Source organism: Pyxidicoccus caerfyrddinensis (assembly GCF_010894405.1).
Taxonomy (GTDB): domain Bacteria; phylum Myxococcota; class Myxococcia; order Myxococcales; family Myxococcaceae; genus Myxococcus; species Myxococcus caerfyrddinensis.
Genome location: NZ_JAAIYA010000028.1, coordinates 114,205 through 171,875 on the forward strand (window position 1 = coordinate 114,205; position 57,671 = coordinate 171,875).

Genomic DNA, 57,671 nt, shown 5'->3' on the forward strand with positions numbered 1-57,671 from the left:
TCCCGCGTCCCTGAGCCCCCTCATCGCCTCGGCGGACCTGCTCTCCGTGCTGGAGCGCCTGCCGGATGGACTCCAGACGTCGCTGGGTGAAGGCGGCGCGCGGGTGTCCGGTGGCGAGGGCCAGCGCGTGCGCTTCGGCCGGGCCCTGCTGCGGCCCGATGTCCGCCTGGCCATCCTCGACGAGCCCTTCCGGGGGCTGGACCGGGAACGGCGCCACGAATTGCTGGAGCGGGCCCGCCGACAGTGGGCCCGCGCGACGATGCTGTGCATCACCCACGACGTCGCGGAGACACGCGGCTTCGACCAGGTGCTGGTGGTGGAAGGCGGACGCGTGGTGGAGCACGGCGAGCCGTCCGTGCTGGCCGCCATGCCGGGCTCGCGCTACCGCGCCCTGCTCGAAGCCGAGGCCCAGGCGAAGGCGGAGGTCTGGTCCAACGACGCGTGGACCCGCGCCCGGATGGAGGACGGCGTGCTGGTGATGACGCCGCGTGAGCGACTGGAATTGAAGACGTGGGCGGAGGAGGCCGTGGCATGACGCAATCACTCTCAGAGCTCTGCTGGCCCGTGGCCCGGCTGGGCGAGGCCCTCCAGCGGCTCGCGCGCCACAGCGGAATGCCGGGCCGCCCCACCACGCGGATGCCCGTCCCCGACGCGTCCCTCCAGCGCGGCGAACAGCCCCTCAGCCCCTGGATCGAGGCCGCCGCCGGCTTCCTCGGCTTCGAGGCGGAGGCCGTCGGAACGCGCTACGCGGAACTGCCAGCCCTGCTGCACCGCGCGGGGCCCGCGCTTGTCCAGCTCCCCGGAGACGCCGAGCCGCGCATCCTCGTCCTGCTGGGGGAGCGCCGAGGCCGGCTGCGTGTGCTGGGTCCGGACTCGAAGGTGGAGGTCATCGAATGGAGCGCGCTGCACGGCGCGCTCTGCGAGGACATCGAAGCGCCCGTGCGGCCCTCGGTGGAGGCGCTGCTCGAACAGGCGCAGGTTCCTTCCCGCCGCCGTGCCCAGGTCCGCACGCTCATCCTGGGCGAGCGGCTGGGCACGCTGTGGCTCGACGTGGGCTGGCTGCTGCGGCTTCCCCCGGGCCGGGCCTTCCGCACGCAGCTCCGGCAGGCGCGCATCCACCGCCAGCTCGGAGTGCTTCTCGCGGCGCATACCACGCAGTACGCGCTGGGCCTGTTGTCCTGGTGGCTCATCGGGAAGGGCCTGCTCCGGGGACAGGTGGACCGGGGGTGGATGCTCGCATGGGCGATGCTGCTGCTCACCCAGGTGCCGGTGCAGATGCTGGCCCACCAGGTGTCCGCGCGGCTGAGCGTGCGGGCCGGAGGACTGCTGAAGCAGCGGCTGCTCGCGGGCGCCCTGCGGATGGACGTGGAGCAGGTACGCAGCCAGGGCGCGGGCCAGCTCCTGGGGCGCGTGCTGGAGGCCGATGCCTTCGAGGCGATGGCCCTGAATGGCGGGCTCGCGGGGCTCCTCGCGCTGCTGGAGCTGCTCTTCGCGGTGGCGGTGCTGGCGGCCGGGGTGGGGCTGGTGCCCGCGCTGCTGCTCTTCGGCTGGACGGTGCTCACGCTGCTGGGCGGCTGGCGCTGCATCAAGGCCCGCCAGCGGTGGAACGACTCGCGCGTGGGGATGACCAATGACCTCATCGAGCGCATGGTCGGCCACCGGACGCGGCTGGCGCAGGAGTCGCGGGAGCGCTGGCATGACGGCGAGGACCAGGCGCTGGAACAGTACCAGCGCGTCTCGGAGCACCTGGACCGTCGCGAGGTGCTGCTCACCGGGCTGATGCCGCGCGGCTGGCTGCTGCTGGGAATGACGGGCCTCGCGCTCTCGCTTGCGCTGGGTGGCACGTCACCGGTGACGCTCGCCATCGGAGTGGGCGGCGTGTTGCTGGCCTGGCGCGCCTTCAACCGGTTGGTGATGGGCCTGTCCGCGCTCGCCGAGTCGGGCAGCGCCTGGAAGCAGATTGCCAGCCTCTTCCACGCCGCGAGCCGAACCGAGGACGCCGCCCTGCCGGTGCTTCCCACTGCCAGCGTGCCCGCCACGGGTCCCCGTCGGAACGACGTGCTGCTGGAAGCGCAGCACCTCGTCTTCCGGTATCCGGAGCGGGGCACTCCCGCGCTGGACGGCTGCGACGTGCGTGTGCACCGGGGCGAGCACCTCCTCATCGAGGGCCCCTCCGGCGGAGGCAAGTCCACCCTGGGCGCGCTGGTGGCCGGACTGCGCCAGCCCCAGTCGGGACTGCTGCTGCTGAACGGGTTGGACCGGCGCACGCTCGGCCCCGACCGCTGGAGGGACGGCGTCGTCGCCGCGCCGCAGTTCCATGAGAATCACGTGTTCTCCGGCACGCTCGCGTTCAACCTGCTGATGAGCCGTGCCTGGCCGCCGAAGCCGGAGGACCTGGAGCTGGCGACGGCCGTCTGCGAGGAGTTGGGGCTGGGAGAGCTGCTCGCGCGGATGCCCGCCGGCCTCATGCAGATTGTCGGAGAGACGGGCTGGCAGCTCTCTCACGGGGAGCGCAGCCGCCTCTTCATTGCCCGCGCGCTGATTCAGCAGGCGGACCTGCTCGTGCTGGACGAGAGCTTCGCCGCGCTGGACCCGGAGACGCTGCGCCGCTGCTACCAGTGCGTCGCGGCCCGCGTCCCCAGCCTGATGGTCATCGCCCATCCCTGAGGAGTCACATCATGTCCAACCTCGATTGTGCCATCGCCAAGCTGCTCGACCCGCTCTCCCTGCCGACGTTCCTGGAGGCGTACTGGGAGAAGGAGCCCCTCCATCTCCAACGCCACGCGCCCGACCACTACGCGGGTCTGTTCGGGCTCGACGAGGTGGAGCAGTACCTCTTCACCGTCAAGCCGCGCGGCAATGAGCTGCGATTGGTGGCCATGGGGAAGCCGGACATCGTCTTCCACGAGCAGGAGGAGGCCCCGCCGCGCGTGGTGTTCCAGGCCTTCCGCGAGGGCTACACCCTCAACCTCAACGGCGTGCACCGCCGCTGGCCCGCGGTGCATGCGCTCGTGGATGCCGTGCAGCGCCGGCTCCGGTGCTACGCCAACGGCAACGCGTACATCACCGGCCCGACGTCCCAGGGCTTCGGCACCCACCACGACGGCCACGACGTCTTCGTCCTCCAGACGTCCGGCCGGAAGCGCTGGCGTCTGTACGCGGCGCAGGAGGAATTCCCGCTCGAAGGCCGGAAGATGGGCACCGAGGACTGGGGCGCACCGGTTCGCGAAATCGAGCTGACGGCGGGGGATTTGCTCTACCTGCCGAGGGGCACCCCGCACTCGGCCGTCACCGACGACTGCTGCTCGGTGCACCTGTCGATTGGCGTCCGGCCGGTGCTCATGGACGCGGTGCTCGCGGAACTGGTCCGCGCCGTGGTCCGCAAGCATCCCCACTGGCGCCGCTCGGTCGCCCCCGTCGGGACCCGATGCATGCGACAGGTGCCCTGCATCCACGAGCTCGCGGACCAGCTGTCAGAGGATATCCGCGCGCTGGGCCCGCTGGACCCGCTGTTGGAGACGCTGGAGGCGCAGCTCGTGCAGCCGGATGAGGTGGTGGGCCCCGGGCCCGGTGGCTACCTGCGCTCGCTGGAAGGGCTCGGGGCGATCGGCTCGGACAGCGAGCTGGAGACCCGGCCGGGACACGCGAGCGTGCTGTCCCGCAACGGAGATGAAGTGAGCCTGGGCTTCAACGGAGGCGCGCTGGTGGCACCCGCGTTCTGCGAGCCCGCGCTCCGGTACGTCCTCGAGCAGTCCCGGTTCCGGATTCGGGACCTGCCGGACACGCTGACCGAGGACGCCCGGGTGATGCTGTGCCGGCGCCTCGTCCGCGAAGGGCTGCTGCGAGTCGCCGACGAGGCACCGGCAGAAGACCGGCGGCGACCCGCTAGTCCGCATCGGGCTCCGTCTTCCGCCGCTTGAACGGGTTCGGGGCATCCTCCTGCTGCGGGGGCTGCTCCAGCGGGAGCGGCTCCGGCGGGAGCGGCTCCGGCGGGGGCTGCTCCAGCGGGAGCGGATGCACGACGACGACCGCCTCCTCCTTCGCTTTGGGGAGCGTACTGGTGACGTCGTGCTCCTGCTGGTTCCGTTGCACCTTGGTCGCGCGCCCGTCTGAATCCTCGCGCCAGGAGTCGTCGGCGTCCTCGGCCTGACGGGCTGGGACTGTCGGGGGCTTCGCCACCGGCTGCGACACCGGCATGGGCGGCCCGCGGAGGGGCGACGGTGTCGCAGCGCACAGGTCGATGAGCTGCTTCAGCCGCTTCTGCACGTAGGCGTGGGTATCCGGAGCGGAGCTCTGGAGCTTCGCCGCCACCCCGAGCGCCCAGCCGTTCTCGGGGATGACGATGCGGCGGAACCGGCCCGACCTGACCGCGTTCTCCAGCGTGTCGAAGTCGAGCCCGAGCAACCGGGTGTTCTCCGCCAGCTTCGCGTCCTGGATGCGGAAGTAGTCGTGGTGCCCGGTGCGGACGCACACCACGTTCGGCTGCTGTGCCACGGTGTCGAACAGCGCCCACCACCTCAGCGCGGCCTCCGCCTCCAGGCCGCAGTTGGACTCATGGATGAACAGCGACTCCGGGTCGTCCTTGCAGATCTTGTCGGTGAGTCCCGTTTCCCGGGGGCAGACGACCACCGTCCCGAGGCTCCTCTCGGCCCACTCCATCAACTTCGCGGTGCCCTTGCACAGATGGGCATAGGTGTTCTTCGCCCGCTGCGGGAGCTTCGCGACGCCGATGCCGAGCGCGGGGAGGTCGCTCACGGTGTCCCAGGGGACGACGAGCGTCGTGTAGCGGCCGGTGTGCAGCCAGGCGAGGGCCTCCTCGAGGTCGTCGTCCAGCGCCTTCTGGTTCTTCGCCAGCTCGGTGTCGAGCATCGCACCCTGGTCGTTCTCGTCCGCGCCGGGCTTCCAGCAGGTGCGGATGCCGACGGCGTTGGGGGCGGGACGGATGCAGGCCTGGGTGGTGCTCTGCACCATCCGGCCCCCCTTGTTCACCCCATTCTCTCCGAAGAGGAAGAGACAGCCGGGGGCGCCCGTCGCGTCGGCGAGCGACCAGGGCGTCGTGGAGGGCCACTTGAAGACGCGGCCGGAGGGCTTCAGCCCGCTGCCCGAGGGGCCGCTGCTGGACGGCGGTGTCTTGGCCGGCTCCGGCTTGGGTTGCGGCGCGGGCTCCTGCGGAGCCACCGGGGGTGCCCGGTCCCGCCGCACGCGCAGCGCTTCCCAGCCCACGGGCGTGCCGACCGCGACATCGATGAGCGCCTCGCGCCCGGCCGGCGTCACCGCGACGAAGTGGTAGTTGCCGTAGTTGACGAGCACGAGCTCCGGGCGCGCCGGGAGCGCCCGGTTCACGAAGTCCACCTCGTCGCTGTAGTAGCCGCCCGCCACCTGCACGTAGACGCGGAAGCGGACGCCGAAGAGGTGTGACGCGGCGCACAGGATGAGCAGGTCACCCCACTCCCCGCCCCGGCTCATGCCCAGGCAGAACTGCCGCCAGCGGTCCACGCCGAGCACGCGCCGGTACGCCAGCACGTTGGGCCACTGCACCCGGTGCCAGTCATGGAGCAGGCCCAGGCGCGTGGCGAACTCCTCCCGCGAGACAGGTCCCACGCGGCCATCCGCGTCGAGGGACTGCCCCGCGAGCAGGTCCTCCAGGTGGTTCACGCTGGACTGGCGCACCTCGATGTGGCGGTTCTCGTCGCCGAAGACGAGCTGGGCGATGCTGCGGAAGAGACAGTCGCCGCCTCCCCCGTTCTCACGGGTCCGCAGATGGGACTCAGCGAAGTGGACGCCGAGCGTCTTCACCTCCTTCTTCCGCGCCGCCTCCGTCTTGGTGAGGGCCGGCCGCGACGCCTGGCGCTTGTCGTCGTCGTTCTGCGCCTTCCGGGCCTCGGCGGAGTCCCACTTCTGGAGGGCGCGCTGGAACCGCCGCTGCGCCGCTTCTGACGGGGCGGCCGTCTCGTAGGTCTTGTTCCACCAGCCCACCAGGTCCTCCAGCGCCTTCTCCCGCGCCAGGGGCACCTCCGCGTGCTCGTACGCAAAGGCCCACCCCTCCAGCTCGTCGAGCGCGGTGGGCTTCACGCTGAACAGCTCGATGGGCGCCTCGGCGACCGCCTCCTCCTCGGCGGCCTCCGTGTCGATGAGCCGCACCTCCGCCACGATGGGCAGGTGGTCGCTCAGCTCGCGCGCGAGCAGCATCAACTCCTCGAGCTTCTTCGCCTTCCCCGGCTGCTCGGCGTAGGCGCGCAGGTCCTTGAGCGTCTCCTTGGCATGCGTCGCCAGGAGGAACGCGAAGGGCTTCAGGGCCTCGGAGAGCTGCTCCCGGGCGCGGAAGAACTCGGCCTCCTCCTCGAGCGCCAGGGCGTGCGGGAAGGGAATTGCCCAGGTGGACTTGAAGCCGAGCTTCCACCGGTCCGCCCGGCCGCAGATGGGCAGGATCTTGTCGTACGCGCTCGCGCTCATCCGGTGCTGGGGCGTGAAGTCCTTGTTGAAGCCCTGGATGAAGTCGAGCAGGCCCTGCGACGTCTTGAAGTGGCCCTCGACGAAGTTCGACTGCAGCTTGTTGACGAGGTCCTTCGCCTTCTTCGCGGAGGGGTCCTCCTGCTCGAGCAGGTCGGGGATGAGCCAGGGCCGGAACTTCGAGACGGCCAGGGTGGACTGCGTCCCCACCTGGGCCGGGAACTGCCTGTAGGCATCCGCCTTGCCGCTGATGCCGCGGAACAGCGCGCCGACCTCCAGCGTGCCGTCACAGTGCTCGACGGACGTGCTACCCGACACGGTGTTGACGTTGAGGTCGGACAGGAGCATCCCCAGCCGCTTCGCCTTCCGCTCGGCCTCGCAGTAGCGGACGAAGGCAGGGAAGTCCTTGGACCGGGCAGTCGCGTTCGTCGCGCTCGGCGCGGGCGCGTGCCAGGGGACGAGGACGATGGCCGGACCTGATGCCGCCTTCTTGAGCTGGAAGGGGAAGCGCAGCGGCTGGCGCTTGGAGAACTCGAACTCGCTGGCGAAGGCGGAGATGAACCCGACGTTGTCGAGGTCCGGCGCCACCGTCGCCTTCTTCCACAGGAGGCCGTAGGTCTCTCGCTCCGTGTAGAGGCTCTTGTCCGTGTCTTCCGGGAGCTTCGCGGGCCAGGAGTCATACGCGTCCCCCGAGAGCGCGTTGAGCGCGTCGCGGATGCGCAGAAACTCCCGGATGCCGTCGTGCTTCGTCGCCTTGCCGTCCGCCGCTCCGTGGCGCTTCTTCCAGCGCGCGAGCCGCCGCTCGTAGTCGGCGGTCATCGCCTTCTCGTTGGCGTGCAGCAGCAGGCTCCAGCACCCCGGCCACAGCGTGTTCTCGTAGGAGGCCCGCGGCCCCTGGGCCTTGCCCCACGCTTCAATCATCTCCTCGGTGACTTCCGTGCCGACGAGGCCTCGCAGGAACTGGACATAGAGGCTCATGCCCCCCAGGGACAGCAACCCCAGGACCTTCTTGCAGGCATTGTCGCGGGCCTTGCCGTCCTCCACGGAGACGCCGTCCGCCCCATCGTTCTTCGCGTAGTTCGCCGTGAAGCGCTCCAGCCAGTGCGTGTAGCCCTCCACGGAGAGCAGCTGGATTCCGTCGCGGAGCATCGCCGCATGTTGGGCCAGCTTGAGATGCTCCCGCCTGCCGTCCGACCCGCCCTTTCGCTTGCGCTTCTTCGACTTCGAGCCCGAGTCGTCCTCGTCCTCATCCTCGACCCCGTTCTTCGGCGCCTGGATGACGGCCTCGGCGAGCGTGTCCGCGTCCGCGACGTCCCCTGCCTTGGGAGCGAGGGCGGCGAGGTGGGGCGCACAGACGTTGGTCCAGGCCTCATCCATCAGCGTGGCGAGCGTCTCTCCCGCTTCGACCTCCTTTATCGCCTTCGCCTCCTCGAGGAGCGCGGTGACGTCGGGGTCGGCTCCCGGCCAGATGGCGCCGTGCACCTTCTCCGAGAAGTACCGCCCGAGGAGCGTCTTCAGCTGCTCCACCTGCTCCGCCTGCTCCCCGCTGTCACCGAGCCCGAACGCCGCGAGCAGCTTGATGAGCAGCGCCCCTCGCGGTGCGCGCGCGTTCGGCTTCACCGGGGGCTTCGGCTCCTTCTCGCCGGAGCCGCTCCCGAGCAGCTCCAGGATGGAGACCACGTCCGCGTCCGCCTGGTGGATGATGCGCGCGGTCGCATCAATCACCGAGTCGTCGCGCACCTTCGGGTAGCCGAACTTGCCGCCGAGGTTGGCGACGTTCCACAGCAGGCACCGGAAGGGATACTCCCGGGGCGACGGCGCGAGCTTCGCCAGCGTCGTCACCGCATTCAAGGCCACCGTCTGGACGCCCCCGCCCTGCGCCAGGGGCAGCTCGACGACGGGGAGCGGCGGCGGCTCCACGGACTCCAGCTGCTGCAGGGACTGGAGGGTCACCTCGGCCATGAGCGCGTTGCTGACCGGGGCCTCTTCGCTCGCGGCGGCCTGCTGGAGCTCCAGGATGTACGCCTGGACCTCCGCGCGCTCCTCCTCCGTCATGACGTATTCGTCGTCACCTCGCTGGGCGGCGGTGAGCTCGTGGAAGGCGGTGACGGGAGCCTCTTCCTCCTCCTCGTCGTGAGAGTGGGAGGGGAAGCATTCGGCGCAGAACAGGTCCTCGCATACGACGCAGACCCGGGCGACGACGCCATCCTCGATGTGTGGGCAGCTCATGGCAGGTCCTCAGGAGCCGTGCAGCGCGCGCAGAGCGGTTCGGGTGGTGTCGTCGACCTCGCCCGTCGTCTCGAGCCCGAGCGCGTACTGGAACCAGCGCAGCGCGGCGCGGGTCTTCTCCCCCAACGCGCCGCTCTCGCTGCCGCAGCTGAAGCCGAGGTTGTCGAGCCGCTCCCGCAGGCCCTCCGTCTCGTCGACGGGCTCGGGCAGGCTCAGCTTCAGGCGCACCCGCTCAGCCTGACCGCCTCCTGCCAGGACGAGCTCGCCCTCGGCCGCCTCCGGTGGAATCAACTCCACCACCCGGCCCTCCTCGTCCGTGCGCCCCTCGCGGTGCGGCAATTCCTGCCCGTCGGAGAGCTTCAGCTTCAGCAGGTACGGCACGCGCATCCGCGGGCCGTGGTAACCGTCCCGCAGGCGCAGCACGAGTGAGAAGGGAACCCGGGCCCGGTGCACGATGTACCGCCGTCCGGTCTGCACCGCGGCCCGCTCCCGGCGAAGGGCCGGCACGCGCACCGTCTCGCCCTGGCGGAGCGGCCGCTCCAGGTCGAGCGGCCGGCCATCCGCCCCGCTCAGCGCGGTGGGCGCCACGCCGTAGCGGTGGGCCACGACGCTGGCGTTCTCACCTCCCTTCGCCGTGTACACCACCCCGTCGACATCCTTGTCCTCGGGTGGGGCGCCGAAAGGCGCTGGCGGCGCGTCCTCCTTCTTCTTTTCCAGCACCTGCTCGCCGACGACGCGCCAGAGGCCGCCGTCGACCTTCGGCAGCCGCAGGTCGAAGGGCTTCAGCAACAGCCCCTTGAAGACGCAATGTCCCTTCTCGTCCGTGCGCGAGCGCAGGACCCTCTTCCCGTCCTTCTCCGCCAGCTCGAGGCTCACCCCTTCGAGCGCCTTCCCGTCGTCGCCCACCACGAGCACTTCGAGCCCCCCGCGCTCCAGGGGGCATGGTGCCACCGCGCCGTCCGACGTATCCGCTGGCATCCCGTCACTCCGTCATTCCGTACCGCGCGAGAAACTCCGCTTCACGGCGCTGGTTCTCTCCAGCCAGCGCGCGCCGCCTGCCCCACTCCGCGTGGGCACGCCGCACCCGCTCGAGCGGGTCGAACACGTCTTCGTCTTCCAGCAACTGGCGCAGCCAGGCCGTGTCGGGCCGTGCCTCGAAGTCCCAGCCATGCGCGAGCGCGAGGGCCACATAGAGACGCGCGCCGGCCTCCATCGTGAGGCCATGGCGTGAGCCCGCTTCGATGCACCGGGCGAGGGTGTCCGGCCCCAGCGTCTGGGCCGTCCCGGGCGTCATCGGCCACTCGGCCGGCGCCGCGGGGATTTCCACCAGCAATTGAGGGACGAGCTGCTCGATGAGCGCCGCCACCCGCGCACGCGTCACGGCGTCAGCCAACGCGCGCATCTGCTCACGGCGCACCCGCATCATCGTCTGCGCTCCCCAATGCGAAAGGCTCCCGTCTGTGCCGCACGGTCCCCAAGCCCGCTGGCATCATCGCAGACTGGCGGGAATACACGAGGGGCACCCCCGGACGATCAGACCGGGAGCCCTTCTCCGTATGAGATTTCGTGCGCGGCCACCCGCCATTCCAGGGTGGCTCCGCGCGCATCCGCACATCCGGAGGAAGCTCGAGACGATGCAGGCCGACGGCTCCCGCGCGGAGGACATCTGGCAGCTCTTCGTCGACTCGGGTTACTTCAACCTGGCTGGTAGGTCGGCTGCCTGGTTCGAGGCCCGGCGTGCGAGCTCCGTAGAGCTGGGGCGGCGGCCTGAGCGCGGAGTGAATCGGTAGGCAACGCGACGAGGGCATCTGTTGCCCCCGCGTCCACACTTCGCCTCCGCCGGAGCCCTGACTCCGAGGGGTGGAGCCGATGGAACGGCGGTTGCTCCAGGGCCGCCGCCATGACCCGTCCCCAAGCCCCCCTGAAGACCGGATTCCCGCGAGCCCTCGCCATGTTGGCGGCGGCCCTCTTCGTGCTCGCACCCTGGCAGGCCGCGCACGCGCAGTTCTTCTTCGACAGCTTCGAGCTGGGCGGCACCACGCGGTTGAGGGACGCGGCGAGCGGGTGGACCGTCCAGAACATCGACGGCACGCCCGCCACCGAGGGCAACGCCTTCTGGAACCAGCCCACCTTCGGGGACAACGTGAAGGTGATGCGCATCCGCCCCGCGGGCTTCCAGTCCAGCATGACGAGCTACCCGAACTATGCGCTCGGCGGTGACTACCTGGACGCGCCCTATCCGGTGAGCCACGAGGGCGACTTCTGGATTGGCACCTACGAATCCCGGCCCAACGCCACCACCGCGTACAACACCGTGCAGGGCGACGGGCCCCAGGGCATCGCCCTGTCGCGCGAGTTCACCATCGGCGGGTGGAACCCGGCGGTGCGCTACATCAGCTTCCTCATCGGCGGCGGCTGTGACGGCACGAGGGAGAAGCTGGAGCTCATCACCCCACGCCCCGTCTACTGCCCGGTGGACTGCCGCGTGCGCAATGACGCCTGCTGCACCGCCCCCGCCATCTGGGACGTGGTCCGCATCTTCGACCCGGCCATGGGGAGCCTCCGGCCCGCCTCCGACACCGGCCAGTGCACCGAGCAGTTCCGCCAGGTGACGTGGGACATGTGGGGCAACCTCTCGCCCGGCAACCCGTACCCGGACGGCACGCGGGTGCGCTTCCGCATCACCGATTCCAGCTCCGCCGGCTGGGGCCACATCAACGTGGACCGCATCCAGACGGGCTCGGCGAACCCCGTCTACCCCTTCACGCAGAAGAACCCGCTGTGGGGCATCGCGGACCTGCACGGGCACTGGATGAGCCACATGGGCTTCAGCGCGGGCCCGGCCGCCATCGACTCGGTCGCCGTCAACTACCCGCTGGACACCTTCGGCAGCACGGGGCTCGTCCATGGCCTGCCGTACGTGGGCCAGGGCCTGACGCGGCCCACTACCGGCTGGACGGCCGCGCAGAAGTTCGCGTACGCGCTCCAGCGGTGCGACGGCCGCGAGCACAACCACTCGCGCGACAACTCGTCCTGGCAGCTCACCAACGACATCGCGGACCACGTCATCGCCGGAGTGGAGGGCTGGGAGGGTGCCAACGGCGACTTCCAGACGGGCGCCGCCGGCTGCCGCCTGTGGGGGCCCTGGGACTGCTGGCACGGCAACTGGGGTGTGAGCGGCACCAGCTTCCAGACCTACCCCAAGCCCTTCTTCGACCACGCCCACCAGCAGATGTACTGGGAATGGGTGCACCGGGCGTGGCAGGGCGGCCTGCGGCTGCTGGTGACGCACACCGTGTCCACGCGCGCGCTGGAGGCGGGGCTGGGACTGGTGAACCAGGACGCGAACGGCTTCCTCGGCGCGGACACCACGCAGGACTGGAAGTCCATCCGGCGGCAGGTGTGCGCGATGAAGAAGCTGGCCCAGGAGCCGGAGATTCGCTCCTGGCTGGAGATTGCATACACGCCCGCGGACGCGCGCCGCATCGTCGCCAACGGCAAGCTGGCCGTGGTGCTGGGCGTGGAGGCGGACCAGATTGGCAGCCTGGGCTTCAGCACCGCGCGCGAGGAAGTGGACGCGCTGGTGGGAGTAGGCCTGCGCCACATCTACCCCATCCACCTGGCGGACAACGCCAACGGCGGCATGGCCGTCTACAACGACACCTTCAACACCAACACGGACCTCCTCAACAGTGGCGGCTGCCCGCCGAACTCCCCCCGCTGCAACGGCGTCACGCAGGACGACCCGGACGTGGGCGGGGACGCGCCGGTGTGGCCCCTGGCCTTCAGCGCGGCGGAGCCCGGCTGCACCAGCGGAGTGCCCGGGGACGGCACCTGCTCCACCTTCAAGCTGGCGTTCGACCCGAGAGACCGCCTCTTCAAGGCGGACCACCTCGTGCGCTTCAGATTCGTGGCCGACATCGTGGGCAACCACCCGGACACGATGACCGTCATCCCGAGCTCCTTCCCCTTCGACTACACCCAGCCCGCGCTCGCCAATGGCATGCGCAACCGCCAGGGCCTGACGCCGTATGGCCGGACGTACCTCGACGAGCTGATGCGCCGGGGCGCCATCATCGACATCGACCACATGAGCGAGAAGGCGGCGCAGGAGTTCATCGGCCGGACGGGCACGGACCCCGGGCTCATCTTCCCCACCGGGTGCACGGACCACCGCAACCCCGCGTGCGCGTCGCAGGCCTACCCGGTGGTGTCGGGCCACAACGGCTTCCGGCAGCTCGCCATCCTGGAGTCGCACGCGGACCCGGCGCGCACCAGCATCGACAAGGGCAAGTGGGCCAACGAGGCCCTGCGCACGCCGGAGCAGATTGAACGCATCTACGCGGTGGGCGGCATCATCGGCATGGGGACGAGCTTCAACGACGTGCAGACAGACACCACGCCCGGCTGGGTGACGCCGCCGGTGGCGAACGACTGCGCGGGCTCGTCCAAGAGCTTCGCCACGGCGTACTACTACCTGCGCTCCAAGGTGGGGCGCGGGGCCATTGCCCTGGGCACGGACTTCAACGGGCTGGTGACGCAGTCGGGGCCGCGCTTCGGCGACAACGGCTGCTATGGGCGACAGGGCGACACGCCCCGCAACTCCCATGGCGAGCGCGACGCCGAGCGGGCGCGGCAGCGCGACTACTGGGGCGACGGCGTCTGGTACGAGGACAGCACGCCCACCGTGGTGGGCGAGTCCCCCTACTGGTACGTGGCGACGTACGGCTGGCAGCCCAAGCTCAAGCGCGAGGTGCTTCCCGGCATCACCGACTTCAAGCCCGACTTCAACCTGCACGGGTTGATGAACTACGGGCTGCTGCCGGACCTCCTCCAGGACGTGGTGAACTCGGGCGACCTCACCTGGAATGACCGGATGCGCACGCTGAGCGACATGGAGAACCTGCACCGGGGAGCGGAGGGCTACGTGCAGGCGTGGGAGAAGAGCATCCGCGTGTGCCAGCAGCGCTACTGCGGCGGCACGGCCTGCGCGTACTGCAACCCGGGCGCTCCGGCGGACGCGGCGGGGACGTGCGAGGTGTGGAACATCAGCCCGTAGCCGGGTGCCTCACGATGGCGCCGGGCGCACACCCGCGCACGGCGCCATGCGCACCACCCGACAGCCCGGCCCGCACGTCTGCCGCCCTGCGTCATGGGACTCTGGTAGGTTGGCCGCCAGAGGTTTTCCCCCCTGCTGACACGCTCCACGACACGCGCCTTCGGAGTGCCGGGCCTGGCCGCCCTGCTCTTCCTGCTGCCCTGGTTCATCTATGGGAGCGCCGTCTTCCAGCGCTACGGCCTGCGGGACGACTACGCCATCCTCCGCGAGGCGCGCGAGGAGCCGGGGAAGATTCTCCGCGTCTGCGCCGCCATGGGCCGCCCGCTCTATGGCTGGCTGCTGGAAGCGTCCGTGCGAGTGGCCGGCAACATCGACGGGCTCACCCTGCTGCGGGCGTTGTCCGTCACGGGCCTGGGCCTGCTGGGCGCGGCCCTCTTCCTGCTGCTGCGCAGGGAGGGCTGGAGCGCGGCCCCCTCGGCGCTGCTCGCCGCGTTCCTCACCCTGATGCCGTCCGCGCAGGTCATCGCGAGCTGGGGCATCTGCTGGCCCCAGGCCGTGGCGCTCCTGCTGACGGTGGGTGCCTTCACCCTCGCGCGGCGGGGCTTCGAAGCGCCCTCCGAGGCCGCATGGCGGCGGTGGGCATGGTGCCTGGGCGGCGTCGTGGCCATGGGCACCGCGACGCTCATCTATCAGGTGAGCGGCCTGTTCTACGCCGTGCTGCTCGCGGCGGCGCTGGTGCTGCGCCGGGACACGGACCTGCGTGCCCCCGCGCGATGGCTGGCGCGGCACCTCTGCGTCATGGGCTGCGGCCTGGGCGTCGCCTTCATCCTCACCAAGCTGTCCTTCACGCTGGGCCTCTTCGCGCCTTCACCGCGCATCGCCTTCGAGCAGCACTTCCTGGACAAGGCGGGCTGGTTCCTCACCCAGGTGCTCCCCAACGCGCTGGCCCTGAGCGCCCTCAACACGACGGGCTCCGCGCCGACGGCGGGCTACTGGCCCATGGTGGGCCTGACGCTCACCGTGCTGACGCTGGGCCTCTTCATCGAGGGCCGCCGCGCGGGCCGCGTCGGCGTGGGGACGTGGCTGGTGGGGCTGGTGGTGCTCTCCGCCGCCGCGTACTCCGTCAGCTTCCTCGCCAGCGAGCGCTGGCCCACGTACCGCACCCTCTACGCCCTCACCGGCGTGTGGAGCGTCTACTTCGTCGCGTCGCTCATGAACCTGGGGAGCCGCTGGCCCGTGCACGGCCCGCGCGTCGCGACGGCGCTGCTGGGCGTCTTCGTCGCGGTGAGCGCCCTGCTCGCCCACCTTCACTCGCTGGAGCTGTTCGCGCTTCCGCAGGGCCGTGAGCTGGCGCTGCTGGACGAGGGCGCGCGCCAGGTGGTGCCCGCCCGGCAGCCCCGTGTCTTCGTCCTCACCGCCCGGCAGAGCGACACGTCCGCGCCCCTGCGCTACCTGGACGAGTTCGGCTCCGTGTCGGTGGACACCGAGTGGGTGGCGAAGGAGATGTTCCGCGCGCTCGTGGAGGAGCGCTTCCCCGAGGAGCGCGACGTCAGCCACCTCTACCGCTTCGCCGCCGGCCCCGTCCTCCCCGAGCCGCACGCCTACGACATCCTCGTCGACATGCGCCTGCAGCCAAGGGAGCCGCCGCGTCCCATCCACCTCGCCCGCTAGCGGCACGGACCTCCTTCGCCATCCGCACTAAGCTGTCCCCCGCAGCCTCGAGTCCACAGCAGGGCCGCCTCCCGGCCCGAGGTGAAGCCACATGAGAAGCGTCCTCGCACCGGCCTGCATCGTGGCACTCCTGCTGCTGGGGTGTGACCCGGCCTCCTCGGCACCGAAGGGCGACGAGGACGCGGGGCCGTCCGATGCCGGCGTCTCCAGGGACGCGGGCACCGAGCCCACCGCCAAGAGCGCGAAGCGCGGGATTGCCTTCGACCTGGCGACGCCCGCGGACCTCGCCGCCGTCTCTCCGGGCGTGAGCTGGTGGTACAACTGGAGCCCCCGGCCCCACCGCGACGTGCCCACGGACTACCGCGCGCGTTACGGCATGGACTTCATCCCCATGCTTTGGAACGGGAACTTCGACGCCGCGGGCGTCGAGACCTGGCTCAAGGCCAATCCCCACGTCCACTACCTGCTGCTCCTCAACGAGCCCAACCTCGCGGACCAGGCCAACCTGTCACCGAAGGACGCGGCGGCGCTGTGGCCCCGCTACGAGAGCGTCGCCGCCAACACGGGCGTCAAGCTCGTGGGCCCGGCGATGAACTGGGGCACGGTGCAGGGGTACTCGGACCCGGTCGTCTGGCTCGACGCGTTCTACGCGGCCTACCGCGCGGCCAATGGCAATCGCGAGCCGCGCATCGATTACCTCGCGTTCCACTGGTACGACTACGGGCTCGCGGGCCAGCTGGACCGGCTCAAGAAGTACGGCAAGCCGTTCTGGGTCACCGAGTTCGCCAACTGCCACAGCCAGCGGGACGGCGCGCAGATTGACTCCCTCGCGAAGCAGAAGGCCCAGATGGCCGAGATGGTCTCCGTCTGCGAGAGCCGCGACGACGTGTTCCGCTATGCGTGGTTCACCGGCCGGTGGACGAACGACCCGTGCTTCGCGAGCCTGCTGGGCGCGCCCGGTGCCGTGACGGAGCTGGGCGCGCACTACCTCTCCCTGCCCTTCGAGTGAGCTTTCGCCGGGCGGCCCCGCAACCATTTCCCGTGAGGGGTGTTGGAGGACCCCGAGGAGAACGGGATGACGAACGTGGTGCGCGTGCTGGGGCTGTCCCTGGGTGTGGTGATGCTGTGGGCCTGCGGTGGTGGCTCGTCCGATTCGGACGCGGGGACGCCTCCCGACGCGGGAGTCTCGGACGCGGGCACGGATGGGGGCAGCACCGTCCCCGACGCGGGCACACAGTGGGATGCCGTGGGGGCACTCATGGAGGCACGGGTCGCCGATGCGGGCCTCTCCGTCCCGGGCCTGGGCCTGGCCGTGTACGACGCGCAGGACCGCAAGGTGTACGAGCACATGGTGGGCGACTTCGCGCCTGACCGGCGGGTGGCGGTGGCGTCCTCCTCGAAGATGGTGGCCGGCGCCGTCCTCTTCGAGGTCATCCGCCAGGGCCACCTCACGCTCGACTCCACCACGGGCGAGGTGCTCGGCTGGACGGGTGACAAGGCGAACATCACCCTGCGTCACCTGCTGTCCTTCACCTCCGGGATGCAGAACGAGCACCTCTGCACGCTGCGGGCCGACTACACCCTGGCGGACTGTGTCGCCATCATCGCCACCACCCCGCAGGTCGCCCCGCCCGGCACGCGCTTCGACTACGGCAGCACGCACCTGCAGGTGGCGGCGCGCATGGCCGAGGTGAAGACGGGCAAGCGCTGGAACGACCTCTTCCGGGAGACGCTGGCGGCGCCCCTCGGCCTGCCCCCGGAGGTGACGTACTTCACCGCCCCCCGGAAGGCGGAAGGCACCAGCAACCCGCTCATCGCCGGGGGGCTGCGCACGTCGATGAACGAGTACGCCCCGCTGCTCGCGCTCGTCTTCCACCGCGGCAGCTACGCCGGACTGGAGCGCGGCACGCCGGAGCTGTTCGACGCGCAGACGCGCGAGCCCTTCCCCGACGTGACGATTGGCAACTCACCCGTGAAGGACCTGGGGCGGGCCTACCGCTATGGCCTGACGGCCTGGCTGCACTGCGACACGCCCGCGGATGGCTGCGACATCATCAGCTCGCCGGGCGCGTTCGGCTGGACGCCCTGGATGGACCGGGAGGCGGGGTACTACGCCGTCCTCGGCATGCAACTGGACCGGAGCAACGAGGGCGTCGTCGGCTTCTCGGTGGACCTCTCCGTCGAGCTCCAGCCACTCATCCGCGCGGCGCTCGGGCACTGAAGCAGTACTTCCGCCGTGGCGCTCGCGGGGCCACGGCGGCCACTGTTTCAGGCGATGCTACTGACAGGTGTTCTCACACACACCGCGGATGCAGGTCCAGCACGTGCCGTAGCACGAGGGACTACAGGCCGCCAGGGACTGCTCGCTCCCGGCCTCGGTCATCTCCAGCGACTGGGACGCCACCGTCACGGAAGGGGCCGGGTCATCGCTCCCGGCGGGAGCGGCGGAGCAGCCACCCAGGGCCAGCGAGGCAGCGCCAACCAGAAGCAGCGTGGACAACTGACGCGTGAGCTTCGAGAACATCGGTATCTCCTTTGTCTGTGATTGGTGAAGCAGGCACACTCTGGCACAAAGTTTATACAGGACGCGACAACCCATCCTTCCGGGCATAGTCGGCCCTCCCCGGCCAGGACGCCCCGGGGCCCGGTCCACGTCCCAGCGCCAGCGGCGCCCGGTTCGGCCTATGCTCCCGGGCACGCATGCCGACCCCATCCCTTGAACCCGGGCAGCACTCCGCGCAGCGCCCGCTCACCGGCCAGGACGCCCGGACACTCGGGCTGGCGGCACTCGGTGGCGCGCTGGAGTTCTACGACTTCATCATCTTCGTGTTCTTCACGACGGTGATTGGCCAGCTCTTCTTCCCGCCCGACACGGCGGATTGGCTGCGGCAGCTCCAGGCGTTCGGCCTGTTCGCGGCGGGCTACCTCGCGCGCCCGCTGGGCGGCATCATCATGGCGCACTTCGGCGACCGCACCGGTCGCAAGCGCATGTTCACCCTCAGCGTGTTCATGATGTCGGTGCCCACGCTGCTCATCGGCGCGCTGCCGACGTACGCGACGGCGGGCTACGCGGCGCCGCTGGCCCTGCTCCTCCTGCGCATCTGCCAGGGCGCGGCGGTGGGCGGCGAGGTGCCGGGCGCGTGGGTGTTCGTCTCCGAGCACGTCCCGCCCCACCGCGTGGGCTTCGCGTGCGGCACGCTGACGTCGGGGCTCACGCTGGGAATCCTCCTCGGCTCGCTGGTGGCGACGCTGGTGAACACCGTCTTCCCCCCGGAAGAGGTGCATGCCTTCGGGTGGCGCCTGCCCTTCCTCGTGGGAGGCGTGTTCGGCTTCCTGGCCGTCTTCCTGCGCCGCTGGCTCGCGGAGACGCCCGTCTTCGAAGAGATGCGCCAGCGCCGCGCCCTCGTGCAGGAATTGCCGCTCAAGGCCGTGCTGCGCGGCCACGGCGTCGCGGTGGTGGTGTCGATGCTGCTCACCTGGGTGCTCACCGCCGGCATCGTGGTGGTCATCCTGATGACGCCCACGCTGGTGCAGAAGCTCTATGGAATCGCCCCGGCCCAGGCGCTGGAGGCCGCGAGCGTCGCCACGCTGAGCCTCTCGGTGGGCTGCGTGGCCTACGGCCTGCTCGCGGACCGGGTGGGTGTGGGCCGAGCGCTGGTGCTGGGCTGCGGGCTGCTGCTCGGGGCGACGTACCTGTTCTATCGCGGCGTGGGCGCGGCGCCGGAGAGGCTCGTGCCCCTGTACGCGCTGGTCGGCTTCTGCGTCGGCGTGGTGGGCGTGGTGCCCACGGTGATGGTGCGCGCCTTCCCCGCCGAGGTCCGCTTCTCCGGGCTGTCGTTCTCCTACAACGTGGCCTACGCCATCTTCGGGGGCCTGACGCCGCTGGTCGTCACGCTGATGATGAAGAACCACCCCCTGGCGGCCGCGCACTACGTGGCGGCCCTGTGCGGCGTGGGCATGGCGGTGGCCGTGTACCTGCTGAGCGCGGGCCGCTCGCGCTTCGCCGCGGTGACGCCCGCGCCCTGAGAGACGGCCAGGCGCGAACAGGCTCGGAGGTGCGACAACCCCGCCCGCAACTTCCTCCGGGCTCCCGGGTTCATTTCTCCAGACACCTTCGCCGGCCTGGCCGGCCTGGACCTGGAGACGAGCATGAAGCGGAACATCCTGGCGGTGGGGACGATGGTGCTGGGGCTGATGACGGCGCTGCCCGCGAGCGCGGCGAAGGCCGACCGGCGGCAGGTGAACCAGCAGGAGCGCATCGTCCGGGGCGCGAAGAGCGGGGAGCTCACCGGCCGTGAGGCGGTGCGAATGGAGCGACAGCATCGCGCCATCCAGCGCGACATCCGCGAGGCGCGGAGCGACGACGGCCACCTGGATGCCCACGAGCGCGCCCGGATTCAGCGCGAGCAGAACCAGCTGAGCCGCCGCATCCAGCGCCAGAAGCACGACGGCCAGTCACGGTAACTGGACGGGCCACCCGGCCCCCAGGGCCCGCAGCGACAAATCCCGGCCGCCTTGCCCGATAAAACAGGCCACGGGTCCAACCCTGTGAACGGCGCCTCCACGAAGCAGGTGGAGGTCATCGCGCCGCACGCAAGGGAGTCCCATGGGCCACGAACTGTTCAAGCGGGTCGGTCAGGTGGCGCTCGCCGCCGTCATGCTGAGCGCATGTGAGGGGATGCCGCCGGAAGACGCCGTCTCCGGGGCGGAGGCCGAAGCGGAGGCGCCGGAGCCGGTGCCGCTGCACTCCGAGCGCACCGGAGTGGGCATGCTGCCGCCGCCTCCGCGCACCGACCCGGCCCCTGCCCCCGCGCCCCTCGACGTCCGCCGCTCGCTGGCGGTGACGGAGAAGAGCGTGCTGGCCCGGTTCGGTGGGCGGCGGGTGTTCACCCAATTGGTGGCGCAGAATGCCGGGGCGGGCTTCACCCCCGAGCAGCTCTTCCGCCAGCTCTGGGACACGCAGAACCCGTCGCCCGGGCAGCCGGACCTGCCGGGGATGCCGCACTGCTCCGACCAGGGCAACACCCTCAACGGCTTCCCCTACGCGTGCCGCCCGAGCGAGGGGGAGCAGGCGCGGCCGGACTCGGCCATCAACCTGGACAGCTACGCGGCGGTGGGCCTCTACAACCGCTTCGACCTGGCACCCGTGGACGGCTCCAACTGCGGCGAGTACCGCATCGTCCTCGCCCGCCTGCCTTCGGCGCCCACCAACCGCAACTTCATCATCTTCGAGGCGGTGCTCCCCAACCCCCAGCCCGAGCTGGGCCTCGAAGGATGCCGGCCGGTGGCGGGCTTCTGGGCGGCGCTGTCCTCCGAGCCGGACACGACGGTGCGCGCCAGCAGGCTGGAGTCCTTCTACTTCACGGGGCTGCCGGGCTTCGGGCCGGTGGTGAGCCCGAATCACTACGGCAACAACGCGGGCAGCCTGGGCCAGGTGCGCACCAACCAGTTCCTCCAGGGAGGCCGCGACACACCGTGGCTGATGCACGAGTTCAAGCTGGTGAGCGACTGCACCGCCCTGCCCTCCTGCACGCCGAAGTTCGTCCCCGCAACGGTGAAGACCAACCCCTTCGGCGGGCTGTTCAACCCGGCCTCCACGGACCCGCGGGCCGCGGCCTTCCAGAGTCACTTCCTCACCCAGGTCGCGAGCCTCGCCGTCAATGACCTCAACCGCTTCAACTACCGGGTGCCGGACGCGTTCAACGCCGGCCAGGACAACTCCCAGACTCCGGGCGAGGCGGATGACTACGTCGCCCAGCTCGGCCCGGGCCCCAGCCCGTTCCACCAGGCCATCGCCCAGGAGCTTGCCCGGGTGGGCAGCACGCTGACGCCGCGGGACATCGTCGCCCGCGCCCAGGCCCTCTCGTGCGGAGGGTGCCACCAGCGCAACAGCGGCAGGCCGGTGGGTGGGGGCCTGACGTGGCCCGCTTCGGCCGTCTTCGTCCACAGCACGGAGACCGATGACCCGGTGGACTCCAGCCGCTTCGCCATCTCCCCGGCGCTGCGAGAGCAGTTCCTGCCCCAGCGCAGGACGGTGCTGGAGGGCTACCTCCAGGCGCGCCCGCTCGACGCGCGCTTCGTCAGCCAATCCGTGCCCACCACGGTGCGCGCGGGCCAGCGCTTCCAGGTCTCCGTCACCCTGAGCAACGCCGGCACCACGTCCTGGTCCGAGCCCAACGCCATCCGGCTGCAAGCACTGCCCGGGACGCCCACGTGGGCCGTGGCGTCCGTCCCGCTGGCAGGTGGGGAGCGCATCCACCGGGGCAGCGAGCGGACCTTCACCTTCGAGGTTCAGGCACCCACTACGCCCGGGGTCCATGTCTTCCAGCGCGTCATGGCGAAGTCCGGCGCCGGGTTCGGCCAGGCCACGCCGCCCGTGAGCATCAGCGTCCTTCCGTGACGTGCCGGCGGGCTCGCCCGGAGCGCTCCCGACGTGGCGGAGCGCTCCGGACGAAAGGCCGTGGGCTTCAGAAGGTGGGCTGCACGCGGACCTGGTACACGCCCGCCTCGCTCGCGGCGAAGTGGAGGTAGTACGTCCCCGAGGTGGAGGGCGAGACGACCCGGGTGAAGTCGAGCGGGAGGAGGTTGCCGTTGCCATCCAGCACGCTGAGCTGGAAGCGGGCGTCCGAGCTCAGTTCCACCCAGTAGCGCAGCCCACCGGTGAGCTGCACGGCATAGACGTCCACATCCGTGGTCGACTCGAAGCGACCGTCCACGAGCACGGAGAGGGAGAGCGCGGTGGCGGTGGCCTGGGTGTCGCCGGCATCGTCCAGCCCGAGGTCCGTGAGCGTGAGCGTGTACGTGCCCATGCGCTGCGAGGAGGAAGCGGAAATCTCGACGAGCAGCGTGCCCGTGACGGACGTCTCGAAGGACGCCGTGTCGGAGAAGCTGCCCGACGAAGCGACGTGCGTGCCGCTGGGGGTGACGACGCGCACCTTGCAGCCCGACAGGTCCATGTCCGACTTGCAGGCGACGCGGTACGCGTGGGGAGCGGTGACGGAGATGGCGAAGACGTCCACGTCATCGAACGTCTCCAGGCGGCCCGCCAGCGGCGTGGCTCCGGCGGGCAGGGGCGTGGCCCCGGCGGCCGAGTCCGCGTGGTCGTCCGGACCGAGGTCCTCCACGTGCAGGGCGTACGTGCCGGTGACGCCCGAGACGTCGGAGTACACCTCGACGAGGTAGCGCCCGCTCACCACCGCCTCATGGGACGCGGGCACCCCATGGGCCGTCGGGTCCTTCACCCGCACGGTGCACGAGGACGCGCTCGCGGCCACGCAGCGCACCCGGTAGATGCGCCCCTGGGTGGCGGGAAAGGTGAAGGCATCCACGTCACCGAGGCTCTCGAGCATGGCGCCCACCCGCACCGTCCCGGCCCCGAGCGCGGTGGCCGTGGCGGAGGTGTCTCCGTGGTCGTCCGTGCCCACCTCCTCCAGCGTGTAGTCGTAGGCGCCCATCGAGGAGCTGACGAACACCTCCAGGGACACCTGCTCCTGGTCGCCCGCCTCCCAGCCCAGGACGGCGGCCCCGTTCCAGTCCGGCGTCTTCTCCGCGAGCAGCTTCCCGTCCGGAGCGCGCAGGCGCACACCGCAGGAAACCCGGGTGCACGACGCGCGGTAGACGCGGCCCGCGGTGGGGCGGAAGGTGAAGACGTCCACGTCGCGGTACGTCTCCAGCACCCCGCTGCCGGACGCGGGGACGGACAGCGCGAGGGCCCCTTCCGCCGTGTCGGGATGGTCGTCCGTGCCCACGTCCTGCGCCGTGCAGGTATAGGCCCCGCTGCCGCTGGCCACGCCCACCGCCAGCGTGCCGCTGACGGCCGTCCGGTGCAGCAGCGTCTGGTAGGCGGAGGCCACCACCGTGTCGTTGCCCTCGCGCGCGGAGACGCTCAGCCATTCCGAGCCGGTGCCCGAACAGGAGATGCGATAGATGCGGCCCGCCGTGACGGCGAAGGAGAAGACGTCCACGTCCTGGTTGAACTGGAGCGCCCCCACCAGCGAGCCGGGCAGCGTGAGCGGGGTGGCCGTCGCGAAGGTGTCCCCATGGTCGTCCGTGCCCGCAGCCTCCAGCCGCAGGCCGTAGGTGCCCAGGCCGGAGGAGCCGGAGCCGCGCACCTGGAACACCGTCGTCGCGGTGGCGGCCTTGAAGGCGAACACCGAGGGCGAGCTGCTGGCCCAGACGTAGCCCAGCGAGCCGCTGCTCCCGGAGATGACGTCGAGGGCCAGGCTCCGGCTGGTGCCGGGGCTCAGCGTCACCCGGTAGAGGCTCCCGGCCACCGTCGGCGCGGAGAACGCATCCACGTCTCCGTCGTACTGAAGCTCTCCGGAGCCCTCGCCCCCGGGCAGCGGGCTCGCCTCGGCGGAGGTGTTGCCGTGGTCGTCCGCGGCGCCCTCCGTGAGCTGGCACGAGAAGGCGCCGGCCACGCTGCTCGAGTACGCGCGCACCCAAAGGGTGTGGGCGCCGTCCACCGCCGCATGGAAGACCAGGGGCGAGTCGACGAAGGAGGGCTGCCCCACCGCCTGTCCGGCCGGGTCCTTCGCCGTGACGGTGAGCCAGGCGCTGGCACCGCACTGGAAGCGATAGATGTGGCGGGCCTGGGCGGTGAAGGTGAAGACGTCCACGTCCGACGCCAGGGGAAGCGTCCCCGTCGCGGGCGGGCCGCCCACCGTCACGGGCGTGGCGCCCGTCGGGGTGTCCGCGTGGTCGTCCAGCCCGAGGTCCTGAATCGCGACGGAGTAGGTGCCCGCCGAGCCCGACCCGCTGCGGACCTTCAGCACGAGGGGCGTGGCGTCCAGCGGCTTCAGCTCGCGGTCCTCGGTGGCCCAGAAGCCGGAGGGCAGCTCGTCCTGGCGGAACAGGAGCTGCTGGCACCAGACGCCTCCCGAGCGAATGAAGCAGCGGGTGCGGTACTGGTGGCCGGCGACGGGCGTGAAGGTGAAGGCATCCACGTCCAGCTCCCGCTCGAAGGTGCCCTCCACGGTGGAAGGCGCCGCCAGCGAGGTGGTGGCCGGCACGTCATCGCCGTGGTCATCCGGGCCCAGCTTCTGGAACGACAGCCGGTAGCGGCCCCGGGCCGTCGGGTCGACGTTGCGCACCCGCAGCAGGTACGCGCCGGAGGTGGCGACGCGCAGGGGCATCCGCAGCTCGAAGCCCCGCGCCTCCTGCAGCACCGTGGTGCCGTCGGGGGAGAGCAGCTCCAGGAGCAGCTGCGCGGAGGGGTCCGGCGAGCCCACCGCGTCCAGCAACGCGGAGTGACCGGCCTCCAGTGGGAGCACGTGCATGTCCACGTCTCCCTGGAACTGGATGCTGCCGGAGACCACCACGCCACCGGCGGGAAGCACCCGCGCGCCGTCCGCCGTGTCCGCGGAGTCGTCCGCCCGCTCCTCCACCACCGAGAGCGTGTAGGCAGAGCTGGCGCCGACGTCGAACGTGCTCAGCCGCACCAGCACCGGCGAGGAGCCCGTGGCCTTGAAGTACGTCTCCACCGCCGCTCCGCGCAGGTGGTCCGCCGCCAGGGGCTGGAGGCCCTCCGAGGTGAGGACGTCCAGGTAGAGCGGGACGCCCGGAGCGCCCTGGGCCTGGACGCGGTAGACGAAGCCCGCCTGAACCGGGATGCGGTACCAGTCCACGTCCCCGGCGGGGGCCAGCGTGCGGCCCTCCTGGGGGCTGCCCATGGGGAAGTCGAGGATGGCGCGCTCCGGGCAGTCATCCGGCTCGAAGGCATCGCCGCCCGGCCAGGGCTCGGCGGCGCAGGAGGGACGCACCAACTCCACGCACTGGCCGTCCTTCCACAGGTAGCCGGCGTCACAGGCGCACTGGTAGCTGCCGCCGTCCGCGGTGCAGATGGTGCGGTGCGGCTCGGTGCACGGGTTGGGCTCGCACACGTCGGGGTCCGGCGGCGGCGGGTCCGCCACACAGGAGAGCCCGTCAGCGTGGTGGCCCACGTCACACAGACACGCCGCGCCGGAGGTGGTGAGCACGCACCGGCCGGGGCCGCAGGCGACGTCGCGGCAGGCCTCTTCGAGAGGGTCACCGGGAGTTTCGGAGCTACAGGCGGAGACGAGGGCGAGCAGCGCCACGAGGACGGCCGCGCGCGAGTGGGCTCGGAGCATGGACATGGGGGGATGCAAGGGTTTGGAGCGCGGCGTTCTATCACAGGCGCGCTGCCGCCCGTCAGACGTGCCATCGATTGGCGCCTGACGTACGTGGAGTGAAAGTTCTTGTCTGGTTTCACGCGAGAAGGCGGACGAACCAGAAAAACCAGCACCCCATGAAAGCCCTTTTGGGGTCCGCGCGGGCCCTGGCGGGTTGTCCTGCGCCACGGCTCGCTTCGCCCGCACACCCGGCGTGGCGTGAGACGCCCCACGTGTCCTCGCCACGCCTGGCCGTGGTGACCCGCCGGACGCGGCCGTGGACTGGCTCGGGCACACACCCTGGGCATTCTTGAGACCTGAATCACCATTCAACATCATCCCGTGCACTTCAGCGCGCCGCGCGACAGCGAGCGAGCCATCGGAGGCATCATGCGGGAGACACAGGCCTGGGTCCTTCATCGCGGGGAGCGGCAGCGGGAGGGGCAGGCCGTCCCGGGGGCGCTGGTGGATGAGGACTTCGCCTTCCCGGACCCGGGTCCGGACGACGTGGTGGCGGAGCCCATCTACGGCTGCTGGGAAGGCAACATGGGCCACGCCATCCAGCGCGTGCCGGTGGACATCTGCCGGCTGCGCCGCGAGGACAAGGTCGTCCTGGGCAACGCGGGCGTGGTGCGCGTGGTGGAGACGGGCAGCGCCGTCACCCGCGTCCGTCCCGGAGACCACTGTCTGGTGTTCTGCAACGCAGAACAGGACGAGCATGGCTACCCGGTGAAGGTGCTGGCCTACGACGCCAGCCACACCATGGGCCTGCTGGCCCGGCGGACGCGGCTGCCGCAGCACGTCCTCATCCCCATTCCCGCCAACAGCCGCCACTCGCTGCGGCAGTGGGCGGCCTTCTCCCTGCGGTACGTCACCGCGTGGTCCAACTGGCGGCTTGCCTGGGGGTGCTTCCGCCTGCAGGTCAGCGAGTCCGACTGCCCGGTGCCCTTCGTGGTGGGCTGGGGCGGCGGCGTGGCGTACGCGCAGCTCCGGCTGGCCCGCTACGCCGGGTGCCGGGTGGCCATGGTCGCCTCGCAGGAGGAGCGGCTGCGGCACCTGGAGTCCGTGGGCATCATCCCGTTGGACCGGCGCGAGTTCCCGGACCTGAACCTGGACCCGGTCCGCTTCGCCTCGGACGCCGCGTACCGTCAGCGCTACGCGCAGTCGGAGAAGCAGTTCCTCACCCGGGTGAAGGAGGCGGGCCGGGGCCAGGACGTCTCCATCTTCCTGGACCACATCGGCGGTCCCCTCCTCCAGGCCAGCCTCAAGGCGCTGGGCCGCGAGGGCGTCATCACCTCCGCCGGGTGGAAGCTGGGCGCGGACCTGATGGACCTCTCGCGCTCCACCGAGTGCACGAAGCGCCACCAGCACATCAACACCCACTACGCGCGCTTCTCCGAGGCCGTGGCGGCGGTGGGCTTCGCCGAGGAAGCCGGCTGGCTGCCTCCGGTGGACGGTGAGCGCCTCTACGCCTGGGACGAGGTGCCCCAGCTGGCGCGCGACGTCGAGGAGGGGCGCGTCGCGTCCTACTTCCCCCTGTACCAGGTCAACCCCGAGCACTGAGCCCGCGCCGGCTCAGGAGGCCACATGACGGACAGTACGGTGGACGCGCTCGGCACCGCGCGACGGAAGTTCAAGCACCAGTCCCAGGGGTTCGGCTTCACGCGGGTGCTCCTGGTGGACCTCATCACGATGACCTTCTCGCTGACGCCCGCGCTGCTGGCGTGGTGGGCCTTCGCGCTCTACCTGCGCTGGAGCTGGGAGCAGGCGGCCTTCCCGCTCTGGGCGCTGCTGGCTCCCGGAGTGCTGGCGGGCGCGTTCCTGGCGGCGTGCTGGCTCGTGCGCCTGTGCATCCCGAGGATGCGGCCGGGCACGTACAAGATGGAGATGTCCCGGGACTACCTGGCCTGGTTCATGACGCTGTGCCTGGGCCACTCGGTGCGCATCTCCGGGCTCCAGCCGTTCTTCTTCTCCTTCTACGCCACCAAGTACCTCTACTGGCGGGCGATGGGCGCGCGCATCGCGTACGGGGTGAACTCCTCCATCTTCGCGGTGCTGGCGGACTACCCGCTGCTGACCATCGGCAAGGGTTGCACGATGGGCGCGAACGTCCTCGTCATCGGGCACATGTTCCTGGGGGACAAGGTGATGTTGGGGCCGGTGAACATCGGCGACAACGTCTTCCTCGCGGCCGGCGCCATGGTGGGGCCGCGCACCACCATCGGCTCGCGCAGCTGGATTGGGATGCAGAACAAGCTCCTGAAGGACTCCCTGCCCGAGGACTCGCGGGTGGAGAACTTCGAGTGGGAGCACTTCAACCCCGCGCGCCGCTCCGAGGAGCGGCCGTCATGAAGGTCCTCGAGCCACGCCTGGGCATCCAGGTGCTGGGCCATGGCCGCGCCCTGCCGGGAGACAAGCCCGTGTCCAACGCGGACCTGCTCGCGCTGGACCCCGAGCAGCAGGGCCGCTCGCCCGAGGTGTTGGAGAAGCTGGGCCAGAAGGTGGCGGCGCGGCTGGGCTTCCATCAGCGCTACCTCGCGCGGCTGCCGGAAACGCCCGCGCGCGACGACGAAGAGACGAGCGAGTCCCTGGCGCTGAAGGCCGCGAGGCAGGCTCTCGGCGGGCACGGCGGCGCGGAGGTGGAGGCCCTCATCCACGGGACGACGACGACGAGCCGCTACACGGGCTCGCAGGCGGCGGCCATCCTGGGACGACTGGAGAGCCACGCCTCCGCGTGGGAGGTGAAGGCGGGCTGCTCCACCTCGCTGGCCAGCCTGCACCTGGCGATAGCGCTGCTGGGGAGCGGCTACTGCAACGTGCTGGTGAGCTGCGCGGAGACGCTGTCCAAGGTGATGAACCCGGCCATGAAGGAGACCTGGTTCATCCTCGCGGATGGCGGCGCGGCCGTGTGGCTGAAGCGAGAGCCCGTCTCCCCCGACTTCGAGGTGCGCCGGTGCCTCTACGCCACCGACGGCACGCTGGTGGACCTGTACACGACACCGGGGCGGCTGCCGCCGGACCGGGCCACGCTGGAGGCGGGCGGCTACTGCATGGCCGGTGATGGCACGCGGCTGCGGGAGGAGGCGCTGCGGCGCTACCTCGAGATGCTCGGAGCCATGTTTCCCGGCGGCCGGGGCCTGAAGGACGTCCGGTGGGTGGTGGCTCATCAAATCAATCGCAAGCTCGTCGAGCAGGTCTGCGAGGTGGGCGGACTGGAGGCGCGCCTCGTCTGGAGCGCGGAGCGCGTGGGCAACGTGGGCGGCGCCTCCGTCCTGTTCTCGCTGTCCGAGGCCCTGGAGCAGGGCCTGTTCGCGCCTGGAGACGGGGTGCTCCTGATGAGCGTGGGCGGCGGCCTGTCCTTCGCGATGCAGCACTGGGTGAAGCGCTGAAAGGTGGGGTGAGGCATGGACCTGGTCGAACGCATTGGCAAAGCGCTGCGCGCCGCGGGCATGGAGGAAGTCCCCGCGAGCACGTCCGAGGCACTGTCCACGTATGGAATGGACAGCCTGATGATGGTGCTGTCCGTGGCGGCCCTGGAGAAGGAGTTCTCGCTGCGCATCTCCGGCCGGGACTTCTCCGAGGCGGCCTTCCAGAGCCTCGCCTCCCTGGCCTTCTGGCTGCGGAAGCTGGGCGCGTCATGAGGGTGCTCATCACCGGGGGCAGCTCGGACATCGGGCGCTCCATCGCCCGCCGCCGACTGGCGCTGGAAGACGAGGTCATCGTGACGGCCTCTTCGGCGGAGTCCCTGGAGGAGACGCTCGCCCGCTACCGCGCGGAAGGGCTGGCAGCGCGTGGCCTGGTGCTGGACCTGTCGGCCCCGGCTGGCGGCGAAGCGGCGCTCGCGGAGGTGCTGGCGCAGGGGCTCCAGGGACTGGTGCTGAATGCCTGGACGCGGCGGCCTCCGCTCCACCGCTTCCACGAATTGCCGCAGGACGCGCTGGAGGCGGACGTCACGGCCAACCTGATGGGCAACCTCTGGCTGCTGCGCCGGGTGCTGCCGTCGATGGTGGAGGCGCGGTGGGGGCGCATCGTCTTCATCTCCAGCGTCTCCACCGTCAACGGCACGGGACGGTACGGCGCCTATGTCCTGTGCAAGTCCGCGCTGGAGGGACTGATGCGCAACCTGGCGGTGGACTACGGCGAGTTCAACGTCCTGGCCAACACGGTGCGGCTGGGCATCTTCAAGACGGAGCGGACGAAGAAGTACTGGTCGAAGCCCCGCTACGTGGAGCGGATGAGCGGCGTCATCCCTCAAGGGCAACTGGGCGCGCCCGAGCACGTGGGCGAGGTGCTCGACCCGTTGCTGTCCGCGCACCAATACATCAACGGCGCGGTGCTGGACGTCACTGGCGGTCTGCCGATGTTCCGGCTGGAAGGAGTGTTGCGGACATGAGCTTTCTCAAGCCCACGGAGCCGGTGTACCTGCTCGGGCCCAAATCGTGGCTGCCCGAGCGCGTGGTGACGAACCAGGACGTGCTCGACTGGATGGGCACACGCGCGCGCCCGAGCTGGATTACGCACCGCACGGGCGTGGAGCAGCGGCGCTGGGTGGAGGACGGGCAGGCGTGCAGCGACGTCGCGTCCGCGGCGGCCCTGCGGCTGCTGGAGGAGTGCCGCATCGACCGCAAGCGCATCACCCAGGTGTTGCTGGCCACCGTGTCCGGCGACTTCCCCACGCCGCCCACCTCGCCGCTGATTCTGCCGCGCCTTGGGCTGGACAGGGTCGGCGTGCTGGACTTGAGCGCCGCGTGTGCTGGCTTCACCAGCGCCGTGCACGTGGGGGCGGCGCTCGCGGCGTCCACGGGCAGCGACCAGCTGGTCATCGCCGCGGACATCCGCTCCAAGTTCCTCAACCGCGAGGACCTGGCGACGACGGCCCTGTTCGGAGACGGAGGCGCGAGCTGCCTCGTCACCCGGAGCCCCGAGGGAGCGGACTTCCAGTTCGTGGCGAGTGAGCTGGCGGCGGACGCGTCCATGGCGGACATCATCGCCATCCGGGCGGGAGGCTCGCGGCTGCCGCACCACCGGAACGATGACCCGTCCAAGGCCTTCCTCAAGATGGAGCACGGGGCCACGCTGTTCATGAAGGGCGTGGACAACATGACCGCGGGCGCGGCCTCGCTCCTGCGCCGCCTGGAGCTGACCGTGGCGGACGTGGACTGGGTGGTACCCCACCAGGCCAACCTGCACCTGATGCGCGCGGTGACGGAGAAGCTGGGCGTGGACCCGGCGAAGGTGGTGGAGACGGTGCGCTTCACCGGCAATACGTCAGGGGCCAGCGTGGGCATCGCGCTCGCGCACCTCAAGGAGCAGCTGCCGCTGAAGCCGGGCCAGCGCGTCCTGCTCGTCTCCGCGGGGGCGGGAGGCGCCTCGGCCTGCGCGCTGCTGCACAGTCTTCAGGCGACCGGCGCATGAGCACCGCACATGCCTTCACCCGGGCCGACACCACGGTGGCCCTCACGCTCGGAGGCGAGTCGTATTCCTTCGGTGCCCTGCGGGACGAAGTCGAAGCGCGCAAGCGCCGCCTCGGGGGCATGCCACCAGGCATCGCAATCCTCCGAGCGCATCGGAGCCGGGAGTTCATCACCCGCTTCCTTGCCCTCTATGAGGCGGGAGTCCCGCAGGCCGTGTTCGCTCCGGAGTGGACCGCCGTGGAGGTGGAAGCGCGGCGGCAGGGCCTGGGCTGCTGCTTCGAGTTGGACGAGGCCCTCTGCGTCACCTGGCGGAGCGAGTCGGTGACGCCACTTCACCACCCGGACACGGCGGTGGTGTTGTTCACCTCCGGCAGCACGGGAGCGCCGCGCGCCGTGCAGCTCTCGCGGAGAAACGTGGAGGCGAACGTGGCCGCCGTGCGGACCTCGCTGGACTTCGACTCCGCGCCGGGACAGACGCTGTTCCTTCCCCTCTCCTACTCCTTCGGCCTGCTGGGCCAGTTCCTGCCCGCGCTGGCGGCGGGCCTTCCCACCGCATTGCTGGGCAACCTGGTGGAGCTCAAGGCGCTGCTCGACGAGGGGCGGCTGGTGGGGATGATCAGTGGAGTCCCCTCTCACCATGAGACGCTGCTGCGCCTCTTGGGAGACGGACCGCTGCGCACGGAAGAGGTCACCCACGTCGTCTCCGCGGGCGCGGCGCTGAGCCCACCGCTGCGCCAGCGGCTGTTGCGAGCCTTTCCCGCCAGCCGCGTCTACACCAACTATGGACAGACAGAGCTGTCGCCCAGGGTGCTGTGCCTGCGCAGTGACCATCCCGCGTTCCTGAGCCAGGCCACCGGCTACCCCGTGGGCAACCTCGCCGTGAAGCTCACCGCCGAGGGCGAGCTGTGCGTGCGCGGGGACCAGCTGATGCTGGGCTACCTCGGCGCTCCCGAAGCGACGCGCGAGAAGGTGGAGGATGGCTGGCTGCGCACCGGGGACCTCGCGGAGCTGGGGCCGGACGGACTGGTGACGCTCCTGGGCCGCAATGACGACCTGCTCAAGGTCGGTGGCGAGAGGCTGAGCCCGTTCGAGATTGAAGCAGCCCTACGCGAGCTGCCCGGTGTGGAGGACGCCGCGGTGTGGGGACGGGAGGACCCGCTCTACGGCACCACGCTCACGGCCTTCCTCCAGCTCCGGTCCGGAGCGCCCTGCCCTCCCAAGCGCGAGCTGCGGCAGGCGCTGCGAGAGCGCCTGTCCACGCACAAGGTCCCCGCCGACTTCTACCGGGTGGAGCAGCTCCCCCGGAACACCAACGGGAAGCTGCAGCGCGCCCGCCTGGGAGAGTCCCTGCATCCGGAGCTGCGCATCGGCTGAGCGGCCCGACGCCATTCCAGGAATCGAGCGAAGGAGGAAAGGGCTCTACCCACGACTATGGGCAGTCGGCCGGACAGAACTGATGGTTCTCCCAGTTGTGATACGTGTCACAGAAGGTGTCGCCACAGCCGGTATACCCGGCGCAGGCGCCGTAGGCGCCATTGCAATAATCCCTCTTGTAATCCTGAATCCAGTCCACGGGCTCTGAGTTTGCCCACCCCATGCAGGAGCTCCAATCCTCGAAGCAGCTCTCCGGCTCAGCCTCCGCCTCCACTGGCGCGGCCCACAGCGACGACACGACGAGGGTGCAAATCACCAGCCACGAACCTGCCTTTGTCATCATTCCCAAGTGCCCTTTCAGTGCGTGTTCAAGGGAACAGCTTGAGGGGGCTGGCCCGTCCCAGTTCTTCTTTCGTGGAGCCGAGTAGCTCCCCTCAGACCGAATGAGCCGGGGAGGAGGGAATTGATGCAGGAAAACGGTCGATTGACGGCCAGATACTCCAGCCCGTCTGAACGGAGCCTGCCTCGGGCTTGAAGTCGAGGAGGGGCAGATGTCCTGCTGCGGGCGTCGGGCGGGTTGACGGTTCCCCCGAACATCCTGAAGACGGGAAGCGCGCCGTAAGCCACCGGTCCTGCCCAGGTCGTCGCCATGAAACGGCGGGCCATCATGGTTCCGGGTCAGTCGCCCGGCCGCCACCATGACGGACCGGAAATCGCGCCGATGTCCCTCCCAACGGACGCCGCCGGGAGAGCTCTCCTCACCAGCGAAGACCGCACCCTCCCGTGGCGCTCTGTCGGGCTCGGCGTCCGCCCCGAGTGACGCCGTGTCAGTCCAACTGCTAGAGCGCTCATGCATGCGAATCGCTGTCTCCGGTACTCATCGCGCGGGGAAGTCCACCCTCATCGACGAGTTGTCCGACCGCCTCCCCACGTACGTGACGGTGGATGAGCCGTACCACCAGCTGGAAGAAGAGGGGTACGAGTTCGCGGCCCCCCCGTCGGTCGAGGACTTCGAAGAGCAGCTCGCACGGTCCATCGCCAACCTGGACGAGGGCCCTCGCGACGTGTTGTTCGACCGATGTCCGGTGGACTTCATCGGATACCTGTTGGCCCACGAGGACCGCGACGCATTCGACCTCGAGGCGTGGCTCCCGCGCGTATGCAGTGCCCTCCGGAAGCTCGATTTGATCGTCCTGGTCGGGCTCGAGCGGCCGGACCGGATCGCGCGCTCCGCCTCGGACGACGAGGAGCTGCGCCTGGCTGTCGACGAGAAGCTGAAGGAGCTCCTCCTCGATGATTCCTACGCCTTCGAAGTGGAGGTGCTCGAGGTCGAAGGTGCGCTGAGCGCGCGTGCGAAGCAGGTTCTCGCGCACCTTCCCGACGCAGCCCGGTAGATGGCCGCACCGAAGATGAAGGCTTTTGTGGTCGGATGAAAGTCCAGAAGCAACTCCCGCCCACATACCCCGACAATCACTTCAAGAACCAACCACCGGGGCGGTGCCACCGCCACCCTGAGCGAGGAAAGTCATGTTCAAGGTCACGAGCAACCACACGTTCCAGAATCCTTCGCGCAAGCAGATCGATCAGACCACGCACGGCAAGAAGAGCGACTACGGCCAGCAGGTCGGAGGCGTGAACCAGCTCCTCGACAAGAGCGGCATCGGCATCTCCGACCGCTCCCGCGCGAGCGTCATCGACAACGTCAAGAAGGTGGAGAAGGGCGAGCGCAGCGAGGTCAACGCGCACCAGCGCGAGGCCATCACCTTCGCCCGCGACTCCTTCCAGAGTGCGAAGAGCGGCCACTTCAAGCAGGCCGCCGTCGAGGCCTTCGGCTCCGGCCTCAACGCGGCGGGCTCGGTGTTCAAGTCCGCGTACACGGAGACGTCGCACGAGAAGAGCGGCATCACGCCCTGGTAACCCCCGCGGCGGCCTCGCCGTGTCGGGGTGGAATGCAGACGCGGGCCCGAGCCACGGGCCCGCGTCATTCCCGGCTCAGAGCGGCTGGCAGGTCAGGTACGCGTTCTGGGTGGAGGCCGTGTTCAGGTAGCACCGGCGGCTGAGCGTGGACGTGTTGCCCCAGGTGTCCTTCGCCGTGACGTAGAACGGGAAGTCGCTCTGGATGGGCGTGGTGCCGGGGATGAACCACTGGTAGCCGTAGGGCGCCTGCGTCAGCGTGACGTTGAAGGTCGGTGTCACCAGCCCGCCCGACAGGGTGACGGACTGGACGCCCCGCGGGTCCACGCAGCCGGCCAGGACCTGATACGAGCGGCCCGAGCCGTAGACGGAGAAGCTGGTGATGCCGGGGCCGGTGTTGTCCGCCGTCACCGTCCGGGTCTCCGGCGTGCTCGCCACCCCGTGGATGTCGGAGCAATGGAACAGCACGGTGTAGCTCCCGTCCGTCCGCGCCGTGGTGTCCACCACGAACTCGTAGGGCGCGGTGTTGTCTGACTGGACCACCACGCCGTTCTCCCGCAGCTCGACATGGTGCACACCGTCGGTGTCCGTGCACTGGACGGTGAACTTCGGCTTCTTGGGCTGGGTGTCGTCGCGGACGATGCCGGTGATGACGGGCGGGGAGGCGGACTTCGTGAACGCCGCCTGGAAGTCCGCCGTGTTCCCACACCCGTCCTGGACGAGGGCCCGGAACGAGTGCTCTCCGGGCGCCACGGAGGTGCCCAGGTCCAGCACGTGGCTGTCCGTCGTGGGCTGGGCCTTCAGGGTGCCATCGACGTACAGCGAATACGGGTACTGGATGCCGCAGGTGTCGGAGACGCCCACGTTGAGCGTCACCGTGGTGGCCGTCTGGCTCACGCTGAAGGTGACGTCGGGCGGCTTCAAGTCGCGGGGCGCCGCCTGCCCCACCACGCGCGTGTTGCCGAAGGAGTCGGTCACCTCCACGTAGAGGTTGTGGGCCAGCGGGTCCACGGGCGTGTACTGCGCCGGGTACGACGCCGAGGACGTCGCATAGGTGGCGATGAGCACCCCGTCCACCTTGAAGTCCGCGCGCACCAGCGGCGAGGCGTCCGCCACGGTGGCCGTGACGGCGAAGGGCGGGCCGCTCGTGCCCACGGCCAACGCCACCGTGGGCGGGGTGTTGTCCACGCCCAGCGGGTAGTTGAAGGCGGTGACGTTCAGGAAGGTGTCGTACACCTTGATGACCATGGGGTACGTGCCGTCGGCCCACGTCGAGGTGTCGAACCCGTACTCATAGGGAGGCACCGCCACATAGGCCATCAGCGTGGTGCCCTGGAGGAAGTCGACCGAGGAGATGCCCGAGGCGTCATTGGCCGAGACGAAGAACAGGGGCTGCTTCGGAGGGCCGGAGCGGGTGAACCAGGCCTGGGGCGGCGTCTTGTCGATGGAGACCGTCACCGTGCGGGTGACCTCGTTGTCCCACAAATCCCAGGCCCTCAGCTGGACGGTGTGGCTGCCGGCCGCGAGGCCCGGGAAGCGGTAGGTGAACTGCCAGCCCGGCATCGTGTGGGTGCTGGTGCCGTCCAGCACCAGCACCGGCGCCCTGGGGGACGGGCTGGGCGTCTGCCCGTCGGCGATGGTGCCCGTGCACTCGAGGTCCGCGGCCACCTGCTGGCAGCTCAGCGTGGCCGCGGGCGGGGTGTTCTCGGGCGGGAAGCCCACGTTGATGGCCGCGAACGCGAAGCCCACCTTCCGCATCAGGGGGCCGCCCACGTAGCCGTCCATGGCCATCGCCGCGCTGAGCGCCGCCTGGCGGGCCTGGACGTAGTCGGCGCCCATGGGCAGCGCCTCCACCGTCCTGGCCCAGATGCGTGACGCGGCCAGGGGCCCGGTGCCGGTGAAGCCGCCGGGCACCCGCGGGCAGTGCCAGCCCGTGGTCGGAGCGCCGGGAGGCGGCATGGCCTGGCAGCCCCAGGCCAGCAGCAGGAACATCCGGGCGAAGGGGCCTCCCGCGGCGTGCTCCTCCTCGTCGCCGATGCCGTCGAACCACTCGGAGTACGGCGGGGTGAGGATGTTGCGGGCGCCGACGACTGCCTGCTCCCCGACGGTGAGGTTGGAGCTCCGCAGGGGCGTCTGGTCGATGTCGAGCAGGGCCCGGCCCGAGAGCTCGGTGTCGCGGCAGAGCTCGGTCATGAACCCGCTGATGTCTCCCGAGCCCTCGTTCAGCCCGGCCAGCTCCGAGGTGCCTTGTGGGAAGTTCGAGGGGAGGCCGGCCACCTCCCTCATGAAGAAATCGTGGCCGAGCTCGTGGCCGATGATGTCGGTGGTCGCCAGGGGCCTCCAGACGCTGGCGCTGCTGGGGTAGCCGTCGTAGCCCACGAGGAGGGACGGGGGGTTGGAGTAGGCGAGGTAGAACGCGTTGTCGCCGGGGTAGTGCACCTGGATGCGCATGCCCTTGCCTGTTCCGCCGGGGCCGCTCCGTGCGAGGAGCGTCTCGTAGAAGCTCCACGTCATGTTCACGGCGTAGTAGGCATCCACGGCCGCCGTCTCACCGTTGGCGCTGGCAGCACCGGCGCTGGACGAGTAGAGCTGCCCGTTGCCGAAGTTCGTGTCGGGGCCCCGATAGGTCGCATAGGAGAGGGTCCGGCTGCCGGAGGCCCTGTACGCGTACTGGTACTCGTTGCCGCGCGGGTCCTTGAGCCAGTTCGGGGGCGAGTCGGTGCTCACGTAGAGGACGGAGAGGGACCGGGTGCCCGAGTAGGAGCCATAGCCGGTCCCCTTCCGGTAGGTGTCGCCCAGCAGGTTGACCTCGAGCGAGTCCCGCCGCAGCACCCGTCCGGAGCGGGCGTCCACCCGCGCCATCCAGCCCCGCTCGGCTCCGGGCTCACCGGTGGACATCTGCACCCGGTAGATGAGCGTCAGGTCCGTCACCACCCGCTCGAAGTGCTCGGCGTTGAGGCGCCCGGAGGCGGGGGCGCCCGGCCTGCGCCGGCGCTCCTCGCGCGGAACGAGCACCAGCCGGGTGGCCTCCACGCGCCCGGTCGGGTCCTTCAGCTCCGCCAGGGCGGCGGCCTCCGCCTGGGCCTGGGTGAGGTGGGGCTTCGTCTCGATGTGTCCGGCCGCCGCGAAGCGGGCGTTGGTGAGGTGCGTCACCCCGTGCGCCGTCTTCGCCTCCAGGCCCCAGATGGGCACGCCCTGGAAGTACAGCTCGTGCCGGCTCCCCGCTCCGTCCGGCGCTGCCACCAGCGCCGCCTCCCGGAGGTCGAAGCCCCGCACCTCGGCGAGCCGCTCGGCCTGGACCTGGGCCGTGGGCTTCTCGCGCTCCACGGACTCCACCTGCGCGGGCTCACACCCCGCGCACACGACGACAAGGCTGCCCAGCAACCACTTGCGAAACGGCATCGGGAACTTCCCCCTCCAGGCTGGCCACACCGGTCAGCCTTCCATTGTCGTGGAGAGGAAGAAAAAGATGCCTCGCGGGGAGGCGGCACACCCGCCGCGGCCATGGGTCATCCGAGCCTGGCGCCGGAGCCAGGCGGCTGCGCCATCGTCCGTCCGGTCGGGTTGTTCGGAGCACGCGCGGATGGCTATTTCGTCCCCCTCGGGGGAACACATGGCCGCCATCCACTACGTCTTCCTGTCGGACCTGCACTTCGGGGAGCGCAACAGTCTACTGAGCGACCCGACCAGCAATGGCGCCACGCGGCCGCTCATGGCCAACGACGCGCTGGACGGCCTGGTGGCGTGCTTGCGCGATGTCGCGCGGGCCAACCCTCCCGGCATCAAGCCCGACCTCGTCCTGGTCGGCGACATCTTCGAGCTCGCACTCGCGCCCACCCACGTCGCGCTCGACGGGTTCGACCAGTTCATCAGCCGGCTCTTTCCAGCGAACGGCGAGGCGCTCTTCTCCCCCACCATCGTCTTCATCCCCGGCAACCACGACCACGAGCTGTGGACGGGGACGCGTGACGAGCTCGTCGCCCAGCGAATGATGCGCGTCTCGCCGGATGACCCGCTCGAAGCCTCCGCGCCGACGACCCTCATCTTCGCGGAGCTCCACCCCGCTCCCGGGGCACTCCCCGAGCAGCAGCCCACCGAGAACGCGCTGCTCACGCGCATGCTGCGTCACCGCCATCCCACCCACCCCGACCTGCGGGTGGTGGTGGGCTACCCGAACATGGGCGTCATCCGGCAACAACGGATGCTGCTCGCCCACCACGGCCACTTCGCCGATGACGTCTACCTGCTGATGACGCCCCTGGCCCGGGCCATCTACGGCGAGGCGGAGGAGGCACCGACGATTGCCCAGTTGGAGACGGACAACGCGGCGTGGATCGACTTCCTCTGGTCCAGCCTCGGCCGCGAGGGCCGGGTGGGTGCGGGGGTGCGACGCAGCTACGACATGCTCAAGACGGACCCGGGAAAGGTCCTGCTCGCCAGCCGCCTGGCCGGAGCGCTGGTCTCGCTGAAAGGCCGGAAGTTTGGCCGCCGCCTGCGCCAGCGCCTGCTGTTGCCCTTTCTCCTGCGAGCCCTGGACCTCATCGAGGAGAACGACGTGCGCCAGTCGCTCGACTCCCGGCAACAGGTGGACGACGGCGTCATCAACTACCTGAAAGGGCCGCTCGCGACGGAGGTGGCTCGGGAGCTGGGCGCCCGCAATCATCCCTTCCCCACCGAGCAGATCTTCATCTACGGACACACCCACCACCCGCTGGCGGAAGAGGTGGCGCTGCCGGAGCTCGGCTCACGCGTGCGCGTGTACAACACCGGCGGCTGGGTCGTGGACACACCCGAAGCGCGTCCGGCCACCGGCGGCGCCATGCTGCTCGTCGATGATTCGCTCGACACGGTGCTGGTCCAGCTCTGCGCCCAGACGACAGAGCCCCACCGCTCGCCGGTGATGCTGTTGCGCGCCGGAGACGAAGCCGCCGCGGGCCCGCTGATGGCGCACGTGCGCGCCCTGGTGGACCGGCCGGAGGGCCCCTGGCGTGCGGCGGCCTCCGCCTGTGGCAACGCCATCCTCCGGCGGCGGGCCGAGCTGTCGGCGAACCTGCTGCACGAAGTGCGAGAGCTTCCCCTGACGGAGCGGCTCGCCCTGGGTTCCGAGTACCTCTACAAGCTCTTCCTCAAGCGAGAGCGCCGGGCCCGGCACCAGCTGAAGCTGCACCTCCTCACGCAAGGGCAGCGCGAACCGATGCGGCCACTTCCCGCACCGCGCGCCTCGGACTCGCAGCCGGACGTGTCCTCCCCGCACTGACCTGGCCCCTGATGATGCGAGCACGGAGGAGCTGACTCAGCGGGGTCGACACACGATGGACCGTCACTTCGACGAGCGCTCGCAGGCGGCATTCCCCTGACGTACCGGGCCTCGCTTCAGGCGCCCGGTGACACGAGCCCCGGAGAGGAAACGCTGGAGGGTGAAGCCAGGGACTCGCGAGCCGAGACGGCGATACAGGCTTGCGCGGCCCAGTAGAGCAACATGATGCCGTAGCTCGCGCCGGGCAGTGGGCGCACGAAGAGCTTCACGGCGAGCAGCCCGTCACTGACGGCGAACATCAGCGCGCCAGCGAGCGCAATCCACTGCGCTCGCCGCGCCAGCACCGGGCTCCCCACCATGGCCGCCGAGCGCCAGCCCATCACGCAGATGACGGCGACATAGAGCGTCACGGGCAGCGCCAGGTTCCCGAGGCCCGGCCACAGGAACACGCCGGCACCCACGCCCAGCAGCGCGAAGGGAAGCGCCCGCGCCAGACGGGGGCTTCGCGACACGGTGAGGTACGCGACGGCATAGCTCACGTGGGCCAGCAGGAAGGCCCCCAGGCCCGGCAGGAACGAAGTCGGCCCCAGCTCCAGCAGCAGGTCTCCGAGCAGCGAGAGCACGAGCCCGGAGAAGATCCATCGGGGATAGCGCTCCCGGGGCGGCCACAGCCACAGGAGCAGACAGAGCATGGGCAGCGCCTTGGTCACCATCCGGACGTCACGGCGCTCCAGGTCCAACGCGAGGAGAAAGCCCGCCGCACCCACGACGCCCACGGCCGCGAGGAGTTTCGTCGCAAAGGTCCATTCACCGCGCATGGGCGGCACCTTAGCGCGTCCTTCGCGCTCGCTTCGTCAACTCCAGACAGCTGCTTCGAATGCTCCCCGCGCTGGGGCCGGCTAGGGAGCCGAGGCGCCAGTGACTGGCGGAGGCTCATTCCGGAAGTGGGTCCAGAGGATGGGGTCGCCCTTGCGGAAGGCGGCAATGACGGGCCGGCCCGTGACTTGCGGGCGCTCGGCATCCTTCACGTAGGACGGCGTCAGGGTGTTCGGGTCCATCCCCTTGGGCTCCAGGTCCTCCTCCTTCAGCTTCGCGCCGACCGGGATGTCTCGCACCGCCACGAGATAGAGGTCCCGCTTCGTCGTCTCGAACTGGCTCCACAGCATCAGGTCGCCCGCCTGCACGGGCACGAGGATGCGCTGGTTCACGATGTAGCTGGCGCTGTCCGGCCTGACCACCGAGCTGGTGATGAACTGCTCGGGCACCGAGCGCTGGGAGATGTTTTCAAATCCGACGACGGTGCCCTCGGCCAGGTCCACGGCCGCGACGACCGCGGGAACCAGGTTCCAGCCCTTCCGGACGTCGCGCTCCTTCTTCTTCAGCCATGCGTAGCCGCCCACGCCGAGCACGAGCGCGGTGACGAAGAAGCCGAGCACGCCACCGGAGAGCATGCCCAAGATGAACCCACTGTCCTGCCGGGAACCCCTGGAATCATTCATGGTGGCGCATACGGTATCCGGTCGGAGGCGTGGCATGCCAACCGGGTTCGGCATTGAGTCCGGCTTCGAGTCCATGCGGCGCGAGCTTTGAAAAACATTACGTCTATTCGCGAATTGCCAGATTCCGTCTAGATTCCTGGCCGCGCACTTCCGCGCAACTCAAAAGGGATGGGGAACATGAAGCGAGCAGGAACCTGGCTGGCGGCCGTGGCGGTCCTCGGGCTGATGGTTGGCTGCGGAGGACCCGTGCCCGATGAGTCGCAGGCGCCCGTGAGCGAGCAGCCGTCGACCGATTCAAACGTGAGCGCCCAGGCATGTGACACCGACGCCTGCATCTGCACCCGATTCTGTCGTCAGCAGTGCGGCTCCGCCACCAACACCGCATGCTTCGACCCTTGCTACGCTGACTGTATCTAGTTGAACGTGTGACGAAGCCGCGCAGCTGAAAACGAGGCACCGGGGAGCACGCCCCGGCGCCTTGCCCGGGCCGCTCCACTGCATCAGGAAGACGGCAGCCGGCGTGCAAGGCTTCAGCCCTCCGCGTCAGCGGCCTCGGCCTCGATGTCCTTGATGAGCTTGTAGAGGTACTTGGGATTGACGCCCAACCGGCGGGCCGCGACTCGACAGCGTGTCCATGACGGGTCCCTGAGTCCCGGCCAGGGCCCGGAACGCGCCCGTCTCCGAGCGAGGCCACATGCCATCGTGTCGAGCCGGGCGCACCGCAACTTCACGGCGGAGCGAGGGTTGACGGGGCATGCGCTCCTTCCCACTCCTGCTCCCCACCCTCCTCGCCTGCATCGCCTGCGGTGCGGGAGAACCGCCCCTGAAGAACCCCAGCGACACCACGGGCACGTCGAACGACGGAGTCACCCTCCCTGAAGCGAAGGCGGCGGTGTGCACCCCGGGCACCTCCGTCGCCTGCGCCGGCCTCGCGGCCGTGTGGGCCGGCGGCTCCGCCACCTGCCGGGCCTCGGGCAATGGCTACGACGTCTCCTCATGCACTCGCGCCGGCAATCCCAACCGGCGGCTGACGGAGACCGTGCGCCCCGCGCTCCGCGACACCCGCTGGACGGAAGCACGCTGCAACGTGGGCGACGAGTTCGTCTTCGAGGTCACCTTTCCTCCCGCGCCGCCCGACGGCAGTCCCCTCACGCAGTGGGTCCTCCGCCTGGAGGGCGGCGGCTTCTGCGCGTTCGACAGCACCAGCCCCTACGGAGGCTGCGGCAACCGGGACATCGACCTCGTCTCGTCAGTGAACCTGCCCGCCGACCGTGCCCTGCGCGAGAGCGCTCCCGCGAAGCCCGACGACTTCAGCGGCGCCATCGACGTGCTCGGACACTACTGCTCGAGCGACCTGTGGACGGGCACCGCCCTGGACGCGCCCGACATCACCTACAAGGGCACGAAGCGGGACTGGCGGTACATGGGCGCCCTCAACGTGGAGGCGATGCTCGCGGTGCTCGTGGAGCGCTATGGCCTGGACGACAGCAAGCCGCTGCGCGTGCTCTGGCGTGGAGGCTCGGCGGGCGGCTTCGGCGCCTTCAACAACACCCACCGCGTCGTGCGACGGCTCCCCAGGGCGGCGAAGCAGGGGCGGCTGCTCGTCTTCCCCGGCGCCGGCTACATCCCGCTCGACTGGGACGAGCCCGACTACCCCGTGCTGGGCATCGGCTCGGGCCTGGAGGCCTTCGGCCAGCTGACGACGACGTGGCGGTCCTCGCTCACGCCGTCCTGCGTGGCGGCGCGGACGCCTGGAGACCCCGTGCACCCGCCTCACGAGTGCATCAGCGGCCCCGTGCTCTACGACATCCTTACCGCGCCGGAGTCCGAGGGAGGCTTCGACCTGCCCACCCTCGTCTGGCAGAACCGGCAGGACCAGCTCTACATGTCCAACTCCGGCCTGCCGTACCTGTCGGCGACCAACACCCCGGCCGAGCTCGCCGTCCGCGCCACGTGGGTGGAGACCATGAACCGGGCGATGAGCATCACCGGCAGGAACACGTCGTCGCGCATGAAGTGGCTCTATGCGCCGAGCGACCCCGTCGTGCAGCGCGCCGACGGCTCGACTGAGCCGAACGTGCACGGGGCGCTGCTCTACAGCACCACGCCCCCGAGCGGCGAGGCCCACTCCCTCAACGCGGTGCTCTCGCGCTTCTGGAACACCATGCTCGGCTCGGGCCCCGGACGCGGCCGCGCCGCTGGCGAGGTGCACACCTTCGACTGCAACTGGGTGCCCGACCGCGACGGCAGGGGCTGCGAGTAGTCCGACACCTCGATGCCGATGGGCGCAAGCGTCAGCGGCACGGCAGGGTTCACATCAGCCTGGAGCCCCTCGGCCCTACGGAGGACTGGCAGGGGCTGACCGACCAGCTCCTTGAGCTGACGCAGGGCGCGGCGCGCTGACGGGCCCGCGAAGCGCATGACGCATGGGGTCTCCGGGCGCGATGCCCGCGCCAGAAGACCCGCAGTGCGAGGGCTGCATGGCGAACCTCGCGGTCGCCATCAACGCAGGGGGACGGGGCACCCGGGCGCATCCCCTGCTACGCTCGCCCGCAGCCGCGATGCCCGCTCGAACCTGTCCTTCCTGTTCCCAGCCGTTGCAGGTGCTGTTCCACGGTCGCCTGGAGCTCGACCGTTGCCTCTCGTGCGAGGCGACGTGGGTCGACCGGGACGAGCTCGCCCCCGTTTCCGGGGCGCGGGGGGCTCCCGAGCTGACCCGGGACCATCCCGTCGGGCGCTGTCCGGGCTGCGCGGGGCTGCTGTGGTCCGCGCGGGTGGACGGCCTCGAGCTGCTGTCCTGCATCACCTGCGCGGGGTGCTTCGTCACCGACAACCAGCTCCGGCGCGCCCAGCGGGAACCGCAGCGCCGGCCCGGCACGCAGTCACTCCAGTTCGTCTGCGTGGGCTGCAAGGACCGCTACCCGTTCGAGAAGGCCACGCGCGTCACCACCGGGCTCGCCTGCGCACACTGCGCGGAGAGCCTGCCCCGCTGGCAGCCCCCGCCGCCACCGGTGCAGTCCTCCGCACCCGGGGCGCCACTCCCCGGCGCGATGGGCCCATTCGAGACGGTGGTGGACTTCCTGATGGACCTGCTCACGCTCCCCTGAGGGACGCCGTCAACGCGGCGCTGCTCGTCAGCAGGCCAGGGCGGCCACGAGACATGTCAGACTGGCGAGAGAGCCTGGGATGGCTTGAGCCGTCTCACTCAACCCGTCCGAGGTGTCTCGTGAAGAATGTCTTCGTCGCGGTAGCGGTGATGTTCAGTGTGTCCCTGCTGGGCTGTGGTGGGCCCGAGGCCGAGCTCCAGTCCGAGGAGCACGCGCCGACGACCGAGCAACTCGCCCTCAGGCCGAACTGCGCGGACATCGACTCCACGGCGTGTCAGACCCAGGGGGCGATTCAGCAGTGCTCCATGGTCGGCAGGCCCGCGGCCTGCCTCTGCAACGGCACCATCTGGGTGTGCCCGTGAAGTCCGGGCTTCACCGCTTCCTCCGGCGGAAGCGACTCCAGCTACGTCCGCACCTGGCGTAAGCTGTGAAAGCCAGAAAAACCTGGCAACTGCAATCCAACCTCGTGGAACCCAGGAGCTCTTCCAATGCGACTCACCTCTTCATTGCTGGCTGTCTTCGCGGGCCTCACCCTCTCCATGGCGGGCTGCGGCGGCGACATGTCCGAGCCCGAACAGGCTCCCGCATCCGAGTCCATTTCCGTGGATGCGCAGCTCCCCGAGGGGGACGTCACGCAGCAGGCCATCTGCCCGCTCAAGTGGTATTGCGATACCACTCGCCGGTACTACAACACGTCGGAGCTGTGCGCCGCCGCATGTGGCAGCGTCGCCTGCTACCGTGAGCACGCGTGTGGTGGCGGCTGCACCTGCCCCTGAAGCACACCGGAGGACGGGCCGAGGACGAGGCGGGGCCGAGGCGCCCCGCTCATTCCTCGGCCGCATCCGGAACGCCACGAACGGAGCCACGTTCTTGAAGGCAAAGTGCGGGCTCTTCTCCCGCACCTCGCCCATGGACCTCACCACCCCTCCACGACGGCATGGGCCCGCACCGGGAACGTCCCCATGCCCTGGACGCGCGGTGGGGCTGCTCGGGCGAGGTCGTTGGGAAGCGACAGAGGAACCAGGCTACTCCCATGCGGCAAACCCGCAGGTCTCGCTGACAGGTACCGAGGCTGGGGTACGCTCGCGGCGCGCGGATTGACCGCGGCCCCCTTCGCGAGACACGCATGGCGCCTGGATATCTCAACCCGGCACGGCTTCACCTGGGCACACGGGTGGGGCCGTGGCGCGTGCTGGAACGGCGTGGATGTGGAGCCCACGGCGCCGTCTATCGCGCCATCGGAACGGAGGGCACCACGGCGCCTGTCGCACTCAAGCTGGCCCTGCATCCTCGGGATGAACGCTTCGCGCGCGAGGCGGAGCTGCTCTCCCGCCTCCATCATCCGAACGTTCCTCGCCTCGTGGGGCACGGCGAATGGCAGGACCCGGCTGGCATTGCCTACCCCTACCTCGCCATGGAGTGGGTCGAAGGCAGGTCTCTCTATGACTGGGCGAGGCAGCACCGGCCCACCTCCCGACAGGTGCTCTCACTCCTCGCCCGGCTCGCGCAAGCGCTGGAGGCCACGCATGCAGCAGGGGGCGTTCACAGGGACGTGAAGGGCGACAACATTCTCGTGAGGAATGCGGATGGTCAGGTCTTCCTGACCGACTTCGGCTCCGGCCACTACGTGGGCGCCGCCACGCTGAGCTGGCCTCCCTTCCCTCCTGGAACGCCGGCATACCGCTCGCCTGAGGCGTGGCGCACCGTGATGCCCCCCGCCCCTGCCCCGGCCGTGCCCTACGCACCCGGGCCCGCGGATGACGTCTTCGCACTGGGCGTCACCGCCTGGCGATTGGTGACTGGCGAGTACCCTCCCTCACTGGGGCTGACGGTCGACGGAGCTCGCGTCTGGAGCCTGAAGGGCCCGGGTCCCCGCGCTCCACGAGTCCTCAACGGCCGCTGCTGCGTGGAGCTGAGCAACCTCATTGCCCGAATGATGTCCGTGCATCCGGAGGCGCGTGGCAACGCACACGAGCTGGCCGGGGCGCTGAACGAGGCCGCATGCGAGGCGGGGCCGGAGGCGGATGTGCCTCTCTTCAACCTGGAGGCGGCGCGGCCCGTGGACGTGAGTGCATCCTCGCGGCGCGTTTCGCTCCAGGCCCGGAGTGGACGTAGACGACACTGGAGCATCGCGGCCGGCGTGGGAGCCCCACTGATGCTGGGAGTCGCCTGGCTGCTGAGTACGTGGCCCGGAGACGCGCCCGTCTCGGCGCAGGTGGATGAGAAGGACGGTGGCACCGTAGCCGTCGGGGACTCAGCCCTGACGGCACCATTGCCCTCCAACGCGGCACCGTCCGTGTGGTCGACCATCGCCGTGGACGTGCCACCCAAGCCGCTCCCTGGACAGCAGCGGCCAGATGCCACCGGCCGATGCCCACGCAGGGGGCAGGTGTCCCTCAATGGCGGCTGTTGGCTGAGGCTGGACCTGGCCCAGAAGGACTGCGACGAGAACGGCTACACGTACGACGGGCGGTGCTATCTGCCCGTCTTCCCGCCCGCTCGCCCTGCCACCTCGAGCCCCGCGGACTGAAGCAGTCCCGCGTGGCCGGAGCCCCGAGGTACCGGGCCCCGGCGCACACGTCACACCGCTACCAGCACTTCCCCGGTCCGCAGGGGCAGTCGGCGGGGCAGCTGATGTGGCCCTCTCCCGTGCTGCAGATGCCGTCGCCGCAGTACTGAGAGCCGCAGTCGGTGGGACAGGTGGCGCCGGTCTCCCCCCCGTTGCAGACACCATCGCCGCAGACATGCGCAACGCCGCAGTCGTTCGGGCAGGTGGCGCTGGACTCGTTGGTATTGCAGACGCCATCGCCGCAGAAGGGCTGCCCGCAGTCGTTCGGGCAGGTGGCGCTCGACTCGACACCGGGACAGCAGTAGTTGTCGCCGCAGAAGCCACAGCGCAGCGCCTGGTCGGCCTGCTCCAGCGGCGTGGCCTCCGCCCCCGGCTCATCGCCCGTCATCACTCCACCGCACGCGCCCACCCACAGGCCTACCACCAGGGTCATCAGGAATCGCTTCATCGTGTCGTGCTCCTCCGAGCAGGGTTCTCCCACAGGCTGCCAGGAGTTCACTGCGGGTGACAAGATGCCGGGTCAGGGCCGCGTTCCGCACGGCCTCCGAGCCCAGGGCAAAAATGCGCCGTTGCACCATGATGTGTGTCCTGTTGATGCGAGGCACCGTGCCTCGAAGCGTCTGGCTCTTCCCCCCGAGAACATGGACCGCCCCTCATGGAAACCGTGCGCAGGCCCCGTCTTCCGCTGGAAGTCTCCCGTGTGTTTCTCCGCAACCGCGCCGCGCTGCTGGGCGCGGCGCTGGCCTGGGTCGCCATGGCATGCGGGCCGTCCACTTCGAGCACGGTGGACACCCCCGCCGAGGCGGGCCCGGACTCCATCGCAGCCCAATCGCTGAACGAGCTCGTTTCCAACGGCACGTTCAACTCGGGCACGGTGGCTCCGTGGTGGCAGGGCGCCAACACGCAACTCCGCGTGGAGAACGCCCTGCTTCGCGCCGACGTCACGGGGGGAACGGCGAACCCCTGGGACGCGCTGCTGGGCCAGGACGGAATTCCCCTCAACAACGCCCAGGCCTATACCCTGGCCTTCACGGCCTCGTCGTCCACGCCCGTCACGGTGCGCGTCACGGTGCAGCTCGGAGTCGCTCCGTACACCGCGCCCCTGGACCAGCGAATCTCACTCACGTCCACGGCGAAGCGCTTCACCTTCCCCTTCACCTCGAACCTGGGCACCGCACAGGGACAGGTCACCTTCCAGCTCGGCGGCCAGGGCGCGTTCACCTTCCGGCTCGACGACGTGTCGCTCAGCACGGAGGGCAATCCGCTGGGCATGACGAGCGGCTTCTACGTGGACCCCCTATCCAACCCGGCCACGTGGGTGAACAGCCATTCCGGTGACAGCCGGGCGGCGAGCATCCAGGCCTCCATTGCCAGCAAGCCGATGGCCCGCTGGTTCGGGAACTGGAACCCTGACATCACCAGCGCGGTGTCCGGCTTCGTCGGCGCCGCGGACGCAGCCGACAAGCTGCCGGTGCTCGTGGCCTACAACATCCCGGGCCGCGACTGCGGCAGCCACTCCTCGGGCGGCGCGGGCAGCCCGGACGCCTACCGCGCGTGGATTGCCTCCTTCGCGGCGGCGATTGGCAGCCGCCCCGCGGTGGTCGTGATTGAGCCGGATGCCGTCGCCCAGCTCGACTGCCTCTCCAGCGACACTGAGCGCCAGACGCGACTGGGCCTGCTGCGCTACGCCACCGAGCAACTGCGCGACAAGGCTCCGAACACCTGGGCCTACCTGGACGGCGGCAATGCCCAGTGGATTGCCGCGGACGTCATGGCGCAGCGGTTGGAGTCGGCGGGCGTGCGCAACATCCGCGGCTTCTCCCTCAACGTGTCGAACTACTACACGACGGCCCAGTCCACGTCCTACGGCGGCTCCGTCAATGCCTCGCTGTCCAGCCGCTACGGGTACACGAAGTCCTTCGTGGTGGACACCAGCCGCAACGGCAATGGCTCCAACGGCGAATGGTGCAACCCGGCCGGGCGCAAGCTGGGAGTGACGTCACAGGTGGGTGGCGGCGCCGACATGCTGTTGTGGGTCAAGGTCCCGGGTGATTCGGACGGGCAGTGCGGCATCGCGCCCAACACCCCGGCGGGCCAGTTCGACCCGAACCTGGCCCTCCGGCTCATCAACGGGACCTGAGCAGGCCCGCCGAGGGCCAGGCGCGAAGCACGAGCGACACCACGCCCCACCACACGGCGGCCCACACGACGGCCACCAGGACCCAGCCGAGCACCGAGGGCGGCGCCCAGCCGCCCGACTCTCCCCTTGCGAAGACAGGCAGCCCCAGTGCCTGGAAGAGCATGAGCGGCGCATAGACGGAGCCGCCCACGGCGGGAGCGAGGACCTCTGGAGGACGGGCCGTCGCGAGCCCCTGCAGCATCACCAGCAAGCCCCACAGGACCCAGCGAACCGTTGAGACAGAGCTCATTGACGAAAGTCTACACAAGAGCCTCGGCCGCAGGCCCACGAGGAAGCAGGGGCTGCGTCCGGGCAGCAAACACGCAATAACCGTCTGACCTGAATACCCCGGAGGCACCATGAGGAAGTCCAGGTCCGCCGTACTCGCGCTGCTCGTCACGACACTCGCACTCGTCCCCGCGATGGCCACAGCGGGCCAGAGCGCCTCTACCCGCTGGGCAGCGAGCCGGGGCGACTTCCTCAGCTGGCAGCTCAGCGGAGTGAGCCGGGCGGCGGATGGCACCCTTCAGCTGTTCCCGGGCCAGGCCTGGTCCGGCACGGACCCCTACGGGCCGGGCGGCTACTACGGGGGCACGTATTACAACGGCGGCGCGTTCGTTCAGGGCGAGGCCACCAGCCCCATCATCAGCAGCGCGTTCGGCTTCCGCGAGGCCATCGCCTCGTGGGAGGCCACCACTCCCACGGGCACCTGGGTGGAGACCCTCATCCGCGTGCAGGTGAGCGGCGCGTGGACGAAGTGGTTCAGCCTGGGCGTGTGGGCCTCGGATGCCTCCCCGGTGAGGCGCCACTCGGTGGACTCGCAGGCGGACACGGTGGCGCGGGTCGCCATCGACACGCTGCTCGTCACCTCCAAGAAGGCGGCCGCGAGCGCGTGGCAGGTGAAGACGCGCCTGTTCAGCGTGGATGGCGTGGCCACGCCCACCCTGCACGCCAGCGCGCTCACCACCTCCACCTCGCCGGAGAGCCGGCCCACCGTCCCGCCCGGCAACCCCGCCCGGTGGAACCAGGTGCTCGCGGTGCCGCAGTGCTCGCAGATGGTCTACCCGGACGGCGGCGAGGTCTGGTGCAGCCCCACGTCCACGGCCATGGTGTTGAAGTACTGGACCGGAGACACCAGCGGATGCGAGCCGGCCGTGCGGGCGACCGTCAGCGGTGTCTATGATTGGTACTACGGCGGGCATGGCAACTGGCCCTTCAACACGGCGTACGCGGCCCGTCAGGGCTTCCAGGCCCATGTGGCGCGCTTCACGAGCTTCGCCCAATTGGAGCCGTGGCTCTCCGCCGGGGTGCCGGCCATCCTCAGCGTCGCGTGGGGCAAGGGGGAGCTGACCGGCGCGCCCATCCCTTCCACCGCGGGGCACCTCATCGTGCTCGCCGGCTTCGACGCGGCCGGCAACGCCGTGGTGAACGACCCGGCTGGCGCCAGCGACTCCGCCGTGCGGCGCACCTACCTCCGCTCGGAGCTGGAGCCGCTGTGGCTCTCACGCTCCGGAGGCACGGCCTACCTCATCTACCCACGAGGCTGGACGGTGCCCGCGTTGTAGTGGCGCATTGCCGGTTGCCGCCGGCTTGCCGCTGGACGCGCCCGCGAAGCTCCAGAGCTAGTGACTTCTTCCTTTTTGCAACCCGGTTGAAGCATACAGGCAGCCCGCGCCCAGGGCTGAAGCACGGTCAGCCGGCCGCTGTTCCACATTCAAGGGAGAAGCTCCATGCGTCCGTCACTTTCAGGTACGCCAGCCGTCTGGCTCGTGCTCGCGTTGATTGGCTGTTCACCTCCACCCCAGGACGAGGGGAAGCACGCAGCCGCGGGCGACTCCGCGCAGTCGTGTTCCGCCCTGACCTCGCCGCAGCCGCAACTCCTCGCGTCCGCGACCTTCGCGCCTTCGGACGGGCTCGCCTACGTCACCCTCACCGTCACGCCTCGCGACTCGAATGGAGCGCCCCTGGGGTCGGGGCTTCACGTCGAGGTGCTGAGCAGCGACGGGCTCGTTGCCCTGGGCGGCCCGGGCACCTCGGCCTGCACCGTCAATGCTCCGTCCGCGACCTGCCTGACGGCGGTGGACTCGGGAGCCGGGAGCTACGTCGTCACGGCGAAGAGCTCCACGGCGCTGGCCGTGCCGACGACGTTCTCCGCCACCGTCACCGATGCGAACGGCACCGTGACGCTGCCGGACACGGCGGACGTCACGTTCGATTCGAGCAGGTTCGACGGCGGCCCCGCTTGCACCGGCGCCTGCGGCACCACCGTCACCACGGGCAACGTCACCATCACCGGCAGCCACGCGGGGGGCCGGAACCTCTACATCACGGGCGGCACGGTGACGTTCGATGCCACCACGGTGGGGCAGACCTTCGGTGACGTCTTCATCACCGGCGGCACGGTGACGCACCTGCAGGCCACCAACGCCGCCATGTACAAGCTGGACATCAACACGGGCTCGTGGAACCTCCTGGGTGGCGCGGTCAATACCGACAGCAAGGGCTACGGCATGACTTGCCTTGCCAATGGCTCGTGCAGCGGCAACGGGCTGGTCAGCTTCAGCGCCAACGGCGTGCCGTCGTCAGCGCTGGCCGGGACCAACGAGCGGTACGGCGCCAGCCACGGCGGCATGGGCTCCGGCAACTTCCGCATCAACATGACCGCGGCCAGCAACGCCCACGCCGGCAATGCGGGACCGACGTATGGCGACTACCGCGACCCGAAGTATCCCGGCGCCACCAACAGCACCTACTCGGGCTTCCACGGGGGTGGCGTCGCGCGCATCACCTCGTCGGGGACCTGCGTGCTGGCTGGCACCGCCTCCATCATCGCGACCTCTCCCTACAATGGCGCCGGAGGCTCCATCAACCTCCGCTGCCGGGGCATCACCTCGACGGGGTGGACGGGAAGCCTCAACGCCGACGGAGGCCGCAGCGCGGGAAACTCCTCCATCCCGATGGGCGCTGGCGGCGGGGGCCGCATCGCGCTGGTCAGCACCGGTGACGCGGCGACTCTCACCGGCGCGGTGAGCTATCCGCCGACGAACCTTACCGCCCGGGTGCACGCCTTCGGCGGCGCGCCGGCCAACTCCAGCTATGTGATGGGCGCGGGCGGCGCGGGGACCCTCTACCTCAAGCACAGCGGCCTGACGTACGGCGACCTCATCATCGCGAACAACTCACCCGCGCATTACCAGAACGAAGGGACGACGCGGCTGCCCGCGATTGCCGGCACCCTCACCGCCAACGTCGCCGCGGGCGCCACCCTGCTCCCGGTCTCCGTCGCCAGCACCAGCCTCAACGCGACCTACTACGAGAACGCCGGTGCGCCGCTGAACAACAACCCCGCGCTCACGCAGAACACGACGCCCTCGTCGTCGGCGGCCTACAACGGGGTGTTCGCGGGCGGCTGGCTGCGGCCCGACATCAGCGCCGGGAGCGGAGCGCTGCTCGACCCGTCCAACCTGGTGAGCGTCACGACCAACGCGGTGGGCAGCCTGACGACCAGCGCCCTCCCCGCCGACGTCCCCGCGGGTGCGGTCTTCCGGAGCGTGGACGTGCTGGACCACCTCGACGTGCTCGGCAATGCGCTGCTCGAGACCAACGGTGACATCTACGTCCTGTCGGGCAACACGACCAACCCCGGAGCGAGCACGATGACCGTGAACGGCCTGGTGCTCTTCGACACGACGAGCAACCGGACGGGCCGCATCCAGTACGCGGGCGGGACGGTGGATGTCGTGCAGAGCACCCAGGCGATGCCTCCGGTGGCGGGCGCCACGCTCGTCGCGGACAACGTGTCGGTGACGGGCGGCTCGCTCACCGTGCCCTCCATCGTCGCGTCCAGCGACGTGGTCGTGTCGGGCGGCACGCTGACCACCAACGCGCTGACGGCGGCGCGCTATTCGCAGACCGCGGGCGTCCTCAAGCACTACCCCCCGATTTTCAAGACATCGCCGGTCGCGGCAGTGGTGTACGGGCTCAACCTGACGCTCTCGGACACCTTCAGCCTCACGGGAGGCTCGGTGGATGTCGCGGGGCTGGGCTATCCGATGGCGTGCGATCCCCAGGGCGCGCCGCTGACGGCCTGGGGCTTCGGGGCGAATGGCCCCCTGGCCGCGACGGGCGTGGCGAACGGCTACGGCGCGGGCCACGGCGGCGTCGGTGGCGGCTACGCTGCCGGGGCGGTTCGCGGCATGGCCTACGATGACTATCGGGACCCGCGGTATCCCGGTGGCGCCGCTGCGACCACGGGCGGCTCGCCGTCGTACCTCTCCTACCGGAGCAACGGGGGCGGTGTCTTCCGGCTCAATGCCTCCGGAGCCTGCACGCTGGGTGGCAGCTCGCTCATCAAGGCCGGCGCGGTGATCACCGGCTCCGAGTTCGGAGCCGCGGGTGGCTCGGTCTCCCTGCACTGCGGAGGCTTCGACACCACGGGCTGGAATGGCTCCATCAACGCCAACGGGGCGAACGCCAAGACCTCGAGCTCGCTCGGAAACGTGCGCGCGGGCGGTGGCGGCCGGATTGCGCTGGTCAGCGCGGGCGGGGCTTCGAGCTTCGTCGGCGCCCTCACCTATCCGCTCCCGACGACCAACGCCCAGGTGCAGGCGCGAGGAGGCACGGGCGTCAGCGCCACGTACAGCGACGGCGGCGCGGGCACGGTGTTCCTCAAGCACCGCGACGTGGCGTACGGCCAGCTCATCATCAACAACAACAATCAGACGCACTACGCAGCGGGCGGCCACACCCCGCTCATCTCCATCGTCGGAACGGTCAGCACCGTGGTCTCTCCCGGTGACACCACGATGGGCGTCACCATCACCAGCTCGCCGCTCCACGGCTCGGCCGCCTTCAACCAGCTCCTCTCCGGCATGTGGCTGCGGCCCGACACCAGCGTGAACAGCGGCAACCTGCCCGCGGACAACCTCGTCACGGTCTCCGGCAATACCTTCGTGAGCGCCTCGCTGACGCAACTGACCCTCTCGCCGGCCCTGGCCGCGGTGCCGGCGGGCGCGAGCTTCAAGAGCGCCGACCTCTTCGACGTCTACAACGTCGTGGGCGGTGCAGTCGTACAGACGAACGGCGACATCTACGTCGTCCCGTAGCCGCACCCGTCCCGCTCCGCATCCCTCTCGGGCGGAGCGAGACGAAGAAGGCCCCGGGACCTGTCGCCAGAGTCCCGGGGCCCTCCCCTCACCTCACGTCACACGCGCGCTTCGACCCAGGCAGTCTGACCGCTCGAAGGGTTGGAGGTAGACATCACCGGGGGATATCGTGCCCAGCAGCCCCAGGGCTGTCCCTTCAACAATGTGAAAGCTGCTGCCCTATCGAGGAGCGCGGGATGATTCGTGCATTGTTGCAGTCCCTGGGCATTCGCCCACCCGCGCGACTCAGCGAGCTTCACCCCGCCCTCTACCAGGCGGCCGTGTGGAAGAATCGCGCCAGGAGGTACGCGGATTGGTACCTCGGCCCGGCGCGCTGGTGCTCGGTGCGTCAGGAGCTGCCTCTGCCCTTCCGGGTCAAGCGACATGCCTCTCGGCTCTTGAAGCAGCTGGGCGAGAGCGAGATGTGGCTCCAGCACAACAAGGTCAAGAACCTGGCCATCGCCATCCCGGCGCTGACGGACGTCCTGATCAGGCCGGGTGAGACGTTCTCCTTCTGCCAGCTCGTAGGCCGCCCGACCCGGGCGAGAGGGTATGTGGAAAGCATGGAGCTTTCACGAGGCAAGGTGCGGCCGGGTGTGGGTGGCGGCATCTGCCAGCTCGCCAACATGATCCACTGGCTCGTCCTGCACAGCCCGCTGACCGTCGTCGAGCGGAGCAACCACAGCTTCGACCCCTTCCCGGACCAGAACCGCTCCATCCCGTTCGGCACGGGCGCCGCCATCTTCTACAACTACGTGGATCTCCAGTTCAGGAACGACACGCCGGCCACCTTCCAACTGCGCCTGTGGATGACGGACGTCGACCTTTGGGGGGACCTCAGGGCGGACCGGCAGCCCGAGCACGTCTACTCGGTATTCGAGAAGAACCACCGGTTCGAGCGCCACGAAGGGGCCTGGTACCGCAGGAACGAGATCTGGCGCAAGGTCATGCCCTGGGGCGGCGGCCCCTGCCTCGCGGAGGAATTCCTCAAGGCGAACAGCGCACGCACGCTCTATGAGCCGCACGGCGGTCGCGTCACGGAGCAGCGGGAGGGGCGCGCTGATTGACGGGTGAGAAGAGGACTCGTCTACCCGCCTGCTGGAGCAGCAGACGGCCAAGGTGTCGCCGCACGTGTTCCTCTTCGCCAGTTGCTGCTCGATGGCTGTGTCGCTCGGCCTGGAGTTGAGCGTTGGGGCGCACCGTCGCGCGCACTTCCCCTTCGTGCCTGACGGAGGCAGGCGGCGAGACCCTATCTTCTTTCATAGGCGCGAGGAGCGGCCCATGGGGGAGCGCACGGAGGAACTCGAGGACTTCAATGACGCGTTCCTGAAGGAAATCGCCCGGACCTCACGGCGGCACTTCCGGGTGCCAGCGGTTGGGACACGGCTCGGAGGCCGGGACGGGCTCCGGTTCGAAATCATCGACGCGCTGGGTGGCGGTGCCATGGGGCAGGTCTTCCGCGCGTGGGACGAGGAACTGCAGCGTGTCGTAGCCCTCAAGTTCCTCATGCCACCTGGCACGGGAGAGACGGAAGAAGCGCTCGTCGCGATGCTGCGTCAGGAAGCGCGGGCCATCGCCGGGCTGGACCATGAAAACATCGTTCGCATTTTCGATATCGGCGAGTGGCGCGATGCACCAGGAGCGCCTTACGTCCCCTATCTCGTCATGGAGTGCCTGGAGGGGGAGTCGCTCGGCTCGCTGCTGAAGCGGGAGCGGCCGGGGCTGCTGCGCACGCTGAGCATCTTTCATTGCGTGGCCAGGGGGCTGGCACATGCGCATGAGCGCTCCCTCATCCACCGGGACCTCAAGCCGAGCAATGTCTTCTTGACCCGGGAGGGCGCGGTAAAGCTGCTCGACTTTGGACTGGCTCAACTCATGGACCTCGGAGGCGCAGGCGTGCCTCATCGTCCGATGGCCGGAACGCCCGCGTACATGGCACCGGAGCAGTGGAGGGGGGAACCCCAGGATGCGCGCACCGACCTCTGGTCCATGGGGGTGATGCTCTACGAATTCCTGACCGGCGAGCTGCCCTATGCAGGCCCCAGTCTGGAGAAGTTGCGTGCCGGGGTGATCGCTTCCGAGCCAGTGCCCTCGGTTCGGGAGCGAGCCCCGGAGGTGCCCAGGGAAGTCGCACAGCTCGTGGCCGCGCTGCTGGAGAAAGAGGCACCTCGGCGGCTGTCCCGCGCGGCCACGTTGGCCGAGTGGTTGCGGCGGTTGGAGCAACAGCTCGGGCCGTGGCGTGCGGAGCCCCATGCACTGGGAACCCAGTACCGGAAGGTAACGCTCGTGTCGTGCAGGCTGGTGGGGCGGTCTCGTCTCTCCGAGCGCCTCGACCCCGAGGACGCCCTCGAGATGGAGGAGGATTTCCACCGCGGGTGCTCGCAGGTCATTCTGCGACATGGGGGCTTCGTCACCCATCTCCTCGGAGATGAGGTTCTCGCCTGCTTCGGTTATCCGGTAGCCCGCGAGGACGACTCCGAGCGCGCGGTACGCGCGGGACTCGACTTGCAGAGGTACTTCCGGGAACAGCCTGCCCGCGGCCCGGGCCCCTCCCTCCGCGTGGCGGTGGGAATCCACACCGACTCGATGGTCTTCACCGTCCCCTCCCAGGGGACACCCGGAGCAGGCCCCGCCATCCAGGGCGAGGCGCCCCGGAGGGCCTCTCGGCTGGCGGAGCAGGCGGGCCCCGGAGGCGTGGTCCTCGGCGGGACCACGAGGGAGCGGGTGCTCGGCACCTTCGACACCGAGCCCTTGGACCTCCCTGACTCCTGGCGCGTGCTGCGCGAGCGGAAGGCGGTGACTCGCTTCCAGCGGGTACTCGCCACCGGGACCCTCACCCGCCTGGTCGGAAGGGAGCGCGAGCTCCAGGCGTTGCTCGGACGCTGGGCGGAGGCTCAGGAAGGCCGGGGCTCCTTCGTGTTCGTTTCCGGCGAGGCAGGTATCGGCAAGTCCCGCCTCATCCAGGAACTGCTCGGCCGCGCTTCCCCGGAACCCGCCTTCCTCTTCCAGGCGCAGTGCTGGGAACAGCTCGGCAGCAGCACCTTCGCTCCAGTCATCGAACTGTTGTGGCGTCTCCTCCAGCTCGAGCCTCGGGCGCTACAGCCGTGGGAGCTCAAGGGCCAGCTCCTGTCGCGGCTGGAGGCCCTCGGCATGCTCGGCGATGGGAGATTGGAGTCACGGCACGTCGACGGTCTCATCTCCCTGCTGTCGCCAGCGCCGGCTGAGGAGGCCTCACCGCCGATGCAGCCAGTGGACCCGCAGCGGGAGGAAAGGCAGAAGATTCTTGAGGCTCTTCGGGCCTTGCTCTCGCGAATGACGGAGCGCGGGCCCGTGCTTGCCGTGTTGGAGGACCTGCATTGGTCGGACCCGTCCACCCTGGAGCTGCTCGAAGGCCTGTTGGGCTCCGTCAGCCGGGAGCGGCTCCTGGTCGTGCTCAGCGCGCGCACCGGGTTCCAGCTCCCCTGGGCGCCACGGTTGGGGCTCCATCGCCTGGAGCTCGGCCGGTTGTCGGAGGAGTCCGCTGCGCACCTGGTGCGGGAGGCGGCTCGGGAGCGGATGCTGCCGGAGGCGACGGTCTCACAGTTGGTGGCGAGAACGGATTGCATCCCACTCTTCATCGTGGAGATGACCCGCCAGGCTCTCCACTGCGACCCTGCGTCAATCCCGGTCACCCTC

General features: G+C 69.9%; 41 protein-coding genes (2 of these 41 only partly in view). 31 read left to right on the forward strand and 10 right to left on the reverse strand.

Annotation, left to right across the window (positions count from 1 at the left end):
• The 3 genes in view from G4D86_RS43280 to G4D86_RS43290 are tightly spaced (at most 11 nt apart) and all read left to right on the forward strand, a layout consistent with a single transcriptional unit that may run on beyond the window.
• Positions 1–535 carry the 3' portion of an ATP-binding cassette domain-containing protein gene (locus G4D86_RS43280; RefSeq protein ID WP_164000636.1) on the forward strand. The gene continues 2,192 nt to the left of window position 1, outside the view, so only the last 535 of its 2,727 coding nucleotides appear in the window; the start codon falls outside the window, past its left edge; it ends in the stop codon at positions 533–535.
• Positions 532–2,667, forward strand: coding sequence for an ATP-binding cassette domain-containing protein (locus tag G4D86_RS43285; protein WP_164000638.1), 2,136 nt, complete (start codon positions 532–534; stop codon positions 2,665–2,667). The genes G4D86_RS43280 and G4D86_RS43285 overlap by 4 nt, the downstream gene beginning before the upstream one ends.
• A gap of 11 nt (positions 2,668–2,678) precedes the next feature.
• The gene (locus tag G4D86_RS43290; protein ID WP_164000641.1) at positions 2,679–3,920 is read left to right on the forward strand and encodes a cupin domain-containing protein; all 1,242 of its coding nucleotides are present in this window, start codon (positions 2,679–2,681) and stop codon (positions 3,918–3,920) included.
• Here G4D86_RS43290 and G4D86_RS43295 read toward each other — a convergent pair.
• The 3 genes from G4D86_RS43295 to G4D86_RS43305 are packed head-to-tail and all read right to left on the reverse strand — an operon-like array spanning position 3,886 to position 10,105.
• Positions 3,886–8,679, reverse strand: coding sequence for an OTU domain-containing protein (locus G4D86_RS43295; RefSeq protein WP_164000643.1), 4,794 nt, complete (start codon positions 8,677–8,679; stop codon positions 3,886–3,888). The genes G4D86_RS43290 and G4D86_RS43295 overlap by 35 nt on opposite strands.
• A gap of 9 nt (positions 8,680–8,688) precedes the next feature.
• Positions 8,689–9,657 carry a peptidoglycan-binding protein gene (locus G4D86_RS43300; RefSeq protein WP_164000645.1) on the reverse strand — a complete coding sequence of 323 codons (969 nt, stop codon included), beginning with the start codon at positions 9,655–9,657 and terminating at the stop codon, positions 8,689–8,691.
• 4 nt (positions 9,658–9,661) lie between these two features.
• Complete coding sequence (locus tag G4D86_RS43305) at positions 9,662–10,105, reverse strand: hypothetical protein (RefSeq protein WP_164000647.1); 444 nt, start codon at positions 10,103–10,105, stop codon at positions 9,662–9,664.
• Positions 10,106–10,313: 208 nt separating this feature from the next.
• Here G4D86_RS43305 and G4D86_RS43310 point away from each other — a divergent pair, with 208 nt between their 5' ends.
• The 5 genes from G4D86_RS43310 to G4D86_RS43330 all read left to right on the forward strand — a co-directional run bounded on the left by G4D86_RS43310 (position 10,314) and on the right by G4D86_RS43330 (position 17,630).
• Positions 10,314–10,469, forward strand: coding sequence for a hypothetical protein (locus G4D86_RS43310; protein ID WP_164000650.1), 156 nt, complete (start codon positions 10,314–10,316; stop codon positions 10,467–10,469).
• A 161-nt stretch (positions 10,470–10,630) separates the two neighbouring features.
• Positions 10,631–13,738, forward strand: a complete 3,108-nt coding sequence (locus G4D86_RS43315; RefSeq protein WP_164000652.1) for a hypothetical protein — start codon at positions 10,631–10,633, stop codon at positions 13,736–13,738.
• A 165-nt stretch (positions 13,739–13,903) separates the two neighbouring features.
• Positions 13,904–15,409: a hypothetical protein gene (locus tag G4D86_RS43320; protein WP_240360808.1), complete on the forward strand. Its 1,506-nt coding sequence runs from the start codon at positions 13,904–13,906 to the stop codon at positions 15,407–15,409.
• 91 nt (positions 15,410–15,500) lie between these two features.
• Positions 15,501–16,418: a glycosyl hydrolase gene (locus tag G4D86_RS43325; protein ID WP_164000654.1), complete on the forward strand. Its 918-nt coding sequence runs from the start codon at positions 15,501–15,503 to the stop codon at positions 16,416–16,418.
• A 66-nt stretch (positions 16,419–16,484) separates the two neighbouring features.
• On the forward strand, positions 16,485–17,630 hold the full coding sequence (locus tag G4D86_RS43330) for a serine hydrolase domain-containing protein (RefSeq protein WP_205520323.1): 1,146 nt from the start codon (positions 16,485–16,487) through the stop codon (positions 17,628–17,630).
• Positions 17,631–17,687: 57 nt separating this feature from the next.
• Here the strand turns inward: G4D86_RS43330 and G4D86_RS43335 are convergent, their stop codons facing one another.
• The gene (locus tag G4D86_RS43335; protein WP_164000655.1) at positions 17,688–17,933 is read right to left on the reverse strand and encodes a hypothetical protein; all 246 of its coding nucleotides are present in this window, start codon (positions 17,931–17,933) and stop codon (positions 17,688–17,690) included.
• A 176-nt stretch (positions 17,934–18,109) separates the two neighbouring features.
• Between G4D86_RS43335 and G4D86_RS43340 the strand changes: the two genes are divergently transcribed.
• The 3 genes from G4D86_RS43340 (at position 18,110) to G4D86_RS43350 (ending at position 21,809) form a co-directional block, all read left to right on the forward strand.
• Positions 18,110–19,435, forward strand: a complete 1,326-nt coding sequence (locus G4D86_RS43340) for an MFS transporter (RefSeq protein WP_164000658.1) — start codon at positions 18,110–18,112, stop codon at positions 19,433–19,435.
• A 123-nt stretch (positions 19,436–19,558) separates the two neighbouring features.
• On the forward strand, positions 19,559–19,873 hold the full coding sequence (locus G4D86_RS43345) for a hypothetical protein (RefSeq protein WP_164000660.1): 315 nt from the start codon (positions 19,559–19,561) through the stop codon (positions 19,871–19,873).
• Between the two features lie 142 nt (positions 19,874–20,015).
• Positions 20,016–21,809: a hypothetical protein gene (locus tag G4D86_RS43350; protein WP_164000662.1), complete on the forward strand. Its 1,794-nt coding sequence runs from the start codon at positions 20,016–20,018 to the stop codon at positions 21,807–21,809.
• A gap of 67 nt (positions 21,810–21,876) precedes the next feature.
• Here G4D86_RS43350 and G4D86_RS43355 read toward each other — a convergent pair whose 3' ends face one another.
• Complete coding sequence (locus G4D86_RS43355; protein WP_164000664.1) at positions 21,877–25,524, reverse strand: pre-peptidase C-terminal domain-containing protein; 3,648 nt, start codon at positions 25,522–25,524, stop codon at positions 21,877–21,879.
• A 405-nt stretch (positions 25,525–25,929) separates the two neighbouring features.
• Between G4D86_RS43355 and G4D86_RS43360 the strand changes: the two genes are divergently transcribed.
• From G4D86_RS43360 to G4D86_RS43400, 9 genes are all read left to right on the forward strand, one after another.
• On the forward strand, positions 25,930–27,102 hold the full coding sequence (locus G4D86_RS43360) for an MDR/zinc-dependent alcohol dehydrogenase-like family protein (RefSeq protein ID WP_164000666.1): 1,173 nt from the start codon (positions 25,930–25,932) through the stop codon (positions 27,100–27,102).
• Positions 27,103–27,126: 24 nt separating this feature from the next.
• The gene (locus tag G4D86_RS43365) at positions 27,127–27,891 is read left to right on the forward strand and encodes a hypothetical protein (protein WP_164000668.1); all 765 of its coding nucleotides are present in this window, start codon (positions 27,127–27,129) and stop codon (positions 27,889–27,891) included.
• The gene (locus G4D86_RS43370; RefSeq protein ID WP_164000670.1) at positions 27,888–28,928 is read left to right on the forward strand and encodes a 3-oxoacyl-ACP synthase III family protein; all 1,041 of its coding nucleotides are present in this window, start codon (positions 27,888–27,890) and stop codon (positions 28,926–28,928) included. Before G4D86_RS43365 ends, G4D86_RS43370 begins: the two co-directional genes overlap by 4 nt.
• Positions 28,929–28,943: 15 nt before the next feature.
• The gene (locus G4D86_RS43375) at positions 28,944–29,180 is read left to right on the forward strand and encodes an acyl carrier protein (RefSeq protein ID WP_164000672.1); all 237 of its coding nucleotides are present in this window, start codon (positions 28,944–28,946) and stop codon (positions 29,178–29,180) included.
• Positions 29,177–29,932: an SDR family NAD(P)-dependent oxidoreductase gene (locus tag G4D86_RS43380; protein WP_164000674.1), complete on the forward strand. Its 756-nt coding sequence runs from the start codon at positions 29,177–29,179 to the stop codon at positions 29,930–29,932. The genes G4D86_RS43375 and G4D86_RS43380 overlap by 4 nt, the downstream gene beginning before the upstream one ends.
• Positions 29,929–30,954: a 3-oxoacyl-ACP synthase III family protein gene (locus tag G4D86_RS43385; protein WP_164000676.1), complete on the forward strand. Its 1,026-nt coding sequence runs from the start codon at positions 29,929–29,931 to the stop codon at positions 30,952–30,954. Before G4D86_RS43380 ends, G4D86_RS43385 begins: the two co-directional genes overlap by 4 nt.
• On the forward strand, positions 30,951–32,327 hold the full coding sequence (locus G4D86_RS43390; protein WP_164000677.1) for a class I adenylate-forming enzyme family protein: 1,377 nt from the start codon (positions 30,951–30,953) through the stop codon (positions 32,325–32,327). Before G4D86_RS43385 ends, G4D86_RS43390 begins: the two co-directional genes overlap by 4 nt.
• Before the next feature lie 854 nt (positions 32,328–33,181).
• On the forward strand, positions 33,182–33,721 hold the full coding sequence (locus G4D86_RS43395) for an AAA family ATPase (RefSeq protein WP_164000679.1): 540 nt from the start codon (positions 33,182–33,184) through the stop codon (positions 33,719–33,721).
• A gap of 133 nt (positions 33,722–33,854) precedes the next feature.
• Complete coding sequence (locus tag G4D86_RS43400; protein WP_164000681.1) at positions 33,855–34,244, forward strand: hypothetical protein; 390 nt, start codon at positions 33,855–33,857, stop codon at positions 34,242–34,244.
• A gap of 75 nt (positions 34,245–34,319) precedes the next feature.
• On the opposite strand, the gene G4D86_RS43405 is transcribed toward G4D86_RS43400, so the two are convergent.
• Positions 34,320–37,643, reverse strand: a complete 3,324-nt coding sequence (locus G4D86_RS43405) for an Ig-like domain-containing protein (RefSeq protein ID WP_164000683.1) — start codon at positions 37,641–37,643, stop codon at positions 34,320–34,322.
• 181 nt (positions 37,644–37,824) lie between these two features.
• On the opposite strand from G4D86_RS43405, the gene G4D86_RS43410 reads away from it, so the two are divergent.
• The gene (locus G4D86_RS43410) at positions 37,825–39,498 is read left to right on the forward strand and encodes a metallophosphoesterase (protein WP_164000685.1); all 1,674 of its coding nucleotides are present in this window, start codon (positions 37,825–37,827) and stop codon (positions 39,496–39,498) included.
• A 116-nt stretch (positions 39,499–39,614) separates the two neighbouring features.
• Here the strand turns inward: G4D86_RS43410 and G4D86_RS43415 are convergent, their stop codons facing one another.
• Positions 39,615–40,316 carry a lysoplasmalogenase gene (locus G4D86_RS43415; RefSeq protein WP_164000687.1) on the reverse strand — a complete coding sequence of 234 codons (702 nt, stop codon included), beginning with the start codon at positions 40,314–40,316 and terminating at the stop codon, positions 39,615–39,617.
• A gap of 81 nt (positions 40,317–40,397) precedes the next feature.
• The gene (locus G4D86_RS43420) at positions 40,398–40,949 is read right to left on the reverse strand and encodes an SAF domain-containing protein (protein WP_240360812.1); all 552 of its coding nucleotides are present in this window, start codon (positions 40,947–40,949) and stop codon (positions 40,398–40,400) included.
• Positions 40,950–41,751: 802 nt separating this feature from the next.
• Between G4D86_RS43420 and G4D86_RS43425 the strand changes: the two genes are divergently transcribed.
• The 5 genes from G4D86_RS43425 to G4D86_RS43445 all read left to right on the forward strand — a co-directional run bounded on the left by G4D86_RS43425 (position 41,752) and on the right by G4D86_RS43445 (position 46,634).
• Positions 41,752–43,260, forward strand: a complete 1,509-nt coding sequence (locus G4D86_RS43425) for a pectin acetylesterase-family hydrolase (RefSeq protein WP_164000694.1) — start codon at positions 41,752–41,754, stop codon at positions 43,258–43,260.
• Positions 43,261–43,477: 217 nt separating this feature from the next.
• Positions 43,478–44,104 carry a TFIIB-type zinc ribbon-containing protein gene (locus tag G4D86_RS43430; RefSeq protein ID WP_164000696.1) on the forward strand — a complete coding sequence of 209 codons (627 nt, stop codon included), beginning with the start codon at positions 43,478–43,480 and terminating at the stop codon, positions 44,102–44,104.
• 119 nt (positions 44,105–44,223) lie between these two features.
• Positions 44,224–44,466 (forward strand): hypothetical protein, encoded by a 243-nt coding sequence (locus G4D86_RS43435; RefSeq protein ID WP_164000714.1) that lies wholly within the window; start codon positions 44,224–44,226, stop codon positions 44,464–44,466.
• Between the two features lie 126 nt (positions 44,467–44,592).
• Complete coding sequence (locus G4D86_RS43440; RefSeq protein ID WP_164000716.1) at positions 44,593–44,880, forward strand: hypothetical protein; 288 nt, start codon at positions 44,593–44,595, stop codon at positions 44,878–44,880.
• A gap of 350 nt (positions 44,881–45,230) precedes the next feature.
• Entirely contained in the window at positions 45,231–46,634 is a 1,404-nt protein-coding gene (locus tag G4D86_RS43445) for a serine/threonine-protein kinase (protein WP_164000718.1), read from the forward strand.
• Between the two features lie 58 nt (positions 46,635–46,692).
• Here the strand turns inward: G4D86_RS43445 and G4D86_RS43450 are convergent, their stop codons facing one another.
• Positions 46,693–47,121 (reverse strand): tenascin-X, encoded by a 429-nt coding sequence (locus tag G4D86_RS43450; RefSeq protein WP_164000720.1) that lies wholly within the window; start codon positions 47,119–47,121, stop codon positions 46,693–46,695.
• 306 nt (positions 47,122–47,427) lie between these two features.
• Between G4D86_RS43450 and G4D86_RS43455 the strand changes: the two genes are divergently transcribed.
• Positions 47,428–48,813, forward strand: coding sequence for a glycoside hydrolase family 6 protein (locus G4D86_RS43455; protein WP_164000749.1), 1,386 nt, complete (start codon positions 47,428–47,430; stop codon positions 48,811–48,813).
• On the opposite strand, the gene G4D86_RS43460 is transcribed toward G4D86_RS43455, so the two are convergent.
• Positions 48,800–49,102: a hypothetical protein gene (locus G4D86_RS43460; protein ID WP_164000722.1), complete on the reverse strand. Its 303-nt coding sequence runs from the start codon at positions 49,100–49,102 to the stop codon at positions 48,800–48,802. The two genes, G4D86_RS43455 and G4D86_RS43460, sit on opposite strands and share 14 nt — an antisense overlap.
• A gap of 109 nt (positions 49,103–49,211) precedes the next feature.
• Between G4D86_RS43460 and G4D86_RS43465 the strand changes: the two genes are divergently transcribed.
• From G4D86_RS43465 to G4D86_RS43480, 4 genes are all read left to right on the forward strand, one after another.
• Positions 49,212–50,417, forward strand: coding sequence for a peptidase C39 family protein (locus G4D86_RS43465; protein ID WP_164000724.1), 1,206 nt, complete (start codon positions 49,212–49,214; stop codon positions 50,415–50,417).
• A 165-nt stretch (positions 50,418–50,582) separates the two neighbouring features.
• On the forward strand, positions 50,583–53,957 hold the full coding sequence (locus G4D86_RS43470) for a beta strand repeat-containing protein (protein WP_164000726.1): 3,375 nt from the start codon (positions 50,583–50,585) through the stop codon (positions 53,955–53,957).
• A gap of 236 nt (positions 53,958–54,193) precedes the next feature.
• Positions 54,194–55,063 (forward strand): VanW family protein, encoded by an 870-nt coding sequence (locus G4D86_RS43475; RefSeq protein WP_164000728.1) that lies wholly within the window; start codon positions 54,194–54,196, stop codon positions 55,061–55,063.
• Positions 55,064–55,439: 376 nt separating this feature from the next.
• Positions 55,440–57,671, forward strand: partial view of a protein kinase domain-containing protein gene (locus tag G4D86_RS43480; RefSeq protein ID WP_240360813.1) — the 5' portion only. 1,677 nt of this gene lie beyond the right edge of the window; the window shows 2,232 of its 3,909 coding nt (coding positions 1–2,232); its start codon is at positions 55,440–55,442; its stop codon lies beyond the right edge, outside the window.

Coding starts and splice junctions, on each gene's coding strand:
- G4D86_RS43285 (WP_164000638.1), top strand. CDS start 532: ATGACGCAATCACTCTCAGAGCTCTGCTGGCCCGTGGCCCGGCTGGGC.
- G4D86_RS43290 (WP_164000641.1), top strand. CDS start 2,679: ATGTCCAACCTCGATTGTGCCATCGCCAAGCTGCTCGACCCGCTCTCC.
- G4D86_RS43295 (WP_164000643.1), bottom strand. CDS start 8,679: ATGAGCTGCCCACACATCGAGGATGGCGTCGTCGCCCGGGTCTGCGTC.
- G4D86_RS43300 (WP_164000645.1), bottom strand. CDS start 9,657: ATGCCAGCGGATACGTCGGACGGCGCGGTGGCACCATGCCCCCTGGAG.
- G4D86_RS43305 (WP_164000647.1), bottom strand. CDS start 10,105: ATGATGCGGGTGCGCCGTGAGCAGATGCGCGCGTTGGCTGACGCCGTG.
- G4D86_RS43310 (WP_164000650.1), top strand. CDS start 10,314: ATGCAGGCCGACGGCTCCCGCGCGGAGGACATCTGGCAGCTCTTCGTC.
- G4D86_RS43315 (WP_164000652.1), top strand. CDS start 10,631: ATGTTGGCGGCGGCCCTCTTCGTGCTCGCACCCTGGCAGGCCGCGCAC.
- G4D86_RS43325 (WP_164000654.1), top strand. CDS start 15,501: ATGAGAAGCGTCCTCGCACCGGCCTGCATCGTGGCACTCCTGCTGCTG.
- G4D86_RS43330 (WP_205520323.1), top strand. CDS start 16,485: ATGACGAACGTGGTGCGCGTGCTGGGGCTGTCCCTGGGTGTGGTGATG.
- G4D86_RS43335 (WP_164000655.1), bottom strand. CDS start 17,933: ATGTTCTCGAAGCTCACGCGTCAGTTGTCCACGCTGCTTCTGGTTGGC.
- G4D86_RS43340 (WP_164000658.1), top strand. CDS start 18,110: ATGCCGACCCCATCCCTTGAACCCGGGCAGCACTCCGCGCAGCGCCCG.
- G4D86_RS43345 (WP_164000660.1), top strand. CDS start 19,559: ATGAAGCGGAACATCCTGGCGGTGGGGACGATGGTGCTGGGGCTGATG.
- G4D86_RS43350 (WP_164000662.1), top strand. CDS start 20,016: ATGGGCCACGAACTGTTCAAGCGGGTCGGTCAGGTGGCGCTCGCCGCC.
- G4D86_RS43355 (WP_164000664.1), bottom strand. CDS start 25,524: ATGTCCATGCTCCGAGCCCACTCGCGCGCGGCCGTCCTCGTGGCGCTG.
- G4D86_RS43360 (WP_164000666.1), top strand. CDS start 25,930: ATGCGGGAGACACAGGCCTGGGTCCTTCATCGCGGGGAGCGGCAGCGG.
- G4D86_RS43365 (WP_164000668.1), top strand. CDS start 27,127: ATGACGGACAGTACGGTGGACGCGCTCGGCACCGCGCGACGGAAGTTC.
- G4D86_RS43370 (WP_164000670.1), top strand. CDS start 27,888: ATGAAGGTCCTCGAGCCACGCCTGGGCATCCAGGTGCTGGGCCATGGC.
- G4D86_RS43375 (WP_164000672.1), top strand. CDS start 28,944: ATGGACCTGGTCGAACGCATTGGCAAAGCGCTGCGCGCCGCGGGCATG.
- G4D86_RS43380 (WP_164000674.1), top strand. CDS start 29,177: ATGAGGGTGCTCATCACCGGGGGCAGCTCGGACATCGGGCGCTCCATC.
- G4D86_RS43385 (WP_164000676.1), top strand. CDS start 29,929: ATGAGCTTTCTCAAGCCCACGGAGCCGGTGTACCTGCTCGGGCCCAAA.
- G4D86_RS43390 (WP_164000677.1), top strand. CDS start 30,951: ATGAGCACCGCACATGCCTTCACCCGGGCCGACACCACGGTGGCCCTC.
- G4D86_RS43395 (WP_164000679.1), top strand. CDS start 33,182: ATGCGAATCGCTGTCTCCGGTACTCATCGCGCGGGGAAGTCCACCCTC.
- G4D86_RS43400 (WP_164000681.1), top strand. CDS start 33,855: ATGTTCAAGGTCACGAGCAACCACACGTTCCAGAATCCTTCGCGCAAG.
- G4D86_RS43405 (WP_164000683.1), bottom strand. CDS start 37,643: ATGCCGTTTCGCAAGTGGTTGCTGGGCAGCCTTGTCGTCGTGTGCGCG.
- G4D86_RS43410 (WP_164000685.1), top strand. CDS start 37,825: ATGGCTATTTCGTCCCCCTCGGGGGAACACATGGCCGCCATCCACTAC.
- G4D86_RS43415 (WP_164000687.1), bottom strand. CDS start 40,316: ATGCGCGGTGAATGGACCTTTGCGACGAAACTCCTCGCGGCCGTGGGC.
- G4D86_RS43420 (WP_240360812.1), bottom strand. CDS start 40,949: ATGCTCTCCGGTGGCGTGCTCGGCTTCTTCGTCACCGCGCTCGTGCTC.
- G4D86_RS43425 (WP_164000694.1), top strand. CDS start 41,752: ATGCGCTCCTTCCCACTCCTGCTCCCCACCCTCCTCGCCTGCATCGCC.
- G4D86_RS43430 (WP_164000696.1), top strand. CDS start 43,478: ATGGCGAACCTCGCGGTCGCCATCAACGCAGGGGGACGGGGCACCCGG.
- G4D86_RS43440 (WP_164000716.1), top strand. CDS start 44,593: ATGCGACTCACCTCTTCATTGCTGGCTGTCTTCGCGGGCCTCACCCTC.
- G4D86_RS43445 (WP_164000718.1), top strand. CDS start 45,231: ATGGCGCCTGGATATCTCAACCCGGCACGGCTTCACCTGGGCACACGG.
- G4D86_RS43450 (WP_164000720.1), bottom strand. CDS start 47,121: ATGAAGCGATTCCTGATGACCCTGGTGGTAGGCCTGTGGGTGGGCGCG.
- G4D86_RS43455 (WP_164000749.1), top strand. CDS start 47,428: ATGGCATGCGGGCCGTCCACTTCGAGCACGGTGGACACCCCCGCCGAG.
- G4D86_RS43460 (WP_164000722.1), bottom strand. CDS start 49,102: ATGAGCTCTGTCTCAACGGTTCGCTGGGTCCTGTGGGGCTTGCTGGTG.
- G4D86_RS43465 (WP_164000724.1), top strand. CDS start 49,212: ATGAGGAAGTCCAGGTCCGCCGTACTCGCGCTGCTCGTCACGACACTC.
- G4D86_RS43470 (WP_164000726.1), top strand. CDS start 50,583: ATGCGTCCGTCACTTTCAGGTACGCCAGCCGTCTGGCTCGTGCTCGCG.
- G4D86_RS43475 (WP_164000728.1), top strand. CDS start 54,194: ATGATTCGTGCATTGTTGCAGTCCCTGGGCATTCGCCCACCCGCGCGA.